At 46.5% G+C, this 57,671-nt stretch carries 56 protein-coding genes (2 of these 56 cut by a window edge); 26 read left to right on the forward strand and 30 right to left on the reverse strand.

Annotated features, from left to right (window positions below; genetic code table 11):
- Positions 1-1,334, forward strand: the 3' portion of a protein-coding gene (locus ACLHR0_RS06015) for an N-acetylmuramoyl-L-alanine amidase (protein WP_436485350.1). The gene continues 415 nt to the left of window position 1, outside the view; only the last 1,334 of its 1,749 coding nucleotides appear in the window; its start codon lies beyond the left edge, outside the window; the stop codon is at positions 1,332-1,334.
- A gap of 269 nt (positions 1,335-1,603) precedes the next feature.
- On the opposite strand, the gene ACLHR0_RS06020 is transcribed toward ACLHR0_RS06015, so the two are convergent.
- On the reverse strand, positions 1,604-3,805 hold the full coding sequence (locus ACLHR0_RS06020; protein ID WP_436485352.1) for a transferrin receptor-like dimerization domain-containing protein: 2,202 nt from the start codon (positions 3,803-3,805) through the stop codon (positions 1,604-1,606).
- A gap of 236 nt (positions 3,806-4,041) precedes the next feature.
- Between ACLHR0_RS06020 and ACLHR0_RS06025 the strand changes: the two genes are divergently transcribed.
- A complete protein-coding gene (locus tag ACLHR0_RS06025; protein ID WP_370908604.1) occupies positions 4,042-4,386 on the forward strand; it encodes a carboxymuconolactone decarboxylase family protein in 345 nt (114 codons plus the stop codon).
- A gap of 66 nt (positions 4,387-4,452) precedes the next feature.
- Positions 4,453-5,493 carry a 2-oxoacid:ferredoxin oxidoreductase subunit beta gene (locus ACLHR0_RS06030; RefSeq protein ID WP_370908605.1) on the forward strand — a complete coding sequence of 347 codons (1,041 nt, stop codon included), beginning with the start codon at positions 4,453-4,455 and terminating at the stop codon, positions 5,491-5,493.
- 67 nt (positions 5,494-5,560) lie between these two features.
- Here the strand turns inward: ACLHR0_RS06030 and ACLHR0_RS06035 are convergent, their stop codons facing one another.
- Both ACLHR0_RS06035 and ACLHR0_RS06040 read right to left on the reverse strand, forming a co-directional pair.
- On the reverse strand, positions 5,561-6,199 hold the full coding sequence (locus tag ACLHR0_RS06035) for a LysE family translocator (protein ID WP_429042604.1): 639 nt from the start codon (positions 6,197-6,199) through the stop codon (positions 5,561-5,563).
- Positions 6,200-6,228: 29 nt separating this feature from the next.
- A complete protein-coding gene (locus ACLHR0_RS06040; protein ID WP_370908607.1) occupies positions 6,229-7,767 on the reverse strand; it encodes a GH3 family domain-containing protein in 1,539 nt (512 codons plus the stop codon).
- 180 nt (positions 7,768-7,947) lie between these two features.
- Between ACLHR0_RS06040 and ACLHR0_RS06045 the strand changes: the two genes are divergently transcribed.
- Entirely contained in the window at positions 7,948-8,718 is a 771-nt protein-coding gene (locus ACLHR0_RS06045) for an inositol monophosphatase family protein (RefSeq protein ID WP_436485355.1), read from the forward strand.
- Positions 8,719-8,729: 11 nt separating this feature from the next.
- Positions 8,730-9,764, forward strand: coding sequence for a thiamine-phosphate kinase (gene thiL / locus ACLHR0_RS06050; RefSeq protein ID WP_370908609.1), 1,035 nt, complete (start codon positions 8,730-8,732; stop codon positions 9,762-9,764).
- A gap of 249 nt (positions 9,765-10,013) precedes the next feature.
- Here the strand turns inward: thiL and ACLHR0_RS06055 are convergent, their stop codons facing one another.
- From ACLHR0_RS06055 to ACLHR0_RS06130, 16 genes are all read right to left on the reverse strand, one after another.
- Positions 10,014-11,693: an ArnT family glycosyltransferase gene (locus ACLHR0_RS06055; RefSeq protein WP_436485357.1), complete on the reverse strand. Its 1,680-nt coding sequence runs from the start codon at positions 11,691-11,693 to the stop codon at positions 10,014-10,016.
- Between the two features lie 40 nt (positions 11,694-11,733).
- Positions 11,734-12,831, reverse strand: coding sequence for an N-acetylglucosamine-6-phosphate deacetylase (gene nagA / locus ACLHR0_RS06060; protein WP_436485359.1), 1,098 nt, complete (start codon positions 12,829-12,831; stop codon positions 11,734-11,736).
- 21 nt (positions 12,832-12,852) lie between these two features.
- Positions 12,853-13,242 carry a VOC family protein gene (locus ACLHR0_RS06065; RefSeq protein ID WP_370908612.1) on the reverse strand — a complete coding sequence of 130 codons (390 nt, stop codon included), beginning with the start codon at positions 13,240-13,242 and terminating at the stop codon, positions 12,853-12,855.
- A 30-nt stretch (positions 13,243-13,272) separates the two neighbouring features.
- Positions 13,273-14,076 (reverse strand): amidohydrolase, encoded by an 804-nt coding sequence (locus ACLHR0_RS06070; RefSeq protein ID WP_429042613.1) that lies wholly within the window; start codon positions 14,074-14,076, stop codon positions 13,273-13,275.
- 65 nt (positions 14,077-14,141) lie between these two features.
- On the reverse strand, positions 14,142-14,600 hold the full coding sequence (locus tag ACLHR0_RS06075; protein ID WP_429042615.1) for a regulatory protein RecX: 459 nt from the start codon (positions 14,598-14,600) through the stop codon (positions 14,142-14,144).
- A 5-nt stretch (positions 14,601-14,605) separates the two neighbouring features.
- Positions 14,606-16,933 carry an ATP-dependent helicase gene (locus tag ACLHR0_RS06080; RefSeq protein WP_370908615.1) on the reverse strand — a complete coding sequence of 776 codons (2,328 nt, stop codon included), beginning with the start codon at positions 16,931-16,933 and terminating at the stop codon, positions 14,606-14,608.
- 314 nt (positions 16,934-17,247) lie between these two features.
- Entirely contained in the window at positions 17,248-18,318 is a 1,071-nt protein-coding gene (locus ACLHR0_RS06085; RefSeq protein WP_429042620.1) for a fatty acid desaturase family protein, read from the reverse strand.
- A gap of 379 nt (positions 18,319-18,697) precedes the next feature.
- Entirely contained in the window at positions 18,698-19,198 is a 501-nt protein-coding gene (locus tag ACLHR0_RS06090; RefSeq protein ID WP_079471211.1) for an RNA polymerase sigma factor, read from the reverse strand.
- A gap of 286 nt (positions 19,199-19,484) precedes the next feature.
- Entirely contained in the window at positions 19,485-20,021 is a 537-nt protein-coding gene (locus tag ACLHR0_RS06095; protein ID WP_370908618.1) for an HdeD family acid-resistance protein, read from the reverse strand.
- Between the two features lie 402 nt (positions 20,022-20,423).
- Positions 20,424-21,935, reverse strand: a complete 1,512-nt coding sequence (locus ACLHR0_RS06100; RefSeq protein WP_436485363.1) for a M28 family peptidase — start codon at positions 21,933-21,935, stop codon at positions 20,424-20,426.
- A gap of 128 nt (positions 21,936-22,063) precedes the next feature.
- Positions 22,064-22,519, reverse strand: a complete 456-nt coding sequence (rpiB, locus tag ACLHR0_RS06105) for a ribose 5-phosphate isomerase B (RefSeq protein WP_370908620.1) — start codon at positions 22,517-22,519, stop codon at positions 22,064-22,066.
- 30 nt (positions 22,520-22,549) lie between these two features.
- On the reverse strand, positions 22,550-23,407 hold the full coding sequence (gene tatC, locus ACLHR0_RS06110; RefSeq protein ID WP_370908621.1) for a twin-arginine translocase subunit TatC: 858 nt from the start codon (positions 23,405-23,407) through the stop codon (positions 22,550-22,552).
- A gap of 619 nt (positions 23,408-24,026) precedes the next feature.
- Positions 24,027-25,298, reverse strand: a complete 1,272-nt coding sequence (locus tag ACLHR0_RS06115; protein WP_370908622.1) for a hemolysin family protein — start codon at positions 25,296-25,298, stop codon at positions 24,027-24,029.
- 42 nt (positions 25,299-25,340) lie between these two features.
- Positions 25,341-25,910: a guanylate kinase gene (gene gmk, locus ACLHR0_RS06120; RefSeq protein ID WP_370908623.1), complete on the reverse strand. Its 570-nt coding sequence runs from the start codon at positions 25,908-25,910 to the stop codon at positions 25,341-25,343.
- Between the two features lie 100 nt (positions 25,911-26,010).
- Positions 26,011-27,321 carry a UDP-N-acetylglucosamine 1-carboxyvinyltransferase gene (murA, locus tag ACLHR0_RS06125; protein ID WP_079471218.1) on the reverse strand — a complete coding sequence of 437 codons (1,311 nt, stop codon included), beginning with the start codon at positions 27,319-27,321 and terminating at the stop codon, positions 26,011-26,013.
- Positions 27,318-28,037, reverse strand: a complete 720-nt coding sequence (locus ACLHR0_RS06130; protein WP_436485367.1) for a DUF4290 domain-containing protein — start codon at positions 28,035-28,037, stop codon at positions 27,318-27,320. The genes murA and ACLHR0_RS06130 overlap by 4 nt, the downstream gene beginning before the upstream one ends.
- A gap of 142 nt (positions 28,038-28,179) precedes the next feature.
- Here ACLHR0_RS06130 and ACLHR0_RS06135 point away from each other — a divergent pair, with 142 nt between their 5' ends.
- Complete coding sequence (locus ACLHR0_RS06135; protein WP_436485369.1) at positions 28,180-28,932, forward strand: SDR family NAD(P)-dependent oxidoreductase; 753 nt, start codon at positions 28,180-28,182, stop codon at positions 28,930-28,932.
- A gap of 109 nt (positions 28,933-29,041) precedes the next feature.
- A complete protein-coding gene (locus ACLHR0_RS06140; RefSeq protein ID WP_429042632.1) occupies positions 29,042-29,749 on the forward strand; it encodes an alpha/beta fold hydrolase in 708 nt (235 codons plus the stop codon).
- A gap of 7 nt (positions 29,750-29,756) precedes the next feature.
- Here ACLHR0_RS06140 and ACLHR0_RS06145 read toward each other — a convergent pair whose 3' ends face one another.
- Positions 29,757-30,686 carry a tryptophan 2,3-dioxygenase family protein gene (locus ACLHR0_RS06145; RefSeq protein ID WP_429042634.1) on the reverse strand — a complete coding sequence of 310 codons (930 nt, stop codon included), beginning with the start codon at positions 30,684-30,686 and terminating at the stop codon, positions 29,757-29,759.
- Positions 30,687-30,749: 63 nt separating this feature from the next.
- Positions 30,750-31,217 (reverse strand): Lrp/AsnC ligand binding domain-containing protein, encoded by a 468-nt coding sequence (locus ACLHR0_RS06150; RefSeq protein WP_079471223.1) that lies wholly within the window; start codon positions 31,215-31,217, stop codon positions 30,750-30,752.
- A gap of 447 nt (positions 31,218-31,664) precedes the next feature.
- Here ACLHR0_RS06150 and ACLHR0_RS06155 point away from each other — a divergent pair, with 447 nt between their 5' ends.
- The 12 genes from ACLHR0_RS06155 to ACLHR0_RS06210 all read left to right on the forward strand — a co-directional run bounded on the left by ACLHR0_RS06155 (position 31,665) and on the right by ACLHR0_RS06210 (position 39,129).
- The gene (locus tag ACLHR0_RS06155; RefSeq protein ID WP_436485372.1) at positions 31,665-32,111 is read left to right on the forward strand and encodes a DUF6934 family protein; all 447 of its coding nucleotides are present in this window, start codon (positions 31,665-31,667) and stop codon (positions 32,109-32,111) included.
- A 9-nt stretch (positions 32,112-32,120) separates the two neighbouring features.
- Positions 32,121-32,285, forward strand: coding sequence for a hypothetical protein (locus ACLHR0_RS06160; RefSeq protein ID WP_436485374.1), 165 nt, complete (start codon positions 32,121-32,123; stop codon positions 32,283-32,285).
- Between the two features lie 62 nt (positions 32,286-32,347).
- Positions 32,348-33,055, forward strand: coding sequence for a tRNA (guanosine(46)-N7)-methyltransferase TrmB (gene trmB / locus ACLHR0_RS06165; protein WP_370908628.1), 708 nt, complete (start codon positions 32,348-32,350; stop codon positions 33,053-33,055).
- Positions 33,027-33,230, forward strand: coding sequence for a DUF5522 domain-containing protein (locus ACLHR0_RS06170; protein WP_370908629.1), 204 nt, complete (start codon positions 33,027-33,029; stop codon positions 33,228-33,230). Before trmB ends, ACLHR0_RS06170 begins: the two co-directional genes overlap by 29 nt.
- Positions 33,157-33,579, forward strand: a complete 423-nt coding sequence (locus tag ACLHR0_RS06175) for an MGMT family protein (protein ID WP_436485377.1) — start codon at positions 33,157-33,159, stop codon at positions 33,577-33,579. The genes ACLHR0_RS06170 and ACLHR0_RS06175 overlap by 74 nt, the downstream gene beginning before the upstream one ends.
- A 44-nt stretch (positions 33,580-33,623) precedes the next feature.
- A complete protein-coding gene (locus ACLHR0_RS06180; RefSeq protein WP_429042644.1) occupies positions 33,624-34,067 on the forward strand; it encodes an IPExxxVDY family protein in 444 nt (147 codons plus the stop codon).
- 87 nt (positions 34,068-34,154) lie between these two features.
- On the forward strand, positions 34,155-34,385 hold the full coding sequence (locus ACLHR0_RS06185) for a 4a-hydroxytetrahydrobiopterin dehydratase (protein WP_370908632.1): 231 nt from the start codon (positions 34,155-34,157) through the stop codon (positions 34,383-34,385).
- Positions 34,386-34,405: 20 nt separating this feature from the next.
- Positions 34,406-36,490, forward strand: coding sequence for a histidine kinase (locus tag ACLHR0_RS06190; protein WP_436485380.1), 2,085 nt, complete (start codon positions 34,406-34,408; stop codon positions 36,488-36,490).
- 29 nt (positions 36,491-36,519) lie between these two features.
- The gene (locus tag ACLHR0_RS06195; protein ID WP_370908634.1) at positions 36,520-37,272 is read left to right on the forward strand and encodes a LytR/AlgR family response regulator transcription factor; all 753 of its coding nucleotides are present in this window, start codon (positions 36,520-36,522) and stop codon (positions 37,270-37,272) included.
- Positions 37,273-37,518: 246 nt separating this feature from the next.
- Positions 37,519-38,166 carry a TetR/AcrR family transcriptional regulator gene (locus ACLHR0_RS06200; RefSeq protein WP_429042649.1) on the forward strand — a complete coding sequence of 216 codons (648 nt, stop codon included), beginning with the start codon at positions 37,519-37,521 and terminating at the stop codon, positions 38,164-38,166.
- A gap of 63 nt (positions 38,167-38,229) precedes the next feature.
- On the forward strand, positions 38,230-38,835 hold the full coding sequence (locus tag ACLHR0_RS06205; RefSeq protein ID WP_429042651.1) for an outer membrane beta-barrel protein: 606 nt from the start codon (positions 38,230-38,232) through the stop codon (positions 38,833-38,835).
- Between the two features lie 120 nt (positions 38,836-38,955).
- Positions 38,956-39,129 carry a hypothetical protein gene (locus ACLHR0_RS06210; protein WP_370908637.1) on the forward strand — a complete coding sequence of 58 codons (174 nt, stop codon included), beginning with the start codon at positions 38,956-38,958 and terminating at the stop codon, positions 39,127-39,129.
- 73 nt (positions 39,130-39,202) lie between these two features.
- Here the strand turns inward: ACLHR0_RS06210 and rho are convergent, their stop codons facing one another.
- Positions 39,203-40,915 carry a transcription termination factor Rho gene (gene rho / locus ACLHR0_RS06215; RefSeq protein ID WP_429051561.1) on the reverse strand — a complete coding sequence of 571 codons (1,713 nt, stop codon included), beginning with the start codon at positions 40,913-40,915 and terminating at the stop codon, positions 39,203-39,205.
- 447 nt (positions 40,916-41,362) lie between these two features.
- On the opposite strand from rho, the gene asnS reads away from it, so the two are divergent.
- From asnS to chrA, 4 genes are all read left to right on the forward strand, one after another.
- Entirely contained in the window at positions 41,363-42,802 is a 1,440-nt protein-coding gene (asnS, locus tag ACLHR0_RS06220) for an asparagine--tRNA ligase (protein WP_436485383.1), read from the forward strand.
- A 314-nt stretch (positions 42,803-43,116) separates the two neighbouring features.
- Positions 43,117-43,638 carry an ExbD/TolR family protein gene (locus tag ACLHR0_RS06225; RefSeq protein WP_436485385.1) on the forward strand — a complete coding sequence of 174 codons (522 nt, stop codon included), beginning with the start codon at positions 43,117-43,119 and terminating at the stop codon, positions 43,636-43,638.
- A gap of 45 nt (positions 43,639-43,683) precedes the next feature.
- A complete protein-coding gene (locus tag ACLHR0_RS06230) occupies positions 43,684-44,640 on the forward strand; it encodes an isopenicillin N synthase family dioxygenase (protein ID WP_370908641.1) in 957 nt (318 codons plus the stop codon).
- A 354-nt stretch (positions 44,641-44,994) separates the two neighbouring features.
- The gene (gene chrA, locus ACLHR0_RS06235; RefSeq protein WP_370908642.1) at positions 44,995-46,155 is read left to right on the forward strand and encodes a chromate efflux transporter; all 1,161 of its coding nucleotides are present in this window, start codon (positions 44,995-44,997) and stop codon (positions 46,153-46,155) included.
- Here the strand turns inward: chrA and ACLHR0_RS06240 are convergent.
- From ACLHR0_RS06240 to ACLHR0_RS06255, 4 genes are read right to left on the reverse strand one after another with little or no spacing between them, the layout of a single operon-like run.
- The gene (locus ACLHR0_RS06240; RefSeq protein WP_436485387.1) at positions 46,150-47,493 is read right to left on the reverse strand and encodes a sigma-54-dependent transcriptional regulator; all 1,344 of its coding nucleotides are present in this window, start codon (positions 47,491-47,493) and stop codon (positions 46,150-46,152) included. The genes chrA and ACLHR0_RS06240 overlap by 6 nt on opposite strands.
- A gap of 22 nt (positions 47,494-47,515) precedes the next feature.
- On the reverse strand, positions 47,516-47,980 hold the full coding sequence (locus ACLHR0_RS06245; protein WP_429042665.1) for a DUF4199 domain-containing protein: 465 nt from the start codon (positions 47,978-47,980) through the stop codon (positions 47,516-47,518).
- Between the two features lie 27 nt (positions 47,981-48,007).
- Positions 48,008-50,521, reverse strand: coding sequence for a DNA ligase D (gene ligD / locus ACLHR0_RS06250; RefSeq protein ID WP_436485389.1), 2,514 nt, complete (start codon positions 50,519-50,521; stop codon positions 48,008-48,010).
- Entirely contained in the window at positions 50,518-51,303 is a 786-nt protein-coding gene (locus tag ACLHR0_RS06255) for a Ku protein (protein WP_370908646.1), read from the reverse strand. The genes ligD and ACLHR0_RS06255 overlap by 4 nt, the downstream gene beginning before the upstream one ends.
- Before the next feature lie 107 nt (positions 51,304-51,410).
- Here ACLHR0_RS06255 and ACLHR0_RS06260 point away from each other — a divergent pair, with 107 nt between their 5' ends.
- A complete protein-coding gene (locus ACLHR0_RS06260) occupies positions 51,411-51,758 on the forward strand; it encodes a hypothetical protein (RefSeq protein ID WP_370908647.1) in 348 nt (115 codons plus the stop codon).
- An 18-nt stretch (positions 51,759-51,776) separates the two neighbouring features.
- Here the strand turns inward: ACLHR0_RS06260 and ACLHR0_RS06265 are convergent, their stop codons facing one another.
- The 4 genes from ACLHR0_RS06265 to ACLHR0_RS06280 all read right to left on the reverse strand — a co-directional run bounded on the left by ACLHR0_RS06265 (position 51,777) and on the right by ACLHR0_RS06280 (position 54,596).
- A complete protein-coding gene (locus ACLHR0_RS06265; protein WP_436485391.1) occupies positions 51,777-52,844 on the reverse strand; it encodes a DNA topoisomerase IB in 1,068 nt (355 codons plus the stop codon).
- On the reverse strand, positions 52,837-53,703 hold the full coding sequence (locus tag ACLHR0_RS06270) for an SDR family oxidoreductase (protein ID WP_436485392.1): 867 nt from the start codon (positions 53,701-53,703) through the stop codon (positions 52,837-52,839). The genes ACLHR0_RS06265 and ACLHR0_RS06270 overlap by 8 nt, the downstream gene beginning before the upstream one ends.
- A gap of 79 nt (positions 53,704-53,782) precedes the next feature.
- Positions 53,783-54,337, reverse strand: a complete 555-nt coding sequence (locus ACLHR0_RS06275) for a ferritin-like domain-containing protein (protein WP_436485393.1) — start codon at positions 54,335-54,337, stop codon at positions 53,783-53,785.
- Positions 54,338-54,368: 31 nt separating this feature from the next.
- A complete protein-coding gene (locus tag ACLHR0_RS06280; protein ID WP_436485395.1) occupies positions 54,369-54,596 on the reverse strand; it encodes a hypothetical protein in 228 nt (75 codons plus the stop codon).
- A 301-nt stretch (positions 54,597-54,897) separates the two neighbouring features.
- Between ACLHR0_RS06280 and ACLHR0_RS06285 the strand changes: the two genes are divergently transcribed.
- Entirely contained in the window at positions 54,898-56,340 is a 1,443-nt protein-coding gene (locus tag ACLHR0_RS06285; RefSeq protein WP_436485396.1) for a sensor histidine kinase, read from the forward strand.
- A gap of 61 nt (positions 56,341-56,401) precedes the next feature.
- Positions 56,402-57,671, forward strand: partial view of an ATP-binding protein gene (locus ACLHR0_RS06290; protein ID WP_436485398.1) — the 5' portion only. It continues 173 nt past the right edge of the window; 1,270 of the gene's 1,443 nt are visible here — the first part of the coding sequence; it begins with the start codon at positions 56,402-56,404; its stop codon lies beyond the right edge, outside the window.

Here is a 57,671-nt window from a genome sequence, read left to right on the forward strand (position 1 = left end):
TAAAGATGAAAGGTTATCCCGGTCAAAGCGCCAGCTGGTTCAATGATGTACCACTGAAGGAAATGCCTGTTTCGCAAACAGGTGGCGTACCTGGCTTTTACAGCGGCAGCTATATTATACAACCACGCGACTCCCTGCTGAATGGAAAAATTATGGTACGCCTCCGCAAACAAAGCGGCGAAACCGCTATCCTCGGCAGCACCTACCGCTACAGCGTGATGCACAATGAAATACCATTCACCGGCCGCACGATCGATAATATGACCTACCTCACTGCCAGTCCGCATGGCGACCGGCTGGGGCCCGATAAAATCGGTTACCTCGATAAAGATGTGCTTTTACATATTGTAGGCAGACAGGGCGACTATTACAAAGTAAAGCTGTCGTCCCGTACCACCGCCTTTATTCCGGAGCCGCTGGTAGACACCGACATTCCACAGGAAGAGCTTCCCGTAAGCATTGCAGACGATGCCAAAATATGGGGAGATGAAAAATATGATTACGTGTCAGTGGCCTTGTCGGATAAAATGCCATACACTTCCACGCAACTGGTTTCTTCTAAAAAGATCATCATCGATATACATGGCGCCTATGCAGAGAAAGGATTGAACTCCCTGCTGCAAAACACCAAAGAAATCACGTCTGTAGCCTGGGGGCAGCCATCGCCCGATGTATGCCGCATGGTAATTTCCCTGCAACATGCGCCATGGGGCTACCAGGTGTACTACGACAATAACCGTATAACGGTGAAGGTTAAACGTGTACCACAAAGCTTATCGCTGAAAAATATGGTGATCGGCCTGGACCCAGGCCATGGCGGCAGCAACCCTGGCGCTACCGGTCTTACCGGCGCCGTGGAAAAAAACATGACCCTGGTACTTTCGCTGCAACTGAAAGCTTTGCTGGAAAGAGAAGGCGCTACAGTGATCATGTCGCGCACAACCGAGAAATTTGTTGCCAACGAAGACCGTTTGTCTTTTTTCCGCAGGGCCGATCCCGATCTGCTGCTGAGTATCCACCTCAATGCTTCCGGCAATCCTGTAGATGTATATGGCACCGCCACCTATTACAAACAGCCTTTCTGCGAACCACTCAATGCAGCCATCCATGAGCGTTTGCTGCAAACCGGCCTTTACGATTTCGGCAATAACTCCGGCTTCAACTTCATCCTCAACAACCCCACCGAATTCCCGGACGCCCTGGTAGAAACACTTTTCCTCAGCAATCCCGGCGACGAAGAAAAAATACTGAACCCTGCGTTTCAGCGGGAACTGGTAACTGGCATCGTGGAAGGCGTGAAGGACTACCTTCGCGAGGCGGTGAAAACGCGGTGAGCGGTGAGCGGAGGAGCGCCTTCGGCGGTGGAAATTGTCTTGGCTCAGGATTACGCTGATTAACCGTGATTACACTGATTTGATTATGTTTTGATTTTACTTTTCTGATTTTACTTTTTTGATTTTAATAGATTAAGGGAGATATAAGCGAATATATCCGCTTATATCTCCCTTAATCTATTAAAATCAAAAGTGATCAAATCAAGCTAATCAGTAAAATCAGCGTAATCCTGAGCCAAGACAATTTCCGCCGCCGAAGGCGGCCCATACTAATGAATGTTCCCTAAGTAAGCCGACAGCCGGTTGATGGCTGCTGCCGCCACCGTTATTTGTTCCTGGGCTTCCTTCCAGCGGCGTTGCTCGATGGCTTCTCTTACGCCGGGAATGGTTTTAACGCCATAGCCGGTATAAAATCCGGGAGCATACAGGGTATGTTTATACCAGTTGCGGGCGGGCAGGCCGGCATCGTTCAGCAGTTGTTGCTCGCCCTGGTACAGCGCTTTGTTGGCTGTGGAGGAGAGTTTCCTGGTGGCGAGCGATGCGGTAACGGTGTCTAAACCGGTGAGGGCGTTCTGCAATGGAGAAAAGTCGAGATACGGCACTTCTGTTTTGGGAAGTGGAGGCGACAAATGTTTGGCGGTATCTGTGGTGAGCTGGTATTTACGATCGCGGATCAGTTGATTGTCGATGGCAGTAGACTCGCGCAGGCTGCTGGTGAGTTCCGTTAACTCATTCACATAGCCGTTAACTGTTTCATAGAGTTTGCGGTAATCGAATGGCAGGGTAACGGTGTTGGCTACACGCAAAGCGGTATGACCGGCAGTTTGAGAAAGTGCTACGCCGTAATTAAAACCGGGGTCTTTAAACCGGGTATAATCGTCGTAGGAATCGTAGATGGAGTGGTATTCACCGCCTGCATCTTCTCCCCCAAAACCAAAATCAAGAGAGGGCACGCCCAGGTGCTGGAGGAAGGAAGAGTAATCGGAACCGGAACCCATGGCCCCGATAGCGATGCCTTGTTTGGCCAGCTTTTCCTTTTTCAGCTTGGGAGTAGTTGCCTTCAATACCTCTGCCGCCTGTTTACGGGCAAGGATGCTGACCTGCGTTTGCGGGTCGGTAATATCACGGGCTACTTCATTCACGAGGGTTTCCAGGGCATGGGAACCGCTGGCATTGAGAAATCCGCGGCCATTGTTATCTGAGTTGATATACACCACTGCTTTTTCTTTCAATTCGGCAGCGTGATCTTCCACCCATTCGGTAGACCCGAGTAAGCCGGGTTCTTCCCCATCCCAGGCGCAGTACACCAGTGTGCGTTTTGGCTGGTAGCCTTGCTTATGCAGCGCGCCGATGGCTTTGGCTTCTTCCAGGAGGGCTGCCAGTCCGCTGATGGGATCGGCGGCGCCGTTCACCCACGCATCGTGGTGATTGCCGCGGATCACCCATTGGTCGGGTTGCTCACTGCCTTTCAGTTTGGCGATCACGTTATAGCAGGGGCGTATCTGCCAGTCGAACGACAGCTTCAGGTGTACCCTGGCTTTGCCGCCACCGATATGATAAGTAAACGGCAGTGCGCCTTTCCATTCGTCCGGTGCTACGGGACCTTCCAGGGCCTGCAGCAGTGGCGTGGCATCGTGGTAGCTGATGGGCAATACCGGTATTTTCAGGAGATTGGGCGCCTGCAGGCGATCGAGCCGTTGGGCATTGGCGGTAGCGCCGGTGTTAGGGGTAAGCGGGTCGCCGGGATAGATGACGATATCCATCACGGAGCCGCGCTGTACGCCATACTCATTTTTGAACGCTCCTTTAGGGTATACATCGCCGCTGTAGTAGCCATCATCTTTCGGATCGGAGTAGATGATGCAGCCGGCGGCGCCGTGTTCCTGTGCTACTTTCGGCTTGCTGCCGCGCCAGGAGCGGCCGTATTTGGCGATTACAATTTTACCTTTTACGCTGATGCCTGCCCGGTCGAGGTACTCGTAATCTTCCGGTAGACCGTAATTCACGTATACCAGTTCCCCTTCCACGTCGCCATCGGCGCTCCAGGCGTTATAAGTAGGCAACTGGCCTTCCTGGCCGGAGGTAGCGTCTTCCTTCAGGGCAGGTTCTTTCAGCAGTGCTTTATAGGTGGTAGGACCTGTAAGTTCCACGAGGCGTTCTTTGGGAGTGGGAAAAAGTACCTGGTAGGTCACTATTTCCGCGTCCCAGCCGTAACTTTTGAAGCGTTGCAGGATGTCTTCCGCTACTGCTTTGCCGCGGGCGGAGCCAATGTGATGTGGTTGGGAAGAGAGTGCTTTGATAGTTTCACCAATGTGACTGCTGCTTAACTGCTTATCGAAGCGGCTTTCCAGTTCCAGCTGCTGGGCGGCGGCGTTCCCGGCATACCCGGTGAGCTTTTTATCCTGCGCCCGTGCTGCCCCGCCTGTGCACAATAGCAGTGCTATGAGCAGGGAGAAGTTGGTTGTTGTCATAATTTCGATCCAGATCTTGTTGAAAAAGAGGGTTTATCTGCTCAATATACAAATAGTCTATTATATCAATAGACTAATTTAACGGATGTTTTTGATGCAATAACTTTTGGTTATGATCCATAAATATAGGTTATAGGCCAAATAGTCTACTTAACCGGTAGATTAATCTATATTTGTAAATCCTTTCATAGCTTTATTGGGTGAAACGATAAACAAAACACATAAACAGCAGTTATATGGCCAATGCGATTCAGGAGTTTAACGACTACCGGGCTAAGATGAACGAGGTAATACTTGGAAAGCAGAACAAAGTGATTAACAGGCTTTTCAACCTGGACACCAATACCTATGCAGAGGGGGCGCTGAGCACCAAAACGAAGGAAATGCTTGGACTGGTGGCTTCAATGGTACTCCGTTGCGACGATTGTATCAAATATCACCTGGAGAAATCGTTTCAGCAGGGTGTTACCACCGAAGAAATGTATGAAATTTTTGCGGTAGCCAATATAGTAGGTGGCACGATTGTGATCCCGCATACCCGCCGGGCGGCAGAATTTTGGGAAGAATTACAGGCACAGTGAGCTGAGAATTACAGCTATCTATCGTAACTTTACGGACTCTATAATATATTATTTTAACTCATACTAATGTCAACAGCAACTATAGCCCCGCAGGCGCCACTTACGTCAAAAGACTTTACAACGGACCAGGAAGTCCGCTGGTGTCCTGGCTGCGGCGACTACTCTATACTTAAGCAGGTACAAACTATTATGCCTACGCTGGGCGTGCCCCGCGAAAATATTGTGATCGTTTCCGGTATCGGTTGTTCTTCGCGCTTTCCATACTATATGAATACCTATGGTATGCACTCTATCCACGGCCGTGCTACGGCGATTGCGTCCGGTTTGAAAGCAGCCCGCCCGGAGCTGAGCGTGTGGATCGTAACAGGCGACGGCGATGGCTTATCCATTGGCGGTAACCATACTATTCACCTGCTGCGCCGTAACTTTGATGTGAACATCATGTTGTTCAACAACCAGATCTACGGTTTAACAAAAGGACAGTACTCTCCTACTTCAGAAGAAAATAAAGTGACCAAATCTACCCCAATGGGTAGTATTGACCATCCGTTTAACCCAATGGCCCTTGCCCTGGGCGCTGATGCTACTTTTATTGCCCGCAGTATGGACCGCGACCCAAAACACCTGCAGGAAATGCTGAAACGCAGCCATGCACATAAAGGCGCTTCCTTCCTGGAAATATACCAGAACTGTAACATCTTCAATGATGGCGCCTTTGAAGCCTTTACCGAAAAAAGCAGCAAAGCCGATGAAACCATTTTTGTGGAGCACGGTAAACCGCTGGTATTTGGCGCCACCAAAAACAAAGGAATCCGCCTCGATGGTTTAAGACCGGTAGTAGTGGAACTGGGCAGTGAGTATACAGAAAGCGACCTGTGGATCCATGATGAAAATGATTTCTACAAAGCACAGCTGCTCACCCGTATGTTTGATGATGTACGTATTGAAGGGCATTTACCCCGTCCGTTCGGCCTCTTCTACGAGGCTTTCCGCCCTACTTATGAAGATATCATGGGCTTCCAGTTAACAGAAGCGCTGGCTAAAAAAGGCCCCGGCGACCTGGATAAATTGCTGGCAGGCAGCGAAACCTGGACTATCAAAGGATAATAAACACCTCCAATAAAAGAAAAAGCCTTCCGTGTATGACGGAAGGCTTTTTTATATCCAACTATTTTTAATGTCCCATGGCACCTACGTCGAACAATACTTTATAAAGCAACACCACGCCAAAAATGATCATGCTGGCGCCGGCAATACGGTTCAGCCACTCTACATTGGCTAGCGTTAATTTGTGACGGATCTTATCAGATACAAATACCTTCAGGATATCCGCCGATAACACCAGGCTTAGGCAAACCGTATACATAATAATCCGGTGACCAGCTGTGGTGGCGCTGTTCGCCACACAAACCCCTAACCAGAAGATAATAACACCGGGATTGAGGGTATTCATCAAAAAACCCGCAAGCCATATTTTAAGATAGTCATGGGTGCGGAACATTTCCGGCTTTTCTTCTCCCGTACTGATCTTTACTTTTTTAAACAACAGTCCGTATACTCCCATGCATATCAGTAACGCTCCTCCTACAATACCTATCGACCTTTTATATTCTTCCAGGCCACTGATAAAAGAGGTGGTCAGGTTACCTGTCAACACAAAAATAATATCGCTGAAAGACACGCCCAGTGCGAAACTGATCCCTGCCTTAAAGCCGTTATTGATGCTGTATTTTATAATTGCGAATATTACCGGGCCTACTGATAAAGAAAGAAATAATCCCAGTCCCAGTCCCGCTACAATTGATGCTATCATGCGTATAATTTCCGTGTCACAGGTGCAACTTAACTCTTAACGGTTTTTCCCGCAAGAAATTTCTCCCAGTCTTTCAGTTTCTCTCCTTTCATTACACGGGGAAATTTATTCATGGCGCCTTCCTTGCCTTTGCAACGGAGGTAATCTATAAACGCATCATTCGGTAATATCTCTACAAATACTTCCTTCAGTGCTGCAGAGCGTTCTACGGCATAATCATCATTTACCTCCGCGAGGGTTTGATCGATGATTTCGCGCACTTTTTCCGCATCCACACCAGGTGTATCCGTGCCCACATACCAGCGGTGTGCAAACAGGTTCTGATAAGGGAACCCCGCTACCGTAAACTCACGGACGTTAATACCCAGTTTCTTCTGCACATTATCTATCGCCTTGTTCATGTTGTCGATACTCATGTGCTCCCCGCAGAGGCTGAGGAACTGTTTGGTACGGCCAACAATCACTATTTCATGTTCTTTTACTGAAGTAAATTTCACCACATCGCCGATCAGGTAACGCCAGGCTCCTGCACAGGTCGACAACATCACCGCATATTCCACATCTTCCACTACCTCGTGGATCATGTAAGATTTAGGATTCGGTTTTACTTCTCCTTCTGCATCAAAGTTTTCTTCATTAAAAGGAATGAATTCATAGAAGATCCCTGCATTCAGGACCAGCTTAATGCCCTTTGTACCCGGACGGGCCTGGAAGCCAAAAGAACCTTCAGAAGCCATATAGGTTTCAATGAACGCAATGGGCTTTCCGAGCAGCTTCTGGAAGCTATCGCGGTACGGCTCAAAAGATACCCCGCCGTGAATATATACCGCCAGGTTGGGCCATATTTCATGAATATTTTTAACGCCGTGATATTTGATGATTTCTTCCAGTACGATCTGTACCCAGGCAGGTACACCGCAAACAGTACCTACATCCCACTCCTTCGCTTTGCGCACGATTAACTTAATACGCTGTTCCCAGTTGGGTTTGCGGGATATTTTGCCTCCCGGCTTATAGAAACGGCGGAACCATTTCGGGATATTTTTGGCTTGAATGCCGCTCATATCACCTTCATAATAGTCGCCTTTTTCATACAACGAGGTAGTGCCGCCCAGCATCAGGATGCCTTTTTCAAAAGAGCGTGGCGGGATGTTAAAGTTAGCCATGGAATACAGCTGCTTCACCCCCACTTTCTTCACCGTTCTCAGCATGGCTTTGGTAACAGGTATATGTTTGCTCGCAGATTCCGAAGTACCTGAACTCAACGCAAAGTATTTGATCTTCTCGGGCCAGCTCACGTTTGCTTCACCTTCCAGGCAGCGGTACCACCACTCCGCATGCATTTTAGTGTAGTTATGCACGGGGACTTTATCGCGGTAATGACTAATAAAATTAGCGCTATCCAATACTTCCTGAAATTGGTAGTGGCGGCCAAACTCTGTATCCTTGGCCTTTTCCAGCAAACGATGCAGCACCTGCAGCTGGTATTGGCGCGGTGTTCCTAATTTAAATGTGAACTTCTTCCTGATGCGTAGTGACCTGGAAATAAGATTACCTATGATGGCCATTAACTTTCCCTCTCTTTAATTGAACTACAAAAATAAGTGGAATATTGAATATAAGTTGACTGATAATTCGGAATTACAGATTATGTAGTATCATTAAGTCATCTATACATATAAAATATCCAAAACATGTAGGTTATAATTCGCAATTCATAATTCGTAATTCGTAATTACCTTTGCGGCATGTTAAAAACAACTTTACTCAAAGCTACTGAAGACAGCGGAAAAATACTGCAACAATATTTCAACGGTCCTTTCGAGGTGAGCAGTAAAAGTACGGTTAACGACCTGGTAACAGAAGTGGATAAAAAGTCTGAAACCGCTATCATCAATATTATCAGGGAAACTTATCCTGATCATTTTATCCTGAGTGAAGAAGTGGGCGAGATGAAGACGGATTCTTCCGTGAAATGGATCATTGACCCGATCGACGGAACCGTTAACTACGCCAATGGCATTCCCATCTGTTGTGTATCCATAGGCGTGGAAAAAGACGGGGAAATGATACTGGGAGCGGTATACAACCCTTTTATGAACGAGTTTTTCCTGGCAGAAAAAGGGCAGGGAGCTACGCTGAATGGTAAACCGATCCAGGTTTCTACCAAAGCCAATGTGTCAACCTCCTGCCTGGTAACAGGTTTTGCCTATCAATGGCAGGATAGTGCCAACAATCCCTTACAGGTACTTGAGCGCGTTATTAAGGAGGGCATTCCTGTTCGCAGGCTGGGGTCTGCAGCCATAGATCTCTGCTGGGTGGCCTGCGGCCGCTTTGATGGATTTTATGAACACCATCTCCAGGCATGGGATTCTGCCGCCGGCTATCTCATTGTAGAAGAAGCGGGTGGAAAGGTAACAGACTTTTCAGGCAACCGTTACTCCCCCTATCAGAAAGAAATACTGGCCACCAACGGTCATATCCATAGCGCATTACAAGATCTTGTTAACGGTAAATAAGTATTGGGAAGATGGAACAGGAAAGAACTGAAATACAGGACCTGGGAGAATTCGGATTGATCGAATATCTCACCAGGAACATAGAAATACAAAACGCCAGCACCGTATTAGGTGTGGGCGATGATGCAGCCGTGATCGATCACTTCGGTAAACAAACGGTAATCAGCACCGATATGCTGGTGGAAGGCATTCACTTCGACCTGATGTACACACCACTGAAACATCTCGGGTATAAATCGGTAGTGGTGAACCTGTCAGACATCTACGCGATGAACGCCACGCCTACGCAGATCACGGTGAGCATTGCTTTCTCCAACCGTTTCTCCCTGGAAGCGCTCAATGAATTCTACGAAGGCGTGTATGCTGCCTGCGAGAAATACGGCGTAGACCTGGTTGGCGGCGATACCAGCAACTCACAAAAAGGTTTTATTATCAGCGTTACCGCCATCGGCGAAGTAACCCCCGACCAGTTCGTAAAACGGTCGACCGCAGAAAAGGGCGACCTGCTCTGCGTTACCGGCGACCTTGGCGCGGCCTACCTCGGTCTTACACTCCTGGAAAGAGAGAAGAAGATATACCTGGAAAGCCCGGAAGTAAAGCCCGACCTGGAAGACCAGACCTACATCATTGGCCGCCAGCTGAAGCCGGAAGCCCGTAAGGATATTATCGAATTCCTGCAGCAGGAAGACATTAAGCCTTCTTCCATGATGGATGTAAGCGATGGTCTCAGCTCTGAAATACTGCATATCGCCAAACAGAGTAACCTGGGCGTTATCGTGTATGAAGAAAAGATCCCTATCGCCCAGGAAAGCAAGGAAATAGCCATGAAATTTGGCCTGGACCCCACTGCCTGCGCGCTAAGTGGCGGTGAAGACTACGAACTGCTCTTTACCATGAAGCAAGCAGACTACGACAAAATTGTACTCAATGAGCAGATCAGTGTGATCGGCTACATGACCGATATCACCGAAGGAGCACACATCCTCACCAAAGGAGGCAACAAGTACAAACTGGTGGCACAGGGCTGGAACGCGTTCCAGCAGTAAGCGGAGGGACCGCCTTCGGCGGTTGTAAATTGTCTTGGAGCAGGATTACGCTGATTTTACTGATTAGCTTGATTTTTATTCTTTGGATTTTATTAGATTTTAGAAATATTAAGGGAGATACGAGCGAATATATCCGCTTATATCTCCCTTAATCTATTAAAATCAAAAGTGATCAAATCAAGCTAATCAGTAAAATCAGCGTAATCCTGCTCCAAGACAATTTACAACCGCCGAAGGCGGTCAGCTGCATTACTTCTCAACAATCACGGGTATCACCGGGCTGTTGTGTGTGGGCGGCATGTCGCCGGCAAACACGGAGAACTTCAGCTGGTATTTGCCCGGTTTATCGGGCATCACCACTTCCAGGTTGATGAGGCGTCGCAGCACGGCCCGTTCCAGGGTCATGGAGGATTTCACCGGTGGCAGGGATTCGTCTTTGGCCATGAACCCGTAGCCCAGTACCGGTTCGTTGGTCCTGTCGAGCCGGATGGGCTGGTGGTAGCCATTGGTAGGTTGCAGGATCACATTTACATGTTCACCACGTTTTGCCCGGATACTTTTCAGTGCGGGTTTCAACTGTATCAGTGAGTAAGAATAATAATCAGATTGAATGTAGTAGTCCCAGGTGCCATGAATAGTTTTAAGGCTATCTGTGATTGGAATTCCTGTGCCGGGATCAGATACCACCATTACGGGCTTACCCCATAGTTGTGTTTCAGTGTCCCAGAAATTATACTGGCTCCTGCGGGCATAGCGGCTGTTAAGGCTGTAGGAAAGCTGCCCGGTATAAAACATGTACTTCGACGGACGTTGGTAGCTGTTCACAAAAACCACTGGTCTACCTTGTGCGCGGGCGGCTACCTGTGCCGTCCATTCCTTGTTATGATGGATTTCAGGTCTTATCTCCACTCCCGGCATAAAATCCCAGACCATGTATACCCGCACCAGGAGTACCAGCAGCAACGTAACCGGCAAAGTATACAACAACCATTTCTGCGACCAGCCTTTCCGTACAATGGCCTGATGCGCCAGTATTACTACCGGGGTAAAGAGCATCACCGTCCAGTTGGCTTCCACCCTGCCTTTGAAGGTGCTGAGCAGGAAAAAGGACAATACGCCGATCACGCAAAATTTCAGGGCGCGTTCGAAGGAGTTGGTGATGGGGCTGCGGAAGGCATAATACAGTATGAGCCAGCCCAGTAAAGGACCGAATAATAAGAGTTGCCCGCCGAGATAATCGAGCGAGTAACTAATATCATAGGAAGATGCGTTCCTGTCTACCAGGTGATATTGCAGCGAAGGGAAACCGTGGGTATATTGCCAGTAAATATGCGGCAGGAACAACACCGTGGTGAGCACGCAGGCCACATAAAACTTAAATACTTTTAACAGGTTTACGTTGGATAAAACAGTGAAGAACACCAGCAGGATGCCGTGGTATTTACTGTAAAACATCAGTGTCATGGAAATACCCAGCAGCAGGGTGTTTCTCCAGGTTTGCTCATTTACAAAATTGCGGTAGACCCAGAAAAATACTGCGGCAAAAAAGATCAGGGGAACATCCGGCACTGCCAGTATGCCGCCGATCTGCATGGCGCCCATAGATCCGATGAGCAGGTAAAAGAGTTTATTGTCTTTTGAAGCAATCAGTTTGGCGGTAATCCAGAGGGTGAGTGTGTTTACCACAACAATGAGCAGCCTCACTCCCAGTTCATTATGAAAGATCCCGTACCCGATTTTGATCAGCAGCGCAATCATAGGCGGATGATCAAAGTAGCCCCAGTCCATGTGGCGTGAATACACCCAGTAATAGGCTTCATCATCCCACAGCTCAGAAAAGCAGGCCTGTAACAGGCCCAGTACCAGCCAGGAGAGCAGGAACAAATTTTTATACCGGTCTTTTTTCAGAAAGCGAGTTAGTGCGCTCATGCGGATATACAGTATTATTAATCCTGCGAAGATAGGGCTATTAACAGTATACTGTAGTTTCCCAGTTAGAGTCGATGGCTACCAATGCTGCGTCATAGCCTACCGCAATACGGCCCAATGCCTGTTCACGGCCAATTGCGCGGGCCGGATACAGTGATGCCATACGTAAAGCTTCCTCCAGCGGAATGCCCACCTGTTCCACACAATTGCGGACAGCTTTGGTCATGGTGAGCCGTGAGCCGGACAAAACACCCGAGGCGCTTACATAGCGATCCGTCTCTTTAATATACACATACCCGCCTTCTTTATTCTCCTCCACTGCATCTGTAATCAGGAACAGGCGTTCTTTCATGATCTTTTTGCTGATCCTGATGGAGGCAAAGTCCACATGTACACCATCTGCGACGATGCTGGCGGATACCCGGGGGTGATCATAAATGGCGCCCACCAGGCCGGGAGCACGGCTTTCCAGCGGCGACATGGCATTAAAAAGATGCGTAGCATGATGAATACCGCTGTCAAACGACGTATAGGCCTGCGCGTAAGTAGCGTTGCTATGTCCGGCAAATATCACGATACCGGCTGCCTCCAGCTGCCTTACCAGTTCGGGATCACAGCATTCCGGCGCCAGGGTCATGATCTTCACCACATCACGGCCGTTTTCCAGGATCCAGTTAATATCTTCCTGGGTAGGGGAATGAATATATTGTTCGAGGTGTGCGCCTTTTTTCTTCGGGTTGATAAAAGGCCCTTCCAGGTGCAGTCCCAGCACGCCTTGCCCGCCCTGCTCCCAATACGCCTTCACTGCATTCATGGCCTCCAGCATAATTTCGGGGCTGATGGTTGCCACGGTGGGCATGATCCAGGCGGCGCCGCCACCTTTGCTGTAAGCCACAGTGGCCGCCAGGGAGGTAACCGAAGGATACATGGAAAACACGTGGCTGTTGCCTCCGTAGATCTGCAGATCTATAAAAGCCGGGGCCAGCAGGCCTCCTTTCAGGTCTGTTTCGCTGCCGGTTGTTTTCCATTCTGAAGAAGGAACAATGCTGGTAATTTTCCCTCCTTGTGTAATCACTGCATGATCATCCAATATCTCTTCCCCGGTAAAGATCCGGGCATTGATGTAGGCAACAGACATAGCAATAAAATTTTACGGGTGTTAAATGACTTCGTATAACTCTAAAGGCAAACCGTCGGGGTCTGCAAAAAAGGTGAATCGTTGTTGGGTATGCGGATCAATGCGTAGTGGTTCGGTAGTCACGCCTTTCTGCTGCAGTTGTGCAACGGCGGCTTCGATGTCGGCCACTGCGAAAGCGAGGTGGCGAAGCCCGCATGCCTCCGGGTGGCTTGGCCGTGGCGGCGGGTCCGGGAAAGAAAACAGCTCAATAATGTACTGGTTGCCCAGTGCCAGGTCCAGCTTCCAGGAATCCCGTTCTTCCCGGTATACTTCGCGTATTACCTGCAGGCCCAGCACATCGGTATAAAATGTTTTACTCCGGGAGTAATCTGCACAAATAACCGCGATGTGATGGACTGCCTGTAACAACATATAAAAATATCTTTAGTTAGAACGTTGCTATTATCCTTTTGGGAGAATAGTAAATGCGTCGGCATCTTTCAGGAAAGGAATGTTCTTCCTCACTTCTTCCAGCCGCTCACGTTTAAGAGTATACGTAAATATGTCTTCATCGTGCGATTTGCGGTAAATGATTTCTCCCATCGGATCAATCAAACTGGTTTCCCCGCTGTGATAAATATTGTTGCCGTCGTTGCCTACCCGGTTTACACCGATGGCAAAAGCCTGGTTTTCAATAGCGCGGGCCTGCAACAGGGTAGTCCAGGCAGTTTTACGCCTCTCCGGCCAGTTGGCTACATACACCAGCAGATCGTAAGCTGGTTCGTTAGTATCCGGCTGGATGGTATTGCGCGACCATACCGGGAAACGCATATCAAAACAGATGTTCAGATTGATTTTCCAGCCCTTCACCTGCGCAATAAGGCGCTTATCTCCGGGCGTGTAGTGTTCGTGTTCACCTGCATAACCAAACAGGTGGCGCTTATCATAAGTGCCGTAAGTGCCATTGGGCAGCATCCAGACCAGGCGGTTCAGGTATTCTCCGTTTTCCTCGATAATCAGGCTGCCGGTGATGATGATATTCTTCTCCGCCGCCTTCTTCTTCATCCACTGTACTGCGGTTCCATCCATTGTTTCAGCCAGCTGCGCTGACTGCATACTGAAGCCGGTGCTGAACATTTCGGGTAAAAATACCACTTCGGTCCTCTCCTTTATGCTGTTGATTTTCTCATCAAACATACGCAGGTTGGCTTCCTTGTCTTCCCAATGCAATTGGGCTTGTATGAGTGTTACTATCAGATCTGACATTATCGGTTATTGTGATCACAAAATTACGGCCTGACGGGTTAGAAACTTTTCAAATTATTGCCCGCTTAAGCCTCGTTCTTTGCGATTTGTTCAAGTGCTTCGTTGATGAGGTCTGGTTCAAAACCTCTTTGAAGGAGATATTGCATGGCCTTATACCTGCGCTTCATGGCTGTTTCTCCTTTGAGCGACTGGTATTTTTTCTCTGCCAGCTTGTGAAGTACTGCGATGTAATCATCGTCATCAATTTCCTCCATTCCTTTTTTGATGCAGTAGGCAGATACCTGTTTCTGCTTCAGCTCCATCATAATTTTTTTGCGCCCCCATTGCTTGATCCGGAATTTGCCGCCGGCGTAGGCTTTGGCAAACCTTTCCTCGTTGAGAAAATTTTCAGCGATGAGCTCAGCAATGGCTTCGTCTACTTCCTCTCCCCTCAGGCCCAGCTCCAGGCATTTGTATTTTGTTTCCTGGTGGCTCCGTTCCTGGTAGGCACAAAACTGCCGGAGTTTTAACATCGCGGTTTTCATGTCACTTATCTTACTATTCTCAGCTTGGCGTAGTTCAGCATAATTTTCTTTTCACCGCCGCCTTTAGGGAAGTTGATGGTAGCAATCCTGTTGTTAGGTGCTCCTTCCAATGCTGCGATGATACCAAATCCAAATTTCTGATGCTCTACCTGCATACCGGGCTCCATGCCGGCCGGATCGTCCGGGGCAAAATCAGCGGAAGGTACGTGGGTAGTGGCGGGAGAAAAGGTGGGTTTGGCAGCGGGCTTCTGTGCCACCGGCTGCGACGGTTGCGACGGCGCCTTTTTCCGGTCGAACATATTATTGCTGTTGCTCCATCCGGAGGTGCTGCCACCGCCGAAAGCGTTGCGTACGCTGCCTCCGCCGGCATAGCTGCGGTCAATGAATTTCTCCGGCATTTCTTCAAGGAAACGGCTCGGTTCATTCTGCACCAGGTTACCAAAGCGGTAACGGCTATTGGCGTATGTGAGCCATAAGCGTGCCTTTGCGCGGGTAATGGCTACATAAAACAGTCTTCTTTCCTCTTCCAGTTCTTCCCGGGTGTTGATAGACATGCCACTGGGGAACAATGTTTCTTCCAGCCCTACGGTGAATACCACCGGGAATTCCAGTCCTTTTGCGGCGTGGATGGTCATCAGTTTCACCACATCGCTGTTTTCATCGCTGCCCTGGTCGGCATCTGTGAGGAGGGTGATTTGCTGAAGATAAGAACCCATGCTTTTATCAAGCAGCTCTCCTTCTTCATCGGGGGTTTCTGTAAACTCTTTGATGGAGTTTAAGAGTTCCTGCACGTTTTCATAACGGGCAAGCCCCTCCGTAGTTTTATCGTTAAACAGTTCTTTTACAATGTTGGTAGATTTACCCACCGCAACGGCCACATCATAGGCGTTGTGCGAGGTGAGCATTGCCTGGAAGCTTTTGATCATGATTACAAATGCTTCTATGGCTTCTACGGTACCGCCTTTAAAGCCGAACTCCCTGGCCCTTTCCAGTACTTCCCACATGGTGATATTGTGTTCATTGCTGAGCACAATGGTTTTTTCGATGGTGGTTTTACCAATACCGCGAACGGGGTAGTTGATGATCCTTTTCAGGCTTTCTTCATCGCGGGTATTCATAGTAATGCGCAGGTAAGCCACGTAGTCTTTGATTTCCTTACGCTGGTAGAAAGACAGGCCCCCAAAGATGCGGTATGGAATGGCTTTACGGCGCAGGCTTTCTTCAAAGGAGCGGCTCTGGGCGTTGGTGCGGTACAGGATAACAAAGTCGCGGTTATCATAATGATTCCGCAGTTTCTGTTCCGAAATAGTATCCGCAACAAATTTACCTTCTTCGTTGTCGGTCATGGTGCGTACCAGTTTGATGGTATCGCCTTCGGTGTTATCTGTCCAGAGGTTTTTTTCTATCTGTCCTTTGTTATGTGCAATTACTTCATTGGCTACATTGAGTATGGACTTGGTGCTGCGGTAGTTTTGTTCCAGTTTTACCACTTTCACATCATCATAATCCTTTTCAAACTGGAGGATATTTTCGATGGTAGCGCCGCGGAAGGAGTAGATACTCTGGGCATCATCTCCCACTACGCAAATATTTTCATTAACAGCGCCGAGTAATTTGATGATTTCGTACTGGGCAGGGTTGGTATCCTGGTACTCATCGATCATGATGTATTTGAACTTGTGCTGGTATTTATGCAGTACTTCCGGGAATGTTTTGAGGAGGATATACATTTTAAACAACAGGTCGTCGAAGTCCATTGCGCCGTTTTTAAACGTGCGTTTGGCGTACATGTCGTAAATTTTGCCGATCAGCGGCCTGTTGGCGCGCATATCTTCCTGTTGTACCAGGTTATCCAACTGGTATTCGTCCGGTCCCATGAGGCTGTTTTTGGCAGCTGAGATGCGGTTATAAACGAAGTTGGGTTTATAGTGTTTATCATCGAGATTCAGCTCGTTGATAATGGTTTTGATAACGCTTTTGGCGTCGTCGGTATCGTAGATGGTAAAGTCGTTGGGATAGCCGAGCCGGTGTGCTTCTGCACGCAGGAGGCGGGCAAATACGGAGTGGAAGGTACCGATGTAAAGGTTACGGGCTTCGCTGCCACCGAGGATCTTTTCCACACGTTCCTTCATTTCCCGGGCAGCCTTATTGGTAAAGGTGAGGGATAAAATATTAAACGCATCCACGCCATTCCGCATCAGGTGTGCGATACGGGTGGTGAGCACCTTCGTTTTTCCCGAACCGGCGCCCGCTACAATCATCAAAGGGCCGTTGATATGTATTACTGCTTCCCGCTGTTGTTCGTTAAGCTCGTCTAAATAATTTGCCTTCATCACGACTGCTGTTTATATTTTATATGTAGAAAAGATATAGTATTTCTGAAGGGTGTAAAAGTACGAAAAAGGCGGAGAATAGAATCGCCTCCGGTGATGCGTATTTTGTCTTGGCTCAGGATTACGCTGATTTTACTGATTAGCTGGATTTTTACTTTTGGATTTATAAAGGATTAAGGGAGATAGAAGCGGATATCCGCTCTTATCTCCCTTAATTATTAATTATTATTAAATCAAAAAATCTAAAAAAATCTAAAAGTAAAAATCCAGCTAATCAGTAAAATCAGCGTAATCCTGAGCCAAGACAACCTCCGCTACGGTTTCGCGCCGAGCGCTTTCATGAAGCGGAAGTGCGATACTACTGCTCCCTGCATGGTAGGGATGGAATTGTAAGTAAGGTTATGTTCTGCGCATTTGGCGGCCACAATTTTGCTGAGGGCCGGGTAATGCACATGGCTGATCCTTGGGAACAGGTGATGTTCTACCTGGTAATTCAGACCACCTACAAACCAGGAAATGACTTTATGCCCCGGTGCGAAGTTGGCAGTGGTTTTGATCTGGTGAATAGCCCATTCGTTTTCGATCAGTTTGGCATCTTCGCCCACTGCTTCAAATTCGGTTTCTTCCACCACGTGAGCCAGTTGGAATACGATGGCGAGGGTGAAGCCCATTACCACGTGCATTACTGCGAAGCCGATGGCCCAGGCCTGCCAGCCTACCAATACGATGGGTAAAGCGATATAAAACGCCAGGTATAATACCTTGCTGCCCCAGAACACCATGTGGTCGGTTAATTTCATGGGTTGCAGCGGGGTAGTATATACTTTCCGGCTCAGGTATTTCACAAAATCCATGATAAATACCCATGCGAAAGAAGATATAGCGTATACCAGTACTACGTAAATGTGCTGGATCCGGTGCATGGGCACCCATTTCTGGGAGCTGCACTGTCTCATGAGCGGGCTTTTGGCGATATCATCATCCAGGCCGTCTACGTTGGTGTAAGTATGGTGAATGATATTGTGTTTCTGTTTCCAGATGAAAGCGTTGCCGCCCAATGCGTTAAGGGTAAGACCGAGGGTGTCGTTTACTTTGCTGTTGGTAGAGTAACTGCCGTGACATGCGTCATGCATTACATTAAACCCGATACTTGCCAGTACAAACCCCAGCAAAGCGCATAAAGTTACCGAGAGCATGGCCGGCATCGATATAAATAATACCGAAAGGTACAGCCCTACTGCTACCGGAATAAGGACAGCGGTTTTTATATATAGTTTCCAGTTACCTGTTTTCTGAATGTTGTTTGATTTGAAATAGTCCTCTACAGCGGATTTGAGTGCTGGAAAGAATAAGGCATTCTTGTTGTTGAAAGTTACTTTAGGCATAAAAAAATAAGCATTGTTGTTGCCGGGCGTACAGTTTAGTTGTAGAGAAACCGGAAAAAAATTGAAAAGTCTACGCTAATAAACGGCTTTTAAACCGGTTTTTATATATTTCCCCCGATAATAAATGGTTATTTAACAAAGATTTGTGCTTATAGAGGGGATTGGAAGCAGGGGGATGACAATCGGAGGAAAAATGGGGATAACAGAAGTTCACAAACAGGCTACAGCAATAACCGGTTATCTGCCGGGGGCAGACAATAAAACACACAAACAACAACACCTGCTACGGGGTATTAGCAGCGTCTTCAATGGTCACACTGAGGGTTTGCAGACTTCTGTTATCCAAGTCTGATGATACTATTGTAAGATTAACGAGCGGCTAATGCCTTGTGATACGCGTCTTCAGCATTTTCCGGGCAAAGTGGATACGGCTTTTTACCGTACCCAATGGTTCATTGAGTATAGCTGCAATTTCATAATACTTATAGCCTTCAAAATACAACAGGAATGGTTGCTTAAAAATAACCGGCAGATTATACACTGCCATCTGCACGTCTTTCACCCGCAGGTCTGATTCCGCGAAGTTTCCGATGGCAGAAGGCTGGTGGCTCAACAGGTAATCTCCTACTGCATTATCCAGTAACCGGTATTGGCGGTTACCGCGACGATAATTATTAATGAAGATATTTCTCATGATCGTATATAGCCAGGCGCGGATGTTAGTGCCGGCGAGATACTTATCACGATTAGACAGTGCTCTGAATAAGGTTTCCTGGTAAAGATCTTTTGCGGATTCAGAGTCTTTAGTCAATGTTACAGCATATGGCCGCAGGAAATCGGCATTTCCGAGTAATAAGTTATTAAATTCGGTGGATGACATAACGGTTAACTTTAAAGTATTCACAATTAGCTAGAACAACAGCCTGTAAATGGGCCGGGAGAAATAGCATCTGGGGTACCGCGGGTCTCCTTCCGGCGGATACTACCGGCACCTGCCACGCTAATTTAAAAGGGAGGTATCAACACCCTGATAAACGGCAGCAACAGGTGCCCTAGTCAGGTGTTGTGACAATCATAAAGAACGGTTTTAGTTAAAGAATAAGCTTGCATAAATGGGGTGCTTTAAAAAATAGTAAATCAGGGTATTATATTCTTCAATTATATAGCTATCGTTTAATGCTTCGCAGTCTGAATGATAGTAAAATGAGCATGATTCCTGTGAAAATTGCGTATATCCCAAAGATCCAGGTAAGTGTAACGGCGGCAGCCACGGGGTTTGCGACGAGGAGAATCCCAAAGATAATGGTCAGCAAACCGCCCGCAATATACCAGCCCTCACCTGTTATCACCTTCCTTAACCTGATGGCAATGATCAGCTCAAACAGGCCTGCCAGCGCAGCCCAGAAAGCAACCAGGTAAATGAGTGCAGCGCCGGTAGCAAAAGGATTGTAAAAAGTGAGGATACCTAATATAACGCCCAGCAGGCCCGAAAGCAGGAAAATACCCCAGTTCTCGTTCGTTTTCCTGGCTGCTATTGCACCTGCCACAGCAAAAAGGCCGGCAATAAAAAGATATGCGCCTAAGAAAACGATCAATGTGGTAAAAGTAGCACCAGGCCAACCTACGGCCAGTACTCCCAAAACGAGGGCGAAAGTTCCTCTTAATAAAAAGAGCCACCAGTAAGCGTTATAAAAATCAGGCATGCATTCTCAGTTTTAGGTTTCCACTACGAGTGCTGTATTATGGCAGGGTGTACCATTGCGCGCTATGAGCATTTCCGTTTCTCAACATTCTGAACAACCAGGATTATTAGCTACAAATACTTCAATGCATTAACTAGGTGTTTCCGTCGTAAAACAATCAGGACACAAGGGTGCTCGCCTTGTGGGATAGTATTTTATAAAAACAGAAAGGTGGCAGGTGTTTCCATACTGTAAGTTATATGGTTAATAATCGCCTCAACTACTTGTAACTTGATTCACCTGTTCATTTAAAAAAAGAGTCTATACACAATTTAAAAAAATTTGTTAAAAAAAACAAAAAGGATTTAGCCGGTACATCCATACCGGAATCAGGGATTTTTTGGAAGATTTAAGCTTATTGGTTTATTTTTCGTGCCGGTCGACCACCAGTTTCTGCTCGCGGTTGGCAATTTCCCAGGCGGTGTAAAAAACCAGGCGGGCCCTTTTTGCCAGCAGGTCGTAGCTGATCTTCTCCACAGTATCTGTTGGGGCATGATAATCAGCATGTGTGCCATTAAAATAAAAAATGATGGGAATGCCATGCTGCGCAAACATATAGTGATCGGAGCGGTAGTAGAATCCTTCCGGATCGTTGGGGTCGTTATATTTATAATCCAGTTTAAGATGGGTATATGTATCATTGGCTTTTTCATTAACCGGCCGCAATTCAGAGCTGAGTTTGTTATCGCCGATTATATACACATAGTTTGTATCTTTTTCATGTGCAGGATCAATGCGTCCTATCATGTCAATGTTCAGATCGGTTACGGTGTTGGTCAACGGGTAAACGGGATGCTCGGTATAATACTGGGAGCCTAGCAATCCTTTTTCCTCGCCGGATACGGTCATGAATACCATACTTCTCCGCGGACCGTTGCCGGCTTTTTTGGCGCGTGCAAAAGCGGCGGCAATTTCTATCACAGCGCTGGTACCTGATCCGTCGTCGTCTGCGCCATAAAAAATTTCGTCGTCTTTTTTACCAAGATGATCATAGTGGGCAGTCACAAAAACAACTTCCTCTTTTTTATCGGTGCCTTCCAGGTAAGCCAGTACATTGGAGGGTTGCAAAACGGTAGCTGCTTTATCAAAAACAAGATGAACCGGTATTTGCGTAACCGGCGATGGCTTCCAGCCCCTGTTTATTTCTTCGAGGAGATTATCGCCTTTATCGGTACGGAGTATATCGGCGGCCAGAGCCGGGGTGATGTAATAAATATTTGGATTCCAGGAGGTATCTTTTTGCCAGTAAAGTCCGGTGGTATGGAGTTTTTTCTGCTCCAGGGAGCGGTATCTGCCGGCAGCGGGGCTGATGATCAGTAAGGCAGCCACGCCTTTATTTTTCGCGGTGCTGATCCTCTCGTCGAGGCTGCGGCGGTCCCGTTGCAATCCTTTCCTGACATCATCCCTGATCATCACTACCTGGCCTTTTACGTCCATGTTTTCATAATCATTGTGATCTGCCGTAACTACACCTGCATCTGCATAAAATACGCGGGATACGCGTAGATCCTGTTTGTTGCCGGAGCGGAGATCCGCGAGAAAGTCCTGTGCAAATAAATATGTTTTATTACCTACGGTGATAGTGCTTTTGAGCAAACTATCTGAATAGATGGGATAATATTGTTCCCATTTCCCATGGGCGCCGGGCTGAAGTCCTGCGGCCGAGAACTGGCTGATGATATAGGCTGCAGCCCTCTCCTGTCCTCTTGTGGCGGTTTCCCTTCCTTCCATTTCCGGGCCTGCAATAATGTGCAGTTGCCGGCTAAGACCGGCGGCGGTAATGGTTTCACCATATTCTGCAGCCACCCCGTTATTGGTTTGTGCCTGCGCAATATTCATCAGCAACAGTAAGGCGACAGCAAACAGAACTCTCATGGAGTAATTTTTTATAGTCAGATTCACATGAATATTAAATAAAAAGAGCCGGTTGGAAGCCGGCTCTTTAATATTACTACAATTTCGTGTATTCGTTACAGTAAAAAATGATATATGGCTTTAAACCGTTACAGGCAAACCATTTTACGTACGCGGTCCTGGTGGCGGCCACCTTCAAACGGCGTACCCATAAACACTTCTACCATTTGATTGGCTGCAGGAATATCCACAAAACGGGCAGGGATACACAACACATTTGCGTTGTTGTGTGAACGTGCCAGCCGCGCCAGTTCTTCTCCCCAGCAGATGGCAGCACGGATACCCTGGTGTTTGTTGGCGGTAATAGCCACCCCGTTGGCGCTGCCGCAAATAAGAATACCGAAGGCCGCTTGTTCCCTTTCTACTGCTGTAGACACCGGGTGCGCATAATCAGGATAATCCACAGAATCTTTCGAGTGGGTGCCGTAATCCTTTACCTGCAGGCCTTTCGACTCCAGGAAAGAAATTACTTCTTCTTTATATTCATATCCTGCATGATCAGAACCGATAGCCACGGGCAATGTCAGGTTAAATATATTTTCCATTTTCAATATCTTATTAACTGTTAGAGATAATTAAGACCACTCTTCCACATCTGTTTTAGCCATCTTGTCTTCACGATCTTTCAGCGCCTTTTTCGATATAAAGATACTGATTTCATACAGACAGTATAAGGGTACAAATACGATCAGCTGATCTATCAGATCCGGCGGCGTAATTACTGCAGCCAGGATCAGGATCACCACGATGGCATGACGCCTGTAAGCTTTGAGGAAATCCGGTGTGAGGATGCCCAGTTTGGTGAGGAAAAATACGAGGATGGGCAATTCAAACAGGATCCCCATACCCAGTACGATCTGTGTCATCAGATCAAAGTAATCATCTATAAAAAACTGGTTTACAGCTTTTGCCGTAACAGTATAGGAAGCGAGGAAGTTGATGGTGAAGGGCGCCATCAGGAAATAGGCGAATCCGATACCGAGGAAAAACTGAAAAGATACCCAGAAGATCACGCCTCTTGCTCCTTTCAGTTCTCTTTCTTTCAGCGCTGGTTTTACGAAGCGCCAGAACTCCCAGAAAATGTACGGAAAGGCGCAAATAAAGCCGATCATGAACGCCAGTTTAAATTGCAGCATAATCTGCCCCACCATCTTATAATTCAAAAACTGGACCTTTACAGGCGTAATACAGAGCCGGTCGCCCATGCCTATCCAATGGCTGATTTTACATAGTATCACGTAAGAAGGGAAGTCGGCGTTGGTAGGTCCAAAAATTACGTTGTCCAGGATTTCCTCTGTATATAAAAAGCCGAATACGCTGAATGCAACAAGTGCCAGGGCCGATCTGACAAGGTGCCACCGGAGATCTTCGAGGTGGTCGAAAAAAGACATCTCTGCCTTATCCTCATTGCTTGCGAATAATTTCTTTAACATACTTTATACGGTCGAACGATGTTGAATACAGTTTCTTATTAAGGATCACAAATATAGCGGTTGCATACTACAAATTACAGTGTGCAGCCATAAAGTACCCTATTTTAATATTGCTTTAATCGAAGGTGGTGACTATGCCAATGGCATGTACGTAAAAAGAAAAAATCAGGAAGAAGAAAAAGAAGAAAAGCGTAGGAGCAGTTGGGAGAAAAAAAAGAGCCAGCCCGAGAAGAATCAAGAGCCGGCCTTTCATCCATTGTTTGTTAACCCCAAAAAAGTTGAATTCGAGAATGTCTTTAGCTTCCAGTTATGCTACTTACCTAATTGATGGCAAGCGTTCAGAATAAGTAAGAATCCCTGGTTGCGTTTTATATTGTAATACAAAAATAACAAGAATTATTTTATTATCAATGTTGGAACACTTTTTTTACAACCTTTTAACAAAAATCAAATCATTGTGTTACATCATCTGGAGCAAATGTATACAATCCGTGTTAAATTCCTACTACTTTTTTTAAAAACGTTTTAGCAAAATTGTTATTGTATCGTTAACCATTACATTACGGAAATAATTATATCATATTAATATCAGATAAGTCAACCGATTTAACGGTAACCCTTATACTAACATCTTCATCTTCACCATTTCGATCCTGGTATCCGTAACATTCAGAATATCAAACTCATAATCATCGATTATAATGCGTTCCTTGATCTTTGGAATGGTTTCGTGATGGTTGATAATGTATCCGGACAATGTTTCACTTTCATCTTCCGGAAAGTCCAGTCCATATCGCTCATTCAAGTAATCAAGCTCTAATCTTCCGGAAAAAATATATTCTTTTTCAGCGATCTGCTTTTCTACAAATTCTTCTTCATCGTGTTCATCCTTGATTTCTCCGAAAATTTCTTCCAGTACATCTTCAATGGTTACGATACCTGCCGTTCCTCCGAACTCATCTACTACCCAGGCAATGCTCTTACGTTCTTTGTTAAACTTGCTGAGCAGGTCAATAGCGCTCATTGTTTCCGGTACCGCCAATATGGGATGAATGATGCTTTTAATATCAGGCGGGCTCTTAAACATATCCAACTGGTGGATGTAGCCCAGGATGTTATCAATGGAACCTTCGTAAATAATGATCTTAGATAGCTTGGTGTCCATAAATTTACTCCGGGCATCACTGAGTGGCCGGTGTATTTCGAGCGCTTCTATTTCCTTGCGGGGAATCAGGCAACCACGGATTTTTACATGTGCAAGTGACAAAGCATTTTCAAACAGCTCTGTATTCAGCTCCTGGTTATTTTCCCCGAAGTGCTGTTGCGACTGCCGGATAAAATGTTCTACATCCACGCGGGTGAAGGATTCACCATTTTCCACGATACGGACGTTGAACAAATATTTCAGCATCCATTCGGAGATCGAAGCGAGTACATTACCGATCACATACAATGGCTTGGCCACTAAGGAAACGGGCAGTGCAAAGAAACTGAGCAGTGCTTCGGGTCTTGACCGGAAAATTGCCCTTGGAATAAAAAAGCCAAGGAATAATACCAGCAGGGTGGCCAGTATTATTTCAACGAAAATAATAAAGGGTTGAATGCTGGCGGAATCAGGCGTCCGCATAATAGTGTCCAGCGCCGGCTGAAATACGCCTGCCACGAGGATCCCATAAACAACTATGGTGATCGTGAATCCTACCAGGCTGGTAGCCAGGAAGCGACTGGGGTTTTCATTCAGACTGGCCAGTATTTTGCCAGTAGCCCTGCCTTGCTTTTTTTTGAGCTCAATGCTAAGTTTGTTAACATTGGCAAAGGCAGCTTCGATACCTGAAAAGAAGCCTGCCAGCAATACCAGGAAAACCAAAATAATTATTGTGTATCCATCCATCCTAACAAAAATAACGAATTAGGAAAACCAACGATCACGTCGCTATTTTATATTTAAAAAATCTGTCACCAGTTTTTTTACTTCTTCATAGGCGTGCTCCAGTTCGTCGTTCACCACAATCTGGTCAAATTCATGGGAAAACGACAGCTCATAGCGTGCTTTGGCGAGCCGTTCGTCCAGTGAGGACTGTGATTCCGTTCCTCTTTCACTGAGCCGGACGCGCAAGGCATCTAACGAGGGGGGCTGTATGAAAATAGTGAGTGCGTTGTCGTGATATTTTTCTTTGATAGATAATGCGCCCTTTACATCGATGTCCACCATCGGGATCTGGTTGTTGTTCCAGATACGCTCCAGTTCACTTTTCAGGGTTCCGTAATATTTACCGGCATACACCATTTCATATTCTGCGAAGGCGTTTTCTTCAATCCGCTGATGAAATTCATCGGAGGACAGGAAGTAGTAGTCTTTTCCGTGTACTTCGCTGGCACGCGGGGTGCGGGTGCTGGCGGAAATCGAAAAGGACAGTACCGGCATGTTAGCCAGCAGTTTTTTCACGATGGTGGTTTTACCGGCGCCTGAAGGAGCGGTAACGATGATGATCTTTCTTTCCATTATTAATTACAATCAAGGTAGCGGTTACTTCAAATGCAAAACCCAAAAACCAGTAAAATGTTTTGCTGGTATTTGGGTTTGATGAAGTATGAACAACTGTTTATACTCTCTTTATGTCTGCTCCCAGCTTTCTCAACCTTTCGTCGATGTACTGGTAGCCACGGTCTATCTGGTCAATGTTCTGAATGGTGCTCTTTCCTTCTGCGCTGAGTGCAGCGATCAGCAGGGATACCCCGGCGCGGATATCGGGAGATGACATGGTGATTCCGCGCAGGTTGTGCTGGCGGCCCAAACCGATTACCACTGCACGGTGCGGATCGCATAATACGATCTGTGCGCCCATGTCTATCAGTTTATCCACGAAAAACAGGCGGCTTTCAAACATCTTCTGATGGATCATCACGCTGCCTTTTGCCTGTGTGGCTACTACCAGCACAATACTGAGCAGGTCCGGTGTAAACCCGGGCCAGGGATGATCAGAAATGGTAAGAATGGAGCCATCGAGGAATGTCTGGATTTCGTAGGAGTCCTGCGAAGGAATATAAATATCGTTTCCCCTGATTTCCAGTTGGATACCTAGCTGACGGAATTTTTCCGGGATGATACCCAGGTTATCTACACCTGCATTCTTAATAGTGATTTCGCTTTGCGTCATGGCGGCCAGGCCAATGAAGGAGCCTATTTCGATCATATCCGGGAGCATGCTGTGTTCGCAGCCGCCAAGATATTTCACGCCTTCAATGGTGAGGAGGTTGGAGCCTACTCCGCTGATGCGGGCGCCCATGCGGTTCAGCATTTTACACAGCTGCTGGAGATATGGTTCGCAGGCAGCGTTGTAAATAGTGGTGGTTCCTTCGGCCATTACCGCTGCCATTACAATATTGGCAGTACCGGTAACGCTTGGCTCATCCAGCAGCATATAAGTGCCTTTGAGCCCTCCGGAAGATTCCAGGCGGAAGTAGTTATCATCCGCATCATATACAAACCTGGCTCCCAGTTTCTCGAACCCGATGATATGGGTATCCAGTCTGCGGCGGCCTATTTTATCGCCACCGGGTTTTGGGATGAAGGCGCGTCCGAACCTTGCCAGCAGCGGACCTGCAATCATCACCGAGCCACGGAGACGGCCGGATTTCTTTTTAAACTCAGGGCTTTCCAGGTATTTCAGGTCTACTGCATCTGCCTGAAATTCGCAGGTATCCCTGCTGATACGATTCAATTTTACGCCAGCATCTCCTAACAGCTCTATCAGCAGATTTACATCTACTATATCCGGAATATTGGTGATAGTAACCTTTTCGGGGGTTAGCATCACAGCACTGATGATTTGTAAAGCTTCGTTTTTGGCACCCTGGGGTATAATTTCTCCCTTTAAGCGGTTGCCGCCTCTTACTTCAAAAGCACTACTCACTTGTTCCTGTTTTTGTTGTATTTGTTATTGTGCTTATTGTTATTATCCCGGCTTTTGCTGCCGCCACTGCCGCTATTGCTGCTTTTGAACTTGTTTTGCTGGAAGTTTTTGCGCTTACTGGAGCGGAACTGGTCGGCTGCGCCTGCTACGTTACCGCTTGGTACAAAGCTTACAGGGGCTGGAATATGGGCAGCATGGCCCGGGTGGAATTCCAGCTGGTTGTCTGTAATAGCCAGTAATTCTGCCTTGATGGCATCATCGTGTACACTTTCCTTATGCCAGTTACTGTAGGCCAGTTTCATATAGTTACCGATGCATTGGGTAAATCCTTCCTTTTTTTCGGGATTATCTTCGTGTACGGCTTTGTCAATGATCATTTCCAGGTTTTTACCGAAGTGACGGTTCCTGGGATATTTCTTTGGATAAGGAAGTCTGTCGGGTTTGGCCCTGAGCTTTTCAATAGTGGGGATTGGATAGGGTGATTCCACCTTCAGGTTAAAGCCGGAGATATTAAAAATATGATCCCATAATTTATGCCTGAAGTCTTCCACATTGCGTAAATGCGGGTTCAGCGTACCCATCAGCTCTATTACAGCCATAGCATTACGCTGGCGCTCTTCGTCGTCTTCTATGGTTACCAGGTACTCCACCATTTTCTGGATATTCCTGCCATATTCCTTCATTATCAGGTAATTGCGCGTGGTATTGTATTCCATTACTAGTATTTAAAAAAACATGATTTGATGATGGGACATCTTAAGTGAAGAAAATTAATCGGCAACATCTATGCAAACATAATAAAAAAATATGAGGAACATTTCATTGGGCTGTATTGTTTATTAGAGCAAAAACATTGTTATGGACCAATTGAAAAACAAGGTAGCGCTGGTTACTGGCGCGGGTTCCGGCATTGGTAAATGTGTAGCGGAGCTGTATGCCGCCAATGGCGCGGCTGTGGTGATCAGTGATATTGATGAAAAGGGTGGAAAAGCCGTGGCAGACGGGATCAACAGCAAAGGAGGCAGGGCCATCTTTGTAAAATCGGATAGCAGTAGCCCGGCCGACTGTGAGCAACTGGTGTCCAAAACCCTGGCGGAGTTCAAACAGCTGGATATTGCCTGTAATAATGCCGGTATTGGCGGAGCAGCAGCGCCCACGGGTGAGTATAAGCTGGAGGAGTGGCAAAAAGTTATTAACATAAATCTCAATGGCGTTTTTTATGGCATGCGCTACCAGTTGCCGGTGATGGAAAAAGCCGGTAGCGGTGTAATTGTGAACATGGCCTCCATACTTGGAGCGGTAGGTTTCGCAGGGTCCTGTGCTTATGTGGCGGCCAAACATGGCGTGGTAGGGCTTACCCAGGCGGCGGCAGTGGAATATTCCGCCAAAGGCGTCCGGGTAAATGCGGTAGGACCGGGATTTATTGAAACCCCATTATTAACCAAACATCTGAGCCAGCAGGAGATGCAGGCACTTGTGGGTTTGCATCCCATAGGCCGGCTGGGCAAGCCGGAAGAGGTTGCAGAACTGGTATTATGGCTCAGTTCTCCGCAATCCTCTTTCGTAACCGGCAGCTACTATCCCATCGATGGAGCATACCTGGCCAGATGATTTGGTTATGTTGTTTTTTGGGTATTTCAGGGAGATAAAAAATAGCTATCTCCCTGAAAAATTCAAATAATCAAACAGGCAAATCCAAAATGTTTGCTAGTTTTAGTCAATGCAAACACATAAACTCCCCATACTTTTTTTACATGGCGCACTGGGCGCCTCTTCCCAATTTGAACCGCTGGCTAAGGAAATGTCTGACCATTACGATGTGCACCTGATTAATTTCAGCGGGCACGGCGATGTGCCTTTTTCGGAGCAGGGGTTCAGTATCCAGGTATTTGCGGCGGAAGTATTATCCTATCTTGAAACCCATCAACTCGACTTTGTACACATTTTCGGATACAGCATGGGTGGTTATGTAGCCATGTACCTGGCGCGGCATTACCCGGAAAAGACCGGGCGCGTGATTACGCTGGCCACCAAGTTTAACTGGAACGAGGCTACTGCAGGAAAAGAGATACGGCAGCTGAATCCGGATTTAATTGAAGAGAAGGTGCCGGCTTTTGCCAGGGTGCTGGAAGCCCGGCATACTGCCAGCGACTGGAAAACCGTGGTGACGCGCACGGCACAGCTGATAGAGGAACTGGGGCATCAGTCGCTGCTGAAGCCAGCCGATTATGCCCGGGTAGTAACCCCTTGTATGCTGATGATGGGCGACCGGGACAACATGGTGTCTTTCCATGAAACCATTGAGGTGTACAGTGGCCTTCCGCTGGCGCAGTTAACGGTGATGCCGGATACGGCACATCCACTGGAAAAAGCGGATGTACCGTTACTGGCTTATTATTTAAGAAGATTTACCACGCAGGATATCTGACGGCGTTTTACTCGCCCATAGCAATTTTACCCCAGTTGTTGAGTTCTTCTTCCGTCCATAGTTCGGGGAAGAAAACGATGCGTTTATTTTTTGGAGGCAGGAATTGCTGCCAGTTGGTGCCTCCGGTGGCGGCAATGTCTTCCGGCCTTTTATGCAGGTATCTTACCGCGGATTTGTAGTGCATCAGCGGCCAGCGTACGTTTACATTGAGATCGTACTCCTTTAACAGGGGGATTAATTCCGTTTGTTCCGCGGGGGAGAGCTTTTTATAGCTGGCCAGCAGGTTACTGTCTTTGTACTCAGTGGCCAGTTTCAGGAAGGTATCCATATATTTCAGTTCAAACTGGCGGAGGGTAAGCGTTTTTTTACCTGTAGCCAGTTCGGTGGCGCCGCTTCTCCAGTAGATTTTGTCCAGCACGTCTTTCAGTTCCTGGCCTTCCACTTCCGGGCGCTGGGGTTCGTATACCAGGTTGTTTAGCCGGGTAGAGCAGATCTCGATCATGCGGAATTGTCCGCTCTGGAAGCCACTGGCAGGTAACAGCGCCATGCGGAATTGCAGGAACTGTTCCTTGTCCATCCCATCTACCATTATTTCAAATGAGCTGATAAGACTGTGGAAATAGTTGTTGATCCTTTTAAGCTGGGTTTTAAATATCTCAGCTGACAGTACAGGTGCAAGGCTGATTTGTTCGATTGCCTGCAACGATAATTTCAAATACAATTCCGTGATCTGGTGATAGATGATGAATATTCTTTCATCAGGAATTGGTGTGCGTGGATGTTGCAGATTAAGCAATACATCAAGCTGAATATAATCCCAATAAGTGAGGTAGTCCGCGTACAGAAGGCCATCCAGGTAGGATGACAGGTTCTGGCCCATGGCGGCATACTTTTCTTCCAGCCGTTGAATTTTTTCGGCGATTTCTGTTGTAACCATGGCGAAAATTAATAATTAAGAATGAAATAGCAACAGGGTAAGCCTTTCATCCTTAAAAACTAATTATTCTACCACGTTAATTGTTCTGTAAAAGCTTTCTTCCAGGGAAATCAGGGTTTCAGTTCTCTCAATGCCTTTAATTTTCTGCAGTTCATCGTGGAGGATACGGCGGAGCTGGGTGATATCTTTACAGATAATTTCTGCAAACATGCTGTAACTGCCCGTTGTATAGTTAAGGCGTACCATTTCGGGTATTTTCCTTAATTCCTTGGCTACCGTGTCGTACATGGAGCTTTTTTCCAGATAAATGCCGATAAAAGCGATCACATCATAGCCGATCATTTTTAAATCTACATGTAATTTAGTACCTTTAACTACACCCAGTTCTTGTAATTTCTTCATTCTCACGTGGATAGTCCCGCCGGAAACGAACAATTTCTTCCCCAGGTCGGCGTAGGAGATCTCAGCATTAGACATCATCTCGCTGATAATCTGCAAATCTAGTTTGTCAATATTCAAATTGTGGCTCATTTTTACAATTTGTTTTTGATTGTTTTAAAGTTATATGCAAATATTTAAAAAATATCGAAAATTCCAAAATTCTTCTTAAAAAATTTGCAAGAAAGTCACCTTCTCTTTAGATTTGCATCATAATCATTACGAAAACGGCTCACGGAAAGCAACAGCTGGTAACGATTCAAACACATTGTGGGATGATGAAATTGGCAGACATGCCCTCTTGTCTCGAGGGTGGGGATCACAGGATAAACGTAGTATAATTGGGTTGACCACTAATCTTACTTGTGCTACAGCTAACTGCCCCGTGGAGGTTCGACTCCTCCTCCTACAGCTTAATTGGTTTAAAGAGCTCGTAAGTTATCATGCTTACGGGCTTTTTTTATTGGGGAATGCGCATTTAGGTTCTATTAACACATTAGTTGTTATCCCATAGTACATTAGAGGCCATTGTTTTTTTAAATGAAGTATGATACTTATCAGCTGTTACAGGCATCAGCAGACCTGCGCATCTTTACTTTTACCAGTATTGGCCCGAATGGAAACATTATAAAGCAGTTGGAGTTCCAGGAAACGATAATACCGGGCATATACAATCTTTGCCTAAGCGATATCAGTGAAACAGGCGATTCCGACGATGAAAATGTGACCAATAACAACGACAGAAACCTTGTTCTTGCTACTGTAGCCGGTCTTGTGGACATCTATCTGGAAAGAAATCCCAATCACTGGATACTTATCGAGGGAAGTACATTATCAAGAATAAGATTATATAGAATGGCCATAGGAGTTAACTTTGACGAATTATCTGCCAGGTTTGATATCTATACACAGCGGGATGGAAAATTAATTCCCTTTAAAAAGAATATGCCTGCTGAAAACTTTATTATTCGTTTAAAAAACACCTAACTTTAAAATATGAACAAGAAGAAAATGAAACTTCACAGTGCGCTACTCAATAAAGAGATAACAGTCGTTATCAGCAGCTCATTGCGCAGCCTTCAATCCAATGAACTGAATATCAACAAATTAGCCAAGGCAAATAAACGCCTCAGCGAATTGAAAGAGTTCCCCGGAAAGTAAACTTCTTCCGCTCCCCTCCTGATCCATTTATATTTTCTTCTTTCGGCTTACTTTTGCGGCAAATGGGACAAAAAAAATTACAACGATTTGCTGAAATCGAAACCTTCCCCAATGTATTGATATACCCGGAAGGTATGCAGGGAAAGTGGAATGAATTCTTCAAAAACAGCCACCCTGTTACATTAGAGTTGGCCTGTGGCAAAGGAGATTATACCCTGGGCATGGCCCGGCTGTTTCCTGATCAGAATTTTCTGGGTGTGGACCTCAAGGGCAACCGCATCTGGAGAGGCGCCAAAACCGCGCTGGAAGAACCGCTGCCAAACGCGGCCTTCTTACGTACACAAATAGATAAGCTCCCTAATTATTTTGCGCCGGGAGAAATAAAGGACATCTGGATTACCTTTCCGGACCCCTTCCTGCGCAATTCCAAGTCGAAGAAAAGGTTAACGCATCCTAAATTCCTGCAGCTATTCCAGCCGTTGCTGGCGCCGGGAGCCACCATCAACCTGAAAACGGACTCCCCGCAGCTGTATGCTTTCACGCAGGAAGTAATTGCCGCGGCCGGATGCACCCTGATAGAAGATATTCCTGATGTATATGCATTACCGGAAGTACCGCCGTTGCTGAAGATCCAGACCTTTTATGAAGGCATGCACCTCGCCGATGGCAGAACGATCCGTTATCTCAAATTTCAATTGCCTGCTGCACCGTTGAACTGGCAAAGCATTAAACTGCCTTCCGATGAAGCAACCGTTGGTGGAGAAGATTGATTTTTACTATAATGCCCAGGGCTATATGGTATTTACCGAAAAATTCCACCTCGACCGGGGCTTCTGTTGTGGCAATGGCTGTAAGCACTGTCCTTTTAATTATGAAAAAGTACCCGAACCCGAAAGATCAGCACTCCTTGCCCGTCGCAGGGACGAAGGAAAAGAAAGCCGCTGAGCCGGTTTCTTTTTTTGAAACGGTTTTTAAAATTGCACGTACCATACCGCGCGGCAGGGTAACCTCCTATGGCGCCATTGCCGACGCTTCCGGTTTAAAACTCACCGGCCGTATGGTAGGCTGGGCAATGAATGCAGCCGGCAGCGCCAAACCGGCTGTTCCCGCGCATCGTGTGGTAAACAGCAAAGGAGAACTCAGCGGCCGGAGTCATTTTGCCACCCCTACCCTGATGCAGGAACTACTGGAACAGGAAGGTGTAATTGTAAAAGAAGATAAAATAGAAAATTTTAAAGCCGTATTTTGGGACCCGGGACAACCTTTAAAAAGGGGCAGTAAAAAGAAAGGATAAATTTTTATTCAACATCCGGACCGGGTGCAGCGCTACTTTTCTATATGACAATACTCAAGCTTAAACTGGACAACGACCAATTGGTAGAGGACTTCTTTGAAAGTACCTACGTAATAGGCATTGCTTCCACCACGCGGGATTATCAGTTGTGCTGGCATATTAACCGGCAGTTGCATACCAATTTCAGGGTAAATAACAACCTGGAAATCGCCCTGTCTAAAAAAACAAGATCCTTTCATTTTCCCGTATTTGAGTTTCACGAACCTACCAACTCGGTAGCGCACTATTTTTACAACAATCGCTGCCAGGCAGAATTCCTGCTGCCGGAACTTAAACAGATCAATTTTCTGTGGATGATAAAGGGTGATTACTATCAACCCGGCGATGTAAAAAAATTATTAGAAGAATTACGCCTTGTTCCGCTTGTACAATTAGTATCTTTACTTGATATCAGAGATATCAAAAATAAGATGAACCTTATTTTTTAGAAGAGGCACAACGCATCAGCGGTAGTATTTTGACCAGATTCCATGACAGACCCGATGTTTTTTTACTTTTTAAATTCCTGATTTTTTATGTGGGAAGAAAGAAATAAACAGCTTTACCGGGCTTTTGAATTCAAAGATTTTCGGGATGCATTTGCATTTATGACCAAGGTTGCACTGATTGCAGAGAAAATGGACCACCATCCTAACTGGAGCAACGTTTATAATAAAGTGGAAATATTCCTGAGCACACATGATGCCGGTGATATCATCACCGCTAAGGATGAAGCAATGGCAAAAGCTATTGACAAATTGCTATAACCAAACTTATATTACACTTTGTGAAGCGCATTATTCTAATGCTGCTGTTGTATTGTTACACTGCAGAATCCTTTGCCACTGTAGATCGTACCCCAGTAGACACCCTGATCACTGATACTGCTTTCGCCCCCGCGAATCTGGACCTGCGGCCTTATATGTACGTGCTGACAGCCGGCGAGCAGCACCTGAGCCCGGAGCAGGCTGCCAACATGCCTTTTACCCGGCAGGAAAGTATCTTTCATAGTAATACCCAGAATAACGGACGGGTTAATAACTGCTGGCTGCGACTTACCGTAAAAAATAAAAGCAATAAACCACTCTCTTATCAGCTGTTTTCAGGCTGGCACGACTATATGTACTGGTATGTGCAAACGCCGGGTGATAAGCCCCGGCTATTGATGGAAACCGGTTTAATGCTGGATAAGGGAGGGGTGGAAAGATGGAACCACTACGCGTTTGTCGTACAGGTACCGGCAGGAGCGCTTCGCACGTTTTACCTTCACATCATCAATAAGTCGTACAACGAAGGCGCCCTGATGCCGGCACTCTTCAACGCTGAAGCCTATGGCGTTTTCCGGGATAAACAACTGGATGGCTTCCGTAAGGAGGCCGTGGTAATCCAGGTATTGCTGGGTATGCTGCTGGTATTTTTCAGCATTTCCATTATTAATTATATCCAGTTACCCGACAAATCGTATATCTATTTTGCGACCTATATACTTGGGTTGATCCTCTTTTTTGCCTTACGGCTGGACGATAAGCCTTACCAATTGTCTTTTTTCCACCGCTGGCCCATGCTGAAATACTATTGGGACATTCCGGGCCTGCTGTTTTGCTTTTACCTGATGTACCTGCTATTTGGCAATGCCTTTCTTAACCTGACCGAGCGGTATCCTTTTATGGAACGGGCATTTACATGGGTAGCGGCAATAGTAGGGGGACTGATCATCCTATGCGTGTATTTCATCAGGATAGGCCAATACCATATGCCCACCATCATATACAGTTATGTATATTTTGTAACGCTGGTACCCTTGCTGGCAGTATTTGTGGCACTGGCGCGGCGCTCTCGCCATCATCCACTGGTGCGATTCTTTTTGTATGGATCCGTATGTTTATACCTGGCCTGCCTAGGCTCCTTCCTGATGCATGTGCGGCCACTGGGGCTGCTCGGCGCCCTGGGAGAACTGGCGGCGCCCACTATCCTGCTGATAGGCGGCGTATTGTTACAGGCCATGTTTTTCCTTGCGGGGCTGAGTTACCGCAATAAACTGGTACACCTCGAAAGAACCCGTACACAGGAACTTCTGATTAAGCAACTGAATAAAAATAAAGAGCTGCAGCGGAAGCTGAATGAGCAGCTGGAAGAGCTGGTAAAAGAACAAACCACAGAAATCCTGCGCAAAAAGCAGGAACTGGAGGAGCAGCGGAAAAAGCAACTGGAAACAGAATACGATAAGAAACTTACAGAAATTGAGCTCAAAGCCATCCGGGCCCAGATCAATCCGCACTTCATTTTCAACTGCCTGAATTCCATACAATTGTTTGTAATGCAGCGGGATTATGAGTATGCGCAGAAATATCTCTCCGATTTTTCTTACCTGATCCGTAAAACCCTGGACTTCTCCCGGCGTAATTTTATATCGCTGGCAGATGAAATTACCTATTTGAATACTTATCTTGGGTTAGAAAAGATGCGGTTTGAAAACCGGATGGAGTATGAAATAGTAGTAGACCCCGTGATTGCCACCGCCGAACTGGAAATCCCCGCAATGCTGTTGCAACCTTATGTAGAAAATGCCGTAAAGCATGGTATGACTAATCCCAAACAGCCAACAGGAAAGCTTTCCATTTACTTTAACCAGGTGGCGTCGGATATGCTGGAATGTGTGATCGCGGATAACGGAATTGGCATTGCACGTTCCAAATCATTGCGCATGCTGCCAAAGCATCATCAGTCGTCCGGCATGGAAATAAGCCAGAACCGTGCAGAGTTGCTGAACAAAATGTATAATACTGAAATCCATATAGAAATTATTGACAGATCATCTGAAGATGAATCGGACAGCGGCACGATCGTTAAAATACTGATCCCCCAGTTATAATTTAGTGTATCCGTTAATGTTACTTTTTTATGATAAAGGCTATTATAATTGATGACGAGAGAAACAGCCGGGACATCATTGCGTTAATGCTCGGTAAATACTGCCCCGAAATTACGATTGCCGACATGGCCTCCGACTGTGCGGATGGTATCGAAAAGATTAAAGCGCACCGCCCCGAACTGGTATTTCTTGACCTGGAAATGCCTGATGGCACCGGCTTCGACGTACTGGCCGGCACCCTACCCGACATTCCTTTTGAAGCAGTATTTGTAACCGCATTTGAAAAAAAGTTCCTGCATGTGATCCGCTTCAGCGATGTGGAACTGATATTGAAGCCTATTGACAAAGAAAGCCTGTTGCAGGCAGTGGCGCTCATAACAGAACGGATTAACACCGGCAGCAGCAAAGACCGCTACCGTGTATTACTGGAAAATTTCAATAACAGCAAACCGGTAGCCTGGCAGCTGTTGATCCCTGCTACTAACGGGGAGGCCTATACTATTAATATTCCCGCTATCGAATACCTGGAGGTAAAAGGCGATAACTGTATATTCCGTTTAAACTCCGGTAAGCTGATTACGGCAGTACAGTCGTTCCGCTACTATGCTGATCTTTTTACGTCCCTCCACTTCTACCAGATCAATAACAACCAGATGATCCAGATATCCAACATCAGTCACCTGGATGGCCCCTCAGGGAAGGTAGTGCTGAAAGGCGGTACCACATTGGATATCACTGAAAAAAGGCAACGCGATCTGCTACACAAAATGGCACATCATTAGTCGTTCCGTTTCGTATATCCCTTCCCGGTAATTATACAATTTCAATTTTTCCGGGGTCATACTTTCGATTTAGTTAACGATTTGCCAACGTTTTTGTGAACGTGTAAGTATTTCGATGGGTTTTCTTTCGTTTTAATGTGTTGCGCGAAGGGTACGTAACAATTTCTTAACAAAAAAATTTGGTGGTTTTAGTTTTGGTCGTACATTTGACCCGCAAAACGAAATAGTCAAACAGTCAGTTTTGGTTTGCATCATACTATGGCGGAACAGGACCTGAAACGAACGATGATTCTGGAAGCGGCGTTAAAGCGCTTCAAGCGGTTTGGGTTGTCGAAAACTACCATGGAGGAGATAGCCAGGGATCTGGAAATTTCAAAAGGCTCTTTGTATTATTATTTTTCAGATAAAGAATCCATTTATGTGGCGGTGGTAGAGCGTATGATAGCCGATTGTTTTATTGACATGTCGGCATATGTGGAAGAAGCACGATGCACCGCGGATATCATGGATCGCTACCTCGCATTGAAGGAAAAAATGTTGCTGGAGTATCATTTTCTGTTTGGTGTAAACGAATGGATCAAGGATGTTCCTTCCAGCCGGATGCGGCAAACGATTGAGTTGCTGCAGCAGGTGGAAATATCTTTTCTTTCAGCTACCATTTCAAAAGGGGTGAGCAGCGGGGAACTCAACAAAGACACGGATACGGAACTCACGGCGCAGCTGCTGGTAAATGTATTATTCGGTTTATGGGTAATATGGTGCAAGTGGCAGGCAGCAGGTTTTGATCCGCACGACCGGGAAGCGCTGAAATGCTTTATGGCTCGTGAAAAACAAGTACTGACCATTTTTTTTAATGGCTTAAGATATCGACCAAACATCAACCAGGGTTGCTAGAACGTATGTAGAAGAACCAATAACACAGGAATAGTTTTAATGAATATTTAAATTTAACGACAGATGAAAAAGTTGATTGTATTGGCCGCAGTAGCACTGTTCGGCACACAAGTAGCAAAGGCTCAGTTTTCGAAAGGCGATGTAATTTTAGGAGGTAATCTGAATGTTACGACCAGCTCACAGAAAGTAAAAGACACAGACAACAAAACCACCAGCACTTCCTTCGGTATCAGCCCGAAAGTTGGTGTGGCACTGACTCCTAACTGGGTTATCGGTGTATTTGCAAGATCAGAATTCAGCAACGACAAAAATGTTGCAGGTGTTAAAACCAAATCATCCGATATCACTCCGGGCGTTTTTGTTCGTAACTACCACATGATCGGTGAAAGCAAATTTGCATTCTTCGCTGAAGCCAATGCCGGCTACCACTTTGGTACAGACAAAACTGATGATACAAAAACAGCTACTTACAACGGTTTCTCCGTGAGAGTATTGCCTGGTATCACTTACTTCGTAAGCAAACATTTCATGCTGGAAGGTGCATTCGGTGGTCTGAGCTACGCTTACGATCAGAAGAAAGCAGAACCAACAGGTGTTAAAACCAACACCAGCACTTTTAACTTCGATTTCCCTAAAGAATTTCAGGTTGGTGTAAACTGGATATTCTAAGCATCATATGATGTTTTATGTAAGATAGTTATAAGGTTAGATAGATTGGATAATCCCGCCGCAGTAATACTGTGGCGGGATTTTTGCATTTGTATGGATATTCTCTTAAAACAACCTGTCATGCGAAACCTAAAACTTGTACTGTCGCTTTTTGCAGCTGCCATCATTTACAGTGGCTGTGTAACTACTCATCCCGGAGGTAATCCACATGGACTACCACCCGGTCAGCAAAAAAAGATCTATGGCACTAAATCCGCCAAACCATTTGCACCCGGCCAGCAGAAAAAACAATAGCCAGTATCTTATAAAAGCAAAACCCGTTACGGACAACCGTAACGGGTTTTTACTTTTATAAGATAACCTGTTTCTAGCTGTTCATAGAGATCAGGAATTCTTCGTTGTTTTTGGTTCCGCGCATATGTTGCAGCATGAAGTGCATAGATTCATCTGTGTTCATATCACCAAGGTGGTTGCGCAGGATGTGGATACGTTTCAGGGAATCTTTATCCAGCAACAGGTCATCACGACGGGTAGAAGATGCAGAAACATCGATCGCCGGGAAGATACGTTTGTTAGCCAGTTTACGATCCAGCAACAGTTCCATGTTACCGGTACCTTTAAATTCTTCAAAGATCACCTCGTCCATTTTAGAACCGGTGTCGATCAATGCGGTAGCCAGGATGGTCAGTGAACCACCATGTTCTATTTTACGTGCCGCACCGAAGAACTGCTTTGGTTTCTGCATGGCGTTAGCTTCCACACCACCGCTCAGTACTTTACCGGAAGCAGGTGCCACGGTATTGTGCGCTCTGGCGAGACGGGTAATGGAATCCAGGAGGATCACCACATCATGACCGCATTCTACCAGGCGTTTTGCTTTCTGCAGCGCGATGGCAGATACCTTCACGTGTTTTTCAGCTGGTTCATCGAAGGTAGAGGCAATCACTTCTGCCTTTACGCTGCGCTCCATATCTGTTACCTCTTCCGGACGCTCATCGATCAGTACCACCATCAGGTAAATTTCCGGGTGATTGGTAGCGATGGCGTTGGCTACCTCCTTCAGTAACATGGTTTTACCTACTTTAGGCTGCGCTACAATCAGTCCGCGTTGTCCTTTACCAATAGGCGTAAACATATCCATGATACGCGTGGAGTAGTTATTGGAGGTAGTGGTTAATCTCAGTTTTTCGAAAGGAAACAGTGGTGTCAGGTAATCGAAAGGTACACGGTCGCGTACTTCTTCCGGTGACTTGTTGTTAATTGTTTCCACTTTCAGCAAAGCAAAGTACTTCTCTCCTTCTTTAGGCGGACGTACAGAGCCTTTCACGGTATCGCCGGTTTTGAGGCCGAAGAGTTTAATCTGCGACGGAGATACGTAAATATCATCCGGGGAACTGAGGTAGTTATAATCGGAAGAGCGGAGGAAACCGTAGCCATCGGGCATCATTTCCAGGACACCTTCACTTACAATAACACCATCAAATTCTATATTGAAAACTGGTTCTTTCTTGTTAGGGAAGCGGTTCTTCTGTGCTGCAGGCGCTACCGGGATTTCTCCGGGTACTACAAAATCGTCGTCTTCATCCAGCTCATCTTCTGCCGGAGGAATCACTACCACTTCTTCTTCCTCTTCCGGATCTTCGTCTTCTGTAAAAGAAGGGATAATGATATCATCATCATCATCGAAAGTGAGAGAAGGAATGCTGTCCAGGTCTATTTCAAAATCTTTTATTTTAGGTTTGGCAGAAGATACCGGTTTCTCGTCTTCTTCATTATCTTTTGATTTCGTTCCGGTAGCTTTTTTTGCTGCTGGTTTCTTAGCAGCCGGTTTTTCTTCAGCGTGAGCAGGTTCTTCAGCAGCGTTGTTTGCTTCGTCTTTCTTTACAGGTTTGCGTTTGCGTGCTTTCTTTTCGTCTCCGTTGGATTGGTTATCTTCTGAGGCTAATACTGCTTGTTTATCAAGAATTTTGTAGATGAGGTCCTGTTTGTTCAGTTTTTTTGCGTTGGGAACGTCCAGTTTCTCTGCAATATCAAGCAGCTCAGGAACGAGCATGTCGTTCAGTTGTAAGATGTCGTACATCATCTGTGTTGTCAAATTTTAGAAGTGTTGTGAGGCGGGTACCACTGCATACCAACATACACCAATTACAAATAATTGTTTTTGAGTCAATAAATTTAATTAGCTTATTAAATTTGATAGGGAATGATTGAGTTTAGGAACTGCCGATGAAGATGGAAAAATGAACTTAATCAGGCAGAATATACCGCAAGATTAAAACAAGTTTTACTATTATCCAAAAATATTTAAGTGCAAATTGCCCCAAAGTGGCCCCTAAAACCGCTCTTCCCCGGGCTGTATCGTACTGTTAGCCGGGCGCCCAAACCCTTGTTTATACTGGGGTAGCGCCTGTTTAACCCCTCTTTTTTAACATTTCCTTTGCAGTGGCATCCCGGAAAAAGGCCGGAACCCGTACTACCTACTATGAAGTTTTCCACTTATTTTTGCAGTCCTAAAATTATATATATTATGAGCCAAAGGGTGAAAGTCAAGCAAATCTTGTCAGACGACAAGGCGCATTACGAAGTTACAGTTAAGGGTTGGGTGCGTTCATTCCGCAACAACCAGTTTATAGCTTTGAACGATGGCTCCACCAATAATAATTTACAAATTGTAATTAATACTGAGGATACGGATGCCGCGCTGCTGAAGCGTATCACTACCGGCGCGGCTATCAGCGCCACCGGCGAAATTATACCATCCCTGGGTAAAGGGCAGAAAGTAGAATTAAAAGCTACCACCCTGGAAATACTGGGCGACTGTGATCCGGAAAAATACCCGCTGCAGCTGAAGAACAAGCCCAGCCTGGAATACCTGCGTGAAATAGCGCATCTGCGTTTCCGTACTAATACCTTCGGCGCCATCTTCCGGGTACGTCATGCACTGGCATTTGCAGTACACCGCTTCTTTAACGATCGCGGATTCGTATACCTGCACACGCCTATTATCACCGCTTCCGACGCAGAAGGCGCCGGTGAAATGTTCCGTGTAACCACGCTGGACATGAAAAACCCGCCCCTGACCGAAAACGGCGATATTGATTACAAAGAAGACTTTTTCGGTAAATCCACCAACCTCACGGTTTCCGGGCAACTGGAAGGCGAACTGGGTGCTATGGCATTTGGTGATATCTATACCTTTGGCCCAACTTTCCGTGCTGAAAATTCCAACACAGCCCGCCACCTGGCGGAGTTCTGGATGATTGAACCGGAAATGGCCTTCTATGAGCTGGAAGATAATATGGACCTGGCGGAAGCATTTATCAAGTCTGTTATCGGATATGTACTTGATAACAATCGTGATGACCTCGACTTCCTGGCTAACCGCCTCACCGAAGAAGATAAACAAAAACCACAGCAGGAACGCAGTGAGATGGGCCTGATTGAAAAGCTCGAATTTGTACTGCATAACGAGTTTGTACGTATTACCTACACAGAAGCCATCGACATCCTGAAAAACAGCAAGCATAACAGGAACAAGAAGTTCCAGTACCTGATCGAGGACTGGGGCGCCGACCTGCAGAGCGAGCACGAACGCTACCTGGTAGAAAAACACTTTAAGAAACCGGTGATCTTAACCGATTATCCTAAAGAGATCAAGTCTTTCTACATGAAGCTCAACGACGACAATAAAACCGTACGGGCAATGGATATCCTGTTCCCCGGCATCGGTGAAATGGTAGGCGGTTCACAGCGTGAAGAGAGCTACGATAAACTGGTAAAACGTATGGAAGAAATGCACGTACCAGTAGAAGAACTAAGCTGGTACCTGGATACCCGCCGTTTTGGTACCGCACCACACGCAGGGTTTGGCTTAGGCTTCGAACGCCTGATGCTGTTTGTTACCGGCATGACGAACATCCGCGATGTAATCGCCTTTCCGCGGACCCCGAAGAGTGCGGAGTTCTAGCGCGGATTTTGTCTTGGCTCAGGATTACGCTGATTATACTGATTACCTGGATTTTTACTTTTGGATTTTATAAAGGATTAAGGGAGATAGAAGCGAATTGCTTTTTATCTCCCTTCTTCATTTTTATCATCTTATTGATCATCTTAAAAAATCTAAAAAATAAAAATCCAGGTAATCAGTATAATCAGCGTAATCCTGAACCAAGACAATTTAAAAGCGCCGAAGGCGCCCCGTATTTATGGAAACCCGCCGCCGCCGCATCTATAACAATGAAAGCGCTTTCAACCAATTTCGTTTAACCTAAACCGTTATATATGGCTGAAATGAACACTGCTCCGCAACAGGGTAAAAGGGGAACCCGCAGCAATAAAAAATCCACACGTGTAGATATGACACCTATGGTAGATCTGGGCTTCCTGCTGATCACCTTTTTTATGCTCACCACCACCATGGCCAAACCCAAAACAATGGATTTGATTATGCCAAAAGACGATGGGGATCCGATGTCGTTGCCGGCAAAAAAAGCGCTGACAGTAATCCTTGGTCCGGACAACCGTATTGCCTGGTATGAAGGTATTGGCGACGATCCCGTTATGCCGCCACAGGTACACTATAGCAGCTATGCCAACCGCAATGGTATCCGGGATGTGATCATGGCAAAGAAGGCTGCCGTGTATGAAGCTTTCCAAAAGAATGAACTGATGGTACTGATCAAAGCACACCAGGCGTCGAACTATAAAAATGTGGTGGATATGATGGATGAAATGCTCATCAATAAAGTAGACCGCTACGCCGTGGTGGATATTAACGATAAAGAGGCCGGCTACTTCAAATGAGCTATTTTTCCCTACCTTTATCGCTCCAAAACAACAATTCAAAATATGGCAACTACCCACTCTATCCCCTCAGTGGACCTTGCAGACTTCACATCCGGAGATGCAGGGCGAAAAGCAGCCTTTGTGCAGCAGTTAGGTAAGGCTTATGAAGAAGTTGGTTTTGTAGCGGTAAAGAATCATGGGATTCCTGACGATCTGATTGCAGACCTCTACAAATACGTACAACAATTCTTCCAGCTCCCCGCTGACACCAAACACCAGTATGAAATTCCGGAGCTCGCCGGTCAACGCGGTTATACCTCCTTTGGTAAGGAACACGCCAAAGGTTATGACGCGCCGGACCTGAAGGAATTTTTTCAGTTTGGGCAAACGGTAGAGGACAACGATCCTATCAGCTCTGAATACCCTGCCAACGTACAGGTGGCGGAAGTGCCGGAGTTTACGCCTACCTTCTTTAAAGCATACCGGGGATTTGAGAAATCCGGCAGGTACCTGTTACAGGCCATCGCCCTGTTCCTGGGACTGGAGGAAAACTATTTTGATGATAAAATCCATAACGGTAATTCTATACTAAGGGCCATCCATTATCCGCCTATTACGCAGGAGCCAAAATCGGCTATCCGTGCGGAGCAGCATGAGGACATCAACCTCATCACTTTGCTGGTAGGCGCTTCTGCCGATGGCTTGCAGATCCTGGATAAACAAGATAACTGGGTACCGGTTACCTCCCTGCCGGAACAGATTGTGGTAAATGTGGGGGATATGCTGCAGCGGTTAACGAATAACCGTTTGAAATCAACCACACACCGGGTGGTAAATCCTCCCCGCGAAATGTGGAATACTTCCCGCTATTCGATTCCCTTCTTCCTGCATCCTAAATCCAATATGAAACTGGATAGCCTGGAAAGCTGCGTTACTGCAGAGAACCCGCTGGCATATGAGCCTATCACCGCCGGTGAGTACCTGGATGAACGCTTACGCGAAATAGGCTTGAAAAAATAAAGCTATTACATAGCAAAGTCCCGGTAAAATTGTTTACCGGGACTTTATAAATATCCTGCGTATAAGCAAGTCTCTTCTTTAACGGTTCTTCCTGATATGGTTATTCTTTAGATCCGAACATTTTTCATGCCGGTGGGTGATTAACCTGTCTGACAAACTGATACAACGGACAAAAGGCCATATTCGTTATAATAGTCACCGATATTACAAGTATTGTGCCTTTATTGTTTTGGGGATTTCCGATATTAGCAGCACCGTTGTATTTTGTCCGGATATTTGATTACCTTATAACCTGTCCAATCGGCATACACTAAAATAACTGTGCTTCTACGTCATATACCTTTTCTTAAAGCTGTGCTATTACATAGCATCACTGCCTACGGAGGCCCGCAGGGTCATCTGGCCATGATGATGAAAACATTTGTACAGCAACGGAAGGATGTAACGGAACAGGAGCTAATGGAATACAATGCTTTCTGCCAGCTGCTTCCCGGTGCTTCTTCTTCCCAAACCCTTACCTTAATCGGCTATAAGCGCGGTGGCGCGATACTGGCTATTATTACCCTGCTGATATGGATTTCTCCGGCCTGTTTGATCATGGGCTCCCTGAGTTTCCTGTTACAATACTTCGGCAAGAACGCCCTGCATACAGATATCTTTAAGTACGTACAGCCGATGGCGGTAGGCTTCCTTGCTTATGGCGGCATCCGTGCTTTCCGGATCAGTATTAATAGTATGGCAACATTTGCCATCATGGTGGTATCCATGTTCACCGCTTTCTTCCTGAAATCGCCATGGACCTTTCCTGCGCTGATTATACTGGGTGGTATTGTTTCCAATTTCAGTAACAAGCGTATTCCCGGGGTGGCGGAAAAACCACGTAAAATACAGTGGGGCAATATCTGGTTATTTGTGTCGCTGTTTATCCTGGCCGGTGTCCTGTCTGAGCTGGCGCGTACCCATGAATGGATAACGCGGCGTCCTTTTAACCTCTTTGAAAACTTTTACCGTTTCGGCAGCCTGGTATTTGGCGGTGGCGATATCCTGATTGCCATGATGCTGGAACAGTATGTAACGCGCGCTAAATCGCAATACCTTTCTGCGGAGGAACTGCTTACCGGCGCCGGTATTATGCGGGCGCTCCCTGGTCCTACCTTTTCCATATCCGCCTATGTTGGCGGTATGGCCATGCGGAACCTGGGTATGGGATACCAGTTCCTGGGATGTATTATAGCGCCTATCGCTATCTTCCTGCCCAGCCTGTTGCTGGTATTGTTTTTCTTCCCGATCTGGAACAACCTGAAAAGATACGTGGTGATATACCGTGCCCTGGAGGGGATTAATGCGGTGGTGGTAGGCATTATGTGGGCAGCCACTTTTATTCTCTTCTTTGTGATCCCGGTCAACTGGTACAACCTGCTGATCATGGCCAGTACGCTGGCACTGCTGTGCCTCACAAAGGTGCCCTCGCCCTTTATCGTACTGGCGTGCCTGTTATTAGGCTGGCTGTTATGATGCGCTGATATTGTATTCCTTAATTTTGTTGTAAAGGGTGGTTAAGCCGATGCCCATCAGTTCTGCTGCCCTGGTTTTATTGCCTTTGGCGTGGGCCAGCACGCGGATAATATGTGCTTTCTCCATATCTGCCAGTTTAAGGGAAGATGCGTCCTCCGCGTTCCCTTGCTGGAAATCGAACGGCAGCACGGGGGTATCCAGGATATCCGTATCCGTTAGGATGGCCGCTCTTTCAATTACATTACGCAGTTCGCGGATATTTCCCTTCCAGCTGTGTTGTTGCAGCGCGTGCAGGAAGGCGGGCGTCATCCCGGTGATACGTTTATTCATTTTGGGCGCTATCTGCTGAAGAAACCAGGTAGCCAGCAGGGGAATATCTTTCCGCCGTTCGTTCAGCGAGGGCAGGGAAATCTGGAAGGCAGACAGCCGGTAGTAGAGATCGGAACGGAAATGCCCCGCCGCAATTTCCTGTTCCAGTTGCCGGTTGGTAGCGGCGATGATCCGCACATCCGTTTTAGTGGGTTTCGTTTCCCCTACTTTATAAAACTCCTGTGTTTCCAGTACGCGGAGCATTTTAGCCTGCAGCTCTATGGCCATCTCCCCAATTTCATCCAGGAAAATGGTACCCCCGCGGGCTTCTTCAAAAAAACCTTTTTTGTCTTTTACTGCGCCGGTAAAGGCGCCGGCTACATGTCCGAATAATTCGCTTTCGAGGATTTCTTTACCAAAGGCGCTGCAGTTAACGGCAACAAAGGGTTGTTGCTTCCTTTGACTTCCCTGGTGTATGGCCTGTGCAAATACTTCCTTACCAGCGCCGGTTTCGCCCAGCAGGAGCACGGTCATATCCGATGGCGCTACTTTTTCCGCTAAAGCAATAGCGGCGTGTATTTCAGGGGATTCTCCCAGGATGCTGCCGAAATTATACTTGCCGCCGATTTTCTTTTCGAGGTCGCGGATGCGGAATTGCAGATGGGCTTTATCCATTGCCTTGCTCACCAGCGGGAGGATCCGGTTGTTATCATCTCCTTTGGTGATATAGTCGAAAGCGCCGTTTTTAATGGCCTGTACGCCATCGGCGATGTTACCATAAGCAGTGAGTACAATGGTTTCAATTTCGGGGTACCTGGTGCGTATCTGCTGTACCAGTTCCACCCCGTTGCCATCCGGCAGCTTTACATCAGACAGGATCACCTGTACTTCTTCTTTCTCCAGGATCTTTAAGGCGGACCTTATATTGCCCGCCTCATGAAGTGTATATCCTTCCAGGGCCAGCAGGCGGCTTAAAAGCTTGCGGAGCTGGTCCTCATCATCGATTATTAAAATATGGCCTTTAGACATAGCCATGCAAAGATAATAGTTCCTATGGCTTCCGTGATTTATCTGTTTTTTGGTTAGCCTTAAATACCAGCCCGCCGAGTATGGCGGCTACCACACCCACAAAAAGATTTACAAACAATACATTCCCCAGGAAATAGATCCAGAAATTTCCTTTCACCGTATCCTCTTCCACCAGCGTGTGCGAAGGATTACCACCCACTACCAGGTGAAATATGAGCAAAAAAACAGCATATATGATGGTGGCAATAAGCGTAGTACGCCACCCCATCGTAAAGGCCGACGTGGCAGATGTTTTATCCTTATGCACCCTGTTGTAATGGATAATGGAAATCAGCACACCGAGGAACATGATAAGGTTACCAAAATATCCCATCCATAAATTACCGTATAACTTTGTTACATAAAAAATCAGGGTAAAAACGATGCATATTGCTCCAAGAATGAAACCATATGCCGGTAATGATTTTGAAGATAAAGGCTTTTCCATGACATCAGTTTTAAATGAACAAAATGATCAGGCGTGCGCATTGCTTTCTATTTCACGGATCACTTTACGCAGGTCATTTTTAACACTTTTAATATCGTGCCACAAGTCGCCAACTTCGTTTATACGTTCCAGTGAGTTGTGGATGTTAAAATCGCTGATACGGAGCTTTTCGTTTACCTCTTCCCACAGCAGCGGCATAGACACGGTAGCACCGGGTTTGGGACGGGCCGAATAAGGAGACGCCACAGTCTGTCCCTTGCTGTTCTGCAAAAAGTCGATATACACTTTTTTATTCCGGGCAGATTTGGCGCGAACCACACTGGTGCTTTTCGGCAACTCCTCATTAACATGCCGTGCAATATATTCCGCAAACAGCCGGGTAGCTTCATAAGGATGCTTTGCCGAAGTGGGCACATAAATATGCAAACCGGTAGAGCCGGAGGTTTTACAAAAAGAAGTGATATTGAAACTGTCCAGCATGTTTTTGATATGCAAGGCCGTTTCCACTACATACTTAAAGTCAATATCTTCCGGATCAAGGTCCAGTATCATAAAGTCCGGCTTGTCGAGGCTGCTTAGCCTCGACAGCCAGGGATTTATTTCTATACACCCGAGGTTAACCATATAGGCCAGCGTGGCTTCGTTGTTACACACCAGGTAATCTACATCCTTTCCGGTAGAATCTGCCCGCAGCGGCACACTCTTTATCCATGCCGGGGCCTGCTCCAGGTCGAGATCTTTCTGGTAAAAAGACGGGCCCTTGATGCCGTTGGGAAAACGATGCAGCGACAGGGGCCTGTCTTTCAGATGGGGCAGAATATATTTTGCCACCGACAGGTAGTAATCGATCAGTTGTCCCTTTGAGATCTGCTCATCCGGCCAGTATAATTTTGTTTGATTGGTGAGGGATACTTTCTTGCTGTTGAGCGTGAGGGTGCGTTCTTTTTCAATAGTAGTAGCCATATTTATCTTTTTTGCTGTTTCAGGATGTACTTCTTTTGCCGGCTTGTCTTCCCGCAGGCCGAGGAAAACCGGTTGCCGCAGATGTCCGTCGCCGGTCCATTCCTGGAATTTCACTTCACACACCAGTTCCGGCTTTACCCAGGTAACCGGCATATTGGTACCCACCTTTTCGGAGAAGGGTGACGTTTTAGTGATTAACGGCTGCAGCTGCGTGTATAGCTGCGCGATAGTGGCTTCATTTAATCCACCTCCACAGTGCCCGATATATTTTAGTTTTTTGTTTTCATACATTCCCAGCACCAGGGCGCCTATTTGTTTCCGGCTGCCTCGGGGCGCGGTATAACCGCAGATCAAGGCTTCCTGCTCGTTCACAATTTTTATTTTCAGCCATGCCATTCCTCTTCTGCCCTCTTCATACACACTGTCTGCTTTTTTCGCGATGATGCCCTCCCACTCTCGTGTACGGGCTTTCTCAAAAAAGTTTATTCCTTTTTTAAGCACGTGCGGGGAAAAACGGATGGTTTTATCATTTAACTCCGTTATCACATCTTTCAGCAGGCTTTTCCGTTCCAGCAGGCTCAGGTGCTGCAATTCATTCCCATCCAGATGAAGCAGGTCGAATACCACATATACCAGTTTTCCCTTACCTGTAGTCCTGTAGTTTTGCAGCGTTTGAAAATGGGATTTGCCCTTATTATCCAGTACAATAATTTCTCCGTCCAGCACCACATTATGCGAAATTTTCTCCACGGCAGCCACTACCGCGGGATAGTCTTCATTAAAAGACTTCTCATTGCGGGAATACAAATTTGCCTGATGGTTTTCCACGCTGGCAATGGCCCGGTAGCCATCCCACTTGGTTTCAAAGAGCCAGTCTTTGCCATCAAACGGTTCACTGACAAGGGTTGTCAGCATTGGTTTATATACTTTTTTTATTTTCCGGGCGGCGCGGGGTGTTTTATTTTTCACTTCAACGCCGGCTACTGCTGATTTTTTTTTTGCCACCTTCGTGGCAGCTTTGTTTTTTTCACCCTGTGCTTTTATTCTTTCCGGCGTATAGTCTTCGCTGTTATATTCATCAACGGCGTATTTATCTTTGTGTTTGATCAGCAGCCAGGCATTTTCTTCGCGGCCTTTCATCTTTACCAGTGCAAATTCTCCTTTTAGCTTCTTTCCCTTCATTACAATTTTCAGATCGCCGGATTTCAGCTCCCGGAGGGCTTCTTTATCAAAACTTTTCCCATCGGGATTCATCAGCTCAAAGGTGCCTTTGTCCCAGATGTACACGGTACCTGCACCGTAATTCCCTGCGGGAATGGTGCCTTCAAAATCCTTGTAATCGTAGGGATGATCTTCCACTTCCATTGCCAGCCGTTTATCTGCCGGATTCATGGATGGTCCTTTTGGTATTGCCCAGCTTTTTAGCACGCCATCCACTTCCAGCCTGAAATCATAGTGCAGCCGGGAAGCATGATGCCGCTGTACCACGAAAATGTGTTTCCCTGCCACCGGCTTACCTGTAGCAGGTTCAGTAGTTTCCGTGAAGTTTCGTTTCTTTTTATATTCCGACAAACTCATGATGCGCGTTTTTTGGTGGCCGGTTTACCTCCGAGGCTGGCTTTCAGCTGATCGAACAGGTTATCGCTCTTGGTGTGCACCACGCGCATTTTCTTCACCACCGGCTTTTTACCACCGGCTTTGGCCTTTATAATTTTCAGGAGTTCTGCCTTGTATTCATCTTTATACTGACTGATATCAAATTCGGTGGTGTATTGTTTTACCAGTTCTATGGCCATATCCAGCTCTTTCTTAGCCAGTTTTACATGCGTTGGCAGGGTAAGGTCCTCAGCGGAACGGATTTCTTCCGCAAAGCGGAGTTGTTGCAACAGCAGGTAATTTTCCCGTGGCCGGATCACGGCCAGGTGTTCCTGGCTGCGCAGTACAAACCGGCTGATGCCTGCTTTACCCGTTTTCTCGAGGGTTTGCTGCAGCAGGGCGTATGCTTTTTCGCCTCCTTTGGCGGGTTCAATGAAATAAGGATTTTCAAAATAGATATCGTCGATCTCTGTTTCTTCCACAAAAGACTCTATTTCGATGATTTTACTTTTCTTAGGACTGGCTGCTTCAAAATCTTCATCTTCCAGGATAACATACTCATCTTTATACAGATAGCCCTTTACGATCTGCTCCCAGGGCACTTCTTTACCTGTATTTTCATTGATGCGCTGGTATTTGATGTGCGCCCCGTTTTTGCTGTCCAGCATGTCCAGGTCCAGGCGGCTGTCCTGGGTAGCGCTGAATAGTTTTACCGGGATGTTTACCAACCCGAATCCTATGGATCCTGACCATATAGCTCGCATAAAATGATAGTTTTGGTATTAAATAAAAGTTAACACAAATGGTACCATGATCTTAAAACATCGCGGCATAACTTTTGGTTTTTTAGGTTTAACTAAAACCTTTATTTATGGAAAAGCCAGGCGAAATGACAACTTTATCAAGGGTATTGGAAAAGCTGCATGAAAAAGGATTTGATCACGAGTTAAAGATGAGTGATCATGGCAGGTTGCAGAATACGGATGAGCAGAAAATCTATAACCCGGAAGACCTGACTATCATTAAAACCTATCGTTTTGAGGGAGAGTCAGATCCTTCAGATTCCTCGATTTTATATGTAATGGAAGACCAGGAAGGCAATAAGGGCTATATACTGGATGCGTATGGCGCTTACAGTTCACACGAAGAGGCAGGTTTTGACGAATTTATCCAGAAGATCAAAGTAGAAGACAGAGAAGATCAGCTGATATTTGGGTAGCCCGCTATGCAGGCGCCTTTACCTGCTACCGGCTTCCTTCAGAAATTGCATGAGTAACTTTTCATCCGCATGTAACCCGCCACTGGCGGGTTTATTGCGTTTAGCCCGTAGCTGTTGCAGCCAGGGTTCCAGTTCCCCGTTTTCGTAGCTGTTGAGGATTTGCGGATGAATGTAATATTTTTTGCACACGGCGCGGGTATTCCCCAATTTGCCCGCCACACCGTCTATTATCGCTACAATGTTCCGGCGGCATTCCGTAATGGATTCAAAGGGTGTAAGGTCTGCCAGCAAATTTAATGCGTTTACGGTACCTGCCCAGGTACGGAAGTCTTTACAGGTAAATTCATTGTCGGCGCAGCACTGTTTTATATACTCATTTACTTCCCCGGAGTCGAGGCCTCTATGTTCGCCGTTTTCATCGTAATATTGAAACAATACCTGCCCGGGAATATCCTGCACTTTTTTTAGCAGCTTTGCGAGTGCAGCGTCATGAAGTTCTATTTTATGCTCCACTCCTTTTTTTCCGCGGAACCGGAAAAAAGCGGTGTTGCCATTGATCTTCACATGCTTATCCCGCAGGGTGGTAAGGCCATGCGAGCCGTACAGCCTTTCATAGGAGGCGTTGCCTACCCGGATCAGCGTTTCCTCCATCACCGATAGGGCAATAGCAATAACTTTATCTTTATCCAGCGAGGGCCGTTTCAGATCTTCGTTTATACGTTTCCGTATTCCCGGTAACGCCTCTCCAAATTGCAGGAGGCGGTAGTATTTGGTTTCGTTGCGGGCTTTGCCCCAGTCGAGATGATACCGGTACTGTTTACGTCCTTTTACATCGGTGCCGGTGGCCTGCAGGTGGCCATTGGCCCAGGTACAGATCCACACGTTTTCCCAGGCGGGAGGCAGCACCAGTTTCCGGATGCGATCCAGCACTTCGGGGTCTTTCACTGTTTTGCCGTCTCGGTCGAGGTAGATGAAGTCTTTCCCTTTGCGGACGCGTGAATACCCTGGTGCATCTGCTTTTACGTACCGAAGCTTCACTGATTTGGCTACGGCTACGGGGTCTGTTATCAGGTCTATGCTAACCATTTACAATCTCCCCTCCATTGGGATGCAGGATCTGACCGGTGAGATAACTGGCGTCATCGCTGGCCAGGAATACGTAGCAGGGGGCTACTTCCACGGGTTGGCCGGCGCGTTTCAGCGGTACATCTGTTCCAAACTTTGCTACTTCCTCCGGGGTAAAAGTGGCGGGGATGAGCGGGGTCCAGATAGGACCCGGGGCCACGCCATTTACCCGGATTCCTTTTTCAGACAAGGAGGCGGATAAAGACCTTACAAAAGAAACGATGGCTCCTTTGGTGGAACTATAATCGATAAGATGACTGCTGCCGCGGTAAGCCGTTACGGAAGTGGTACAAATGATACTTCCGCCTTTGGGAATATACGGCAGCGCTGCTTTGGTGAGATAAAAGTGAGGGTAAATATTAGTTTCGAAAGTTTTATGCAGCTGGGCAGCACTGATATCTTCGATACTTTTCTGCGGGTATTGTACAGCCGCATTGTTTACCAGGATATCTATCTTCTTAAACTTCTTTATTACTTTCTTAATAATATCATTGCAATGCTTTTCATTGCTGATATCGCCGGCAATGAGCATACATTCGCGGCCTGCGAGGGTAATGTGTTCGCAGGTGGTTTCAGCGTCTGTATGTTCGTTAAAATAGGCAATGGCTACATCTGCGCCTTCTTTGGCAAAAGCTACGGCTACTGCCCGGCCAATGCCGCTGTCGCCGCCGGTAATAAGGGCTACCTTATTGTACAGTTTGCCTTTTTTTGCGTTGTCTTTTTCAAACACCGGGGCAGGACTCATGACCTCTTCCAGTCCGGGTTGTACGGATTGTTTCCTGGCGGGCCTTACTGGTTTTTTGGGATTGGATTTTTGCATAGTATCAGGTTAAAAAAAGTCCCTGTGTATGCAGGGACTTTTGCAGTTTCCATTAACAATTATACAAATGATCGTTAACCTATTCAGCTGCAGCTTCCTCGTTTACAGTAGTTTCAGCTACTTCTGTGAGCAGGCTGTCAGCGTTCTTTTCTTCTTTTAAAGTTTGCTCCAGTAATTTAACTACCTGTGAGTGTCCCATTACATTGGCCAGCGTACGTAAGCTGCCGTAGGCAGAAATTTCGTAGTGCTCAATTTTCTGGGAGGCAATGATGATACCGGCATCTCTCACGGCAGTATCGGCATCGGTATCTGCTACCACTTCCTGTCCTTCAGCTATCAGACCTTCCATGGCCTCACATTTTTTAGCCTGTGGTTTTTTACCAAGTATTTCAAATACCTGTTCCAGGCGGGCTACATGTTCTTTGGTTTCTTCCAAATGGTTGCCGATACATTCGCTCAATTCTTCCGAGGTAGCAGCTTTCTGCATTTTGGGCAATGCTTTTACCAGGTTTTTTTCTGCCCAGTAGATGTCTTTCAGTTCGTCCATAAACAGTTCATGGAATTTGGACTCCGGCATTTTTTCACTGCCTGCTTTTCTTGCGGTGCCGTTGCCGGCGGATTTAGTGGTAGGCATTGTAACAGATTTTTTTTAGATGAAAGAATGGTTAATGTTTATCAGGTGATTGTCTTTTAAAAGCTTCTTCTTTTCCCTCTATAGCCTGCGGATTAGCGGGGGTATGAGGTGTATCCCTGTCCGGTATTTCCTGCGGGATGGGTTCAATTTCCGGCTTGTTTGGCGGCGGTTGAACCGGTGTTGGGTTTTCTTTTCCCGGCTCTTGTTTATCTGGAGTTGGATCAGGAATCGGCTGTTTATTTCTATCCGGATTATTCATAACTCACAATTTTATTGGTTAAGAACTATTGTTAGTTATCCAAAGTTCATTCCACTAACTGAACAGGTTATTTTTGCCCGGGAAACAACTTTCTAAAACCCGCTACAGAACAGCGTTTAAAGGCACCCGTATCTCTGCGGTAATAGTGAGACAGGTGTGCTTACATTGCTTGTAGAATTTACCGGCATTCTGTGGAATATGTTGCTCAGAAAGACCTTCACGGAAAAAGGATATTTTTTAGTAGCGAAATTCAGGCAGAAATAGTAACTTGAAATGCTTTCTCAAGATCTCATACATACAGATGCATTTTTCAGTACACAAGAAAATCCGACTCGGGTTTTTCATTGCATTTACCGTTATCGTGGCGGCCTCGGTATTTTCGTACCTGGTGGCAAAGAACCTGCTGGACAATGCCGGCAGGCTTAATCACGCCATTGAAGTTTCCAAACGGCTGGAGGTAATTACCCGGCAACTCAAGGAGGCGGAAGCCGCCATCAGGGGATATGCCCTTACAAAAGACAGCGCCTTCCTGGATCCCAGTATGCAGGAACGCAGCAACAGGATTGAGCGGGAATACCTCCTGCTCCGGCAAATAACCAACGATAACCCGGTTCAGCAAAGACACCTGGATACCCTCCGTAGGCTGCTGGCCATCAAATACCAGCAACTGCAACTGGGCGGAGAAAATTCCACCCAGCTGAAACAGCTCTCCGATGTTAAGGAAGGCGAAAAGTCCATGGATCTCATCGACAATAAGGTGCGTGACATGATCCGGATTGAAGAAAGCCTGGTACAGGAGAAATCGGAACTGTTTCATTTCTTCTCGGTGATGTGGGTGCCCATGATCTTTATATCCTCGCTGGTAGCCATCCTGATAGGTATCTACTCTTATATCACCCTCACCAGGGAATTCAAACTGCAGCTGCATATTGAAAGCCGGATGAAATCCTATCAGCGTGATCTGCAACAAAATATCTCCCTCCTGAATAAAACCAACCAGGAGCTGGAGCAGTTTGCCTATGTGGCCTCGCATGACCTGCAGGAGCCGTTACGCAAGATATCGACCTTCAGTGACCGGCTGCAGATGAAATATAAAGACCAGCTGCCGCCGGATGCCACGCAGCTGATAGACCGTATGGTGTCGGCCGTTTCCCGGATGCGGGTACTGATCAATGACCTGCTCATCTTTTCCAGGGCCGGCCGCATTACCCCGGAAAGCATCACCCCCGTGGACATGACCAAACTCCTGCAGGAAGTGATCAGCGACCTGGAAGTGACCCTTGAAGAGAAGAACGTGCAGATCAAATACGACCAGCTGCCGGTAATAGAAGGCAGCGACACTTCTTTTCACCAGCTGTTCCAGAACCTGCTGGCCAATTCTATTAAGTTTGCCAGCCCGGACAGGCGCCTCGAAATCAATATCCATCACGAGGTAGTAACCGGGAAGGAATTGGGCATTGTAAAAGAAAGCCGGTGGAACGATTCTTACTGCCGTATCAGCCTGGACGACAATGGTATTGGATTTGAGCAGGCTTATGCCGACCGGATTTTTCTCATTTTCCAACGGCTACATGGCATCAGCGAGTATTCCGGCACAGGGATCGGACTGGCCATCTGCAAAAAAATTGTAGACAGCCACAATGGCTTCATACAAGCCCACGGAGACCCGGGGAAAGGCGCGTCTTTTGTTATTATCCTGCCCCTGCGACAGAGAAACCGGAATGATGAATCTGCGGAGCAATAAAGGTTAGCACCTTTATTGCTGTGAATTTTGTCACAAATTGCAAAACTCCTAATCTATTGCGATGAGCGAGCGCCCGATACACATTTTAATGATAGACGATGATGAAGACGATTTCTTTCTCGTAACAGAATTACTGCATGATATTTCACCCGGCCAATATGTGCTTGAATGGGCTTCTACCTATCAGAAGGGACTGGCTGCCATAGAAGACAATACGCACGACGTATTCCTGGTAGATTACCGGCTGGGGCCTAATACGGGTATTGATATCCTTCGCAGACTGCATCAGATGCATCATCAGCCGCCGGTAATTATGCTTACCGGTAAAGGCGATTATAATATCGACCGGGAAGCGATGCAGGCAGGCGCCTACGATTATTTGGTGAAGGGAGAAATGACCGCCGACCTGCTGGAAAGATCCATCCGGTACGCGCTCGATGAATTTAACCATCGCCGGTCTATTGAGGAAAGTGAGAAGAAATACTATGGCATTTTCGAAAAAGCACATGACCTGATTGTGCTGGCCGATTGTGACCGGAATATTATTGATGCCAATCCCGCCGCATTAAGAACCCTTCAATACAGCCGGGAAGAGATTCTAAAACTGCATCTGCGGGACCTCTTCATCTCCAAAGACCAGAGTGAGAATTTCCTGAATAATATCTGCAACAGCGGCATTGCTAATTTACAGGAATATGATTTTAAAACTGCCGACAACAAAAAAATGGTGGTGCTGATCAATGCTGTAATGCTGGACGAAGCAGCACAGATATTCCTCTGTGTAATCCAGGATATCACTGATAAAAAGAGGGAAGAACAGGAGAAACAACACCAGGAAAAATTTGTGATCACCGGACGTATTGCCAGGGTGATAGCGCATGAAGTAAGAAACCCGCTCACCAATATACTGCTGGCGGTAAGTCAGTTTAAGGAAGAAGAGGAAGTGGTGGCCAACGATGATACACTGATGTATACAGACATCATTGAACGGAATTGCACACGTATTAACCAATTGATTACGGAACTGCTGCACAGCACCCGTATGATTGAACTCCACATGGAACCTGTGGGGATTAATAACCTGATAGAGAAAGCGCTGCAGCTATCCGCGGACCGTTTGAAACTGAGTGAAATCCGTGTAGAAAAAAACCTCGTATCGCCGGATGTGATCATTAATGCAGATGAAGAAAAAGTGGTGATTGCCTTACTGAATATTGTTATCAACGCTATTGAGGCGATGGTGCCGGGGAAAGGCATACTCACCATTACCACTATGCGTAACCAGGATAAGGCAAAACTGATGATCCGCGACAATGGCACTGGCATACCGG

The sequence above is a fragment of the Chitinophaga sp. ARDCPP14 genome (genome assembly GCF_051362515.1).
Classification (GTDB): Bacteria; Bacteroidota; Bacteroidia; order Chitinophagales; family Chitinophagaceae; genus Chitinophaga.

What these genes read in the sequence shown, in the direction of transcription:
- ACLHR0_RS06020 (WP_436485352.1), bottom strand. Translation starts at nt 3,805, where the DNA reads ATGACAACAACCAACTTCTCCCTGCTCATAGCACTGCTATTGTGCACA.
- ACLHR0_RS06025 (WP_370908604.1), top strand. Translation starts at nt 4,042, where the DNA reads ATGGCCAATGCGATTCAGGAGTTTAACGACTACCGGGCTAAGATGAAC.
- ACLHR0_RS06030 (WP_370908605.1), top strand. Translation starts at nt 4,453, where the DNA reads ATGTCAACAGCAACTATAGCCCCGCAGGCGCCACTTACGTCAAAAGAC.
- ACLHR0_RS06035 (WP_429042604.1), bottom strand. Translation starts at nt 6,199, where the DNA reads ATGATAGCATCAATTGTAGCGGGACTGGGACTGGGATTATTTCTTTCT.
- ACLHR0_RS06040 (WP_370908607.1), bottom strand. Translation starts at nt 7,767, where the DNA reads ATGGCCATCATAGGTAATCTTATTTCCAGGTCACTACGCATCAGGAAG.
- ACLHR0_RS06045 (WP_436485355.1), top strand. Translation starts at nt 7,948, where the DNA reads ATGTTAAAAACAACTTTACTCAAAGCTACTGAAGACAGCGGAAAAATA.
- thiL (WP_370908609.1), top strand. Translation starts at nt 8,730, where the DNA reads ATGGAACAGGAAAGAACTGAAATACAGGACCTGGGAGAATTCGGATTG.
- ACLHR0_RS06055 (WP_436485357.1), bottom strand. Translation starts at nt 11,693, where the DNA reads ATGAGCGCACTAACTCGCTTTCTGAAAAAAGACCGGTATAAAAATTTG.
- nagA (WP_436485359.1), bottom strand. Translation starts at nt 12,831, where the DNA reads ATGTCTGTTGCCTACATCAATGCCCGGATCTTTACCGGGGAAGAGATA.
- ACLHR0_RS06065 (WP_370908612.1), bottom strand. Translation starts at nt 13,242, where the DNA reads ATGTTGTTACAGGCAGTCCATCACATCGCGGTTATTTGTGCAGATTAC.
- ACLHR0_RS06070 (WP_429042613.1), bottom strand. Translation starts at nt 14,076, where the DNA reads ATGTCAGATCTGATAGTAACACTCATACAAGCCCAATTGCATTGGGAA.
- ACLHR0_RS06075 (WP_429042615.1), bottom strand. Translation starts at nt 14,600, where the DNA reads ATGAAAACCGCGATGTTAAAACTCCGGCAGTTTTGTGCCTACCAGGAA.
- ACLHR0_RS06080 (WP_370908615.1), bottom strand. Translation starts at nt 16,933, where the DNA reads ATGAAGGCAAATTATTTAGACGAGCTTAACGAACAACAGCGGGAAGCA.
- ACLHR0_RS06085 (WP_429042620.1), bottom strand. Translation starts at nt 18,318, where the DNA reads ATGCCTAAAGTAACTTTCAACAACAAGAATGCCTTATTCTTTCCAGCA.
- ACLHR0_RS06090 (WP_079471211.1), bottom strand. Translation starts at nt 19,198, where the DNA reads ATGTCATCCACCGAATTTAATAACTTATTACTCGGAAATGCCGATTTC.
- ACLHR0_RS06095 (WP_370908618.1), bottom strand. Translation starts at nt 20,021, where the DNA reads ATGCCTGATTTTTATAACGCTTACTGGTGGCTCTTTTTATTAAGAGGA.
- ACLHR0_RS06100 (WP_436485363.1), bottom strand. Translation starts at nt 21,935, where the DNA reads ATGAGAGTTCTGTTTGCTGTCGCCTTACTGTTGCTGATGAATATTGCG.
- rpiB (WP_370908620.1), bottom strand. Translation starts at nt 22,519, where the DNA reads ATGGAAAATATATTTAACCTGACATTGCCCGTGGCTATCGGTTCTGAT.
- tatC (WP_370908621.1), bottom strand. Translation starts at nt 23,407, where the DNA reads ATGTTAAAGAAATTATTCGCAAGCAATGAGGATAAGGCAGAGATGTCT.
- ACLHR0_RS06115 (WP_370908622.1), bottom strand. Translation starts at nt 25,298, where the DNA reads ATGGATGGATACACAATAATTATTTTGGTTTTCCTGGTATTGCTGGCA.
- gmk (WP_370908623.1), bottom strand. Translation starts at nt 25,910, where the DNA reads ATGGAAAGAAAGATCATCATCGTTACCGCTCCTTCAGGCGCCGGTAAA.
- ACLHR0_RS06130 (WP_436485367.1), bottom strand. Translation starts at nt 28,037, where the DNA reads ATGGAATACAATACCACGCGCAATTACCTGATAATGAAGGAATATGGC.
- ACLHR0_RS06135 (WP_436485369.1), top strand. Translation starts at nt 28,180, where the DNA reads ATGGACCAATTGAAAAACAAGGTAGCGCTGGTTACTGGCGCGGGTTCC.
- ACLHR0_RS06140 (WP_429042632.1), top strand. Translation starts at nt 29,042, where the DNA reads ATGCAAACACATAAACTCCCCATACTTTTTTTACATGGCGCACTGGGC.
- ACLHR0_RS06145 (WP_429042634.1), bottom strand. Translation starts at nt 30,686, where the DNA reads ATGGTTACAACAGAAATCGCCGAAAAAATTCAACGGCTGGAAGAAAAG.
- ACLHR0_RS06150 (WP_079471223.1), bottom strand. Translation starts at nt 31,217, where the DNA reads ATGAGCCACAATTTGAATATTGACAAACTAGATTTGCAGATTATCAGC.
- ACLHR0_RS06155 (WP_436485372.1), top strand. Translation starts at nt 31,665, where the DNA reads ATGAAGTATGATACTTATCAGCTGTTACAGGCATCAGCAGACCTGCGC.
- ACLHR0_RS06160 (WP_436485374.1), top strand. Translation starts at nt 32,121, where the DNA reads ATGAACAAGAAGAAAATGAAACTTCACAGTGCGCTACTCAATAAAGAG.
- trmB (WP_370908628.1), top strand. Translation starts at nt 32,348, where the DNA reads ATGGGACAAAAAAAATTACAACGATTTGCTGAAATCGAAACCTTCCCC.
- ACLHR0_RS06170 (WP_370908629.1), top strand. Translation starts at nt 33,027, where the DNA reads ATGAAGCAACCGTTGGTGGAGAAGATTGATTTTTACTATAATGCCCAG.
- ACLHR0_RS06175 (WP_436485377.1), top strand. Translation starts at nt 33,157, where the DNA reads ATGAAAAAGTACCCGAACCCGAAAGATCAGCACTCCTTGCCCGTCGCA.
- ACLHR0_RS06180 (WP_429042644.1), top strand. Translation starts at nt 33,624, where the DNA reads ATGACAATACTCAAGCTTAAACTGGACAACGACCAATTGGTAGAGGAC.
- ACLHR0_RS06185 (WP_370908632.1), top strand. Translation starts at nt 34,155, where the DNA reads ATGTGGGAAGAAAGAAATAAACAGCTTTACCGGGCTTTTGAATTCAAA.
- ACLHR0_RS06195 (WP_370908634.1), top strand. Translation starts at nt 36,520, where the DNA reads ATGATAAAGGCTATTATAATTGATGACGAGAGAAACAGCCGGGACATC.
- ACLHR0_RS06205 (WP_429042651.1), top strand. Translation starts at nt 38,230, where the DNA reads ATGAAAAAGTTGATTGTATTGGCCGCAGTAGCACTGTTCGGCACACAA.
- ACLHR0_RS06210 (WP_370908637.1), top strand. Translation starts at nt 38,956, where the DNA reads ATGCGAAACCTAAAACTTGTACTGTCGCTTTTTGCAGCTGCCATCATT.
- rho (WP_429051561.1), bottom strand. Translation starts at nt 40,915, where the DNA reads ATGTACGACATCTTACAACTGAACGACATGCTCGTTCCTGAGCTGCTT.
- asnS (WP_436485383.1), top strand. Translation starts at nt 41,363, where the DNA reads ATGAGCCAAAGGGTGAAAGTCAAGCAAATCTTGTCAGACGACAAGGCG.
- ACLHR0_RS06225 (WP_436485385.1), top strand. Translation starts at nt 43,117, where the DNA reads ATGGCTGAAATGAACACTGCTCCGCAACAGGGTAAAAGGGGAACCCGC.
- ACLHR0_RS06230 (WP_370908641.1), top strand. Translation starts at nt 43,684, where the DNA reads ATGGCAACTACCCACTCTATCCCCTCAGTGGACCTTGCAGACTTCACA.
- ACLHR0_RS06240 (WP_436485387.1), bottom strand. Translation starts at nt 47,493, where the DNA reads ATGTCTAAAGGCCATATTTTAATAATCGATGATGAGGACCAGCTCCGC.
- ACLHR0_RS06245 (WP_429042665.1), bottom strand. Translation starts at nt 47,980, where the DNA reads ATGGAAAAGCCTTTATCTTCAAAATCATTACCGGCATATGGTTTCATT.
- ligD (WP_436485389.1), bottom strand. Translation starts at nt 50,521, where the DNA reads ATGAGTTTGTCGGAATATAAAAAGAAACGAAACTTCACGGAAACTACT.
- ACLHR0_RS06255 (WP_370908646.1), bottom strand. Translation starts at nt 51,303, where the DNA reads ATGCGAGCTATATGGTCAGGATCCATAGGATTCGGGTTGGTAAACATC.
- ACLHR0_RS06260 (WP_370908647.1), top strand. Translation starts at nt 51,411, where the DNA reads ATGGAAAAGCCAGGCGAAATGACAACTTTATCAAGGGTATTGGAAAAG.
- ACLHR0_RS06265 (WP_436485391.1), bottom strand. Translation starts at nt 52,844, where the DNA reads ATGGTTAGCATAGACCTGATAACAGACCCCGTAGCCGTAGCCAAATCA.
- ACLHR0_RS06270 (WP_436485392.1), bottom strand. Translation starts at nt 53,703, where the DNA reads ATGCAAAAATCCAATCCCAAAAAACCAGTAAGGCCCGCCAGGAAACAA.
- ACLHR0_RS06275 (WP_436485393.1), bottom strand. Translation starts at nt 54,337, where the DNA reads ATGCCTACCACTAAATCCGCCGGCAACGGCACCGCAAGAAAAGCAGGC.
- ACLHR0_RS06280 (WP_436485395.1), bottom strand. Translation starts at nt 54,596, where the DNA reads ATGAATAATCCGGATAGAAATAAACAGCCGATTCCTGATCCAACTCCA.
- ACLHR0_RS06285 (WP_436485396.1), top strand. Translation starts at nt 54,898, where the DNA reads ATGCATTTTTCAGTACACAAGAAAATCCGACTCGGGTTTTTCATTGCA.